The sequence below is a fragment of the Pauljensenia sp. UMB1177 genome, from assembly GCF_030217965.1.
Classification (GTDB): domain Bacteria; phylum Actinomycetota; class Actinomycetes; order Actinomycetales; family Actinomycetaceae; genus Pauljensenia; species Pauljensenia turicensis_A.
In genome coordinates this window covers 288,358-340,444 of sequence record NZ_JASOOV010000002.1, presented here as the reverse complement: position 1 = coordinate 340,444, position 52,087 = coordinate 288,358, and the positions used below count along the sequence as shown (strand labels likewise).

Genomic DNA, 52,087 nt, shown 5'->3' with positions numbered 1-52,087 from the left:
CGCGTCATTAGCTCAATTGGCAGAGCAGCTGACTCTTAATCAGCGGGTTGAGGGTTCAAGTCCCCCATGACGCACAAACGAAAACGGAGCAACCAATCGGTTGCTCCGTTTTGTCGTTGCCTGCCCTGTATGAGTGTTTCTGTCCCTGCGTCGAGAAGCGATGATGAGACACGGCGATCAAGGAAAGACGTATAGGGCGACAATTCCAGCACTAAAAACCGATTCATCGCCTCAGACGACAAGGCTAGCCACACGCACGTATCAGTCGTCCAGACCGAGGTCGCGACGCAGGCGCGCCACATGACCCGTTGCCTTCACGTTGTACTGAGCAAGCGCAACCGTTCCATCCTTGCCAACAACAACGGTCGAACGAATGATGCCCGTGAAGATACGGCCGTAGTTCTTCTTTTCACCCCACGCGCCCCACGGTTCAAGGATTGCATGCTCAGGATCGGAGATCAGCGGGAAGTTAAGTCCCTGCTTCTGAGTGAACTTCTCCAAGGCGGGCATTGTGTCAGCGCTTACGCCCACAACCGTGTACCCAGCTGCCTTCATTGTGTTCAGGTTGTCACGGAAATCGCAGGCCTGCGTCGTGCACCCAGGGGTCGAGGCCTTCGGATAAAAGTAGACGATAACGCCCTTTTCACTGCCCGCAAGCAACTCGGTCAGTGAGATCAGTCCCTGCGTAGATTCAGCGGTAAATTCTGGAGCCTTCGCTCCAATTTCAAGTTGAGTCATGTTGAAAGCATATCGACGCCGATAGCGCTGTGCTCGCCGAATCCTGCACTACCCGCGCAATTAAAATGTCCAGAGTAAGAACACCGAGGGCGCGGCCTCGTGCGCCTTGCCTAGCCTGAATTCATCCCAACTGTATTGAGGAGACCCCCGTGACCGAGGCATACCCCGTTCTCACACTCATCCCACCGATTCTTGCGATTGCTCTTGTCATCACGACCAAGAAGGTCATCATGTCGCTCGTAGCCGGCGTTATCTCCGCTGCATTCCTTATCGAAAACGGTGGGATCGTCGCAACAGTCGTCAAAATCTGGGGTGCTTTCTCTCAGATTTTCTGGACCGAAGGCGCAATCAACGCCTATTACGTTCTGATTCTCTTGTTCCTTATCACGTTGGGCATCATCACCTCGCTTGTCCTGATGGCTGGTGGCACCGCAGCGTTTGCAGAATGGACGATGACGAAGATCAAAGGTCGGCGAGGCGCCCACATTCTCGCCGCCACACTCGGTACCGCGATTTTCGTTGATGACTATTTCAACGCGCTTGCCGTAGGCCAGGTGGCGCGCCCCGTTAGCGACCGCCACAAGGTGTCTCGCGCGAAGCTCGCCTACCTCATCGACTCATCGTCGGCACCGGTCGCTGTTCTTGCACCGTTTTCTTCGTGGGGCGCCTCGATCATCGGCATCATGGCACCGATCGTTGCAGCAACCTCAATTCAGGTGACCGACGCGGGCGCATTCCTGCGTAGCGCGGGCATGAACTATTACGCCATCGGCGCAGTCGTCCTGTTGTGGCTGACCGTCATCTTCGAAGTCGACTTCGGCCCGATGCGACGTGAAGAACGTCGCGCGGTCGAGCACGGTCACGTCTACGATCCGGGAGAGCAGATTCCCGGCCAGTTGACCGACAACCTACCACGTCACGAACCTGGCGCCATGCGCGCACTGATCGTCCCCTTCGTCATCCTGATCCTGGGTGTTCTTGCTGGCATTGCGTGGACCGGCCACTCTGCTTCTGAGTCGTGGAATGCCCTGGATATCTTGGCAAACACCGACGTCGCCGTGTCATTGAATGTCGGTGGTGTTCTTGGCCTGATCTCCGCGGCGTACTACTACTTCCACTACACGCACGAGGATCCTGCTTTCGAGCTGAAGACTGCCGGCAAGGGTGTCGTCGAGGGCGCTCGTTCAATGCTTCCGGCTATCGAGATCCTGCTGTTCGCATGGATGCTGGGCTCGCTCATTTCTGAGCTCGGTACCGGCGCCTACCTTGGCGCGCTAGTTGAATCCTCAAGCCTGCCTGCCCAGTGGCTGGTGCCACTGATGTTTGTCATCGCAGGCGCTATGGCGTTCGCGACGGGCACATCGTGGGGTTCCTTCGGAATCCTGCTCCCGATTGCCGGCGAAGTCATGGCAGCTGTTCCCAACGGTTCCGACCTGCTGATTCCCGCGTTCGGCGCTGTTCTTGCTGGAGCCGTCTGGGGCGACCACTGCTCCCCGATCTCCGATACGACGATTCTGTCGTCGACCGGCGCTGGCTGTAACCACATCACGCATGTCAACACTCAGCTTCCCTATGCGCTTGCCGGTGCGGGAGCTGCGTTGCTTGGCTACATCACGTTCTCCATCACCGGTTCAGGCCTCATCGGCCTGGGGATTGTGCTCGCAGTGCTCATTGGGCTGACCGTGTTCGTGCGTACTCGCCTGCCACTCATCGCCTGATCCCTACGATTCACGGTTTTGCCTCCAAGACTTTCCTCTTGGAGGCAAAACTGTATTCAGCCTATTCGACGAAAGAAGGACACCAGCATTCAACTGGTGTCCTTCCGTTGTGCGCGAGATGGGACTCGAACCCACACGTCAAAGACACTGGAACCTAAATCCAGCGCGTCTGCCAATTCCGCCACTCGCGCGCGAACCTGTTTTCGAAGGCGACGAGGTTCCGCATGGAACCTGTGCCCACACACAGTGCTCGTTTAGTGTACAAGGTCAGTGACAATCCCGGCGAACTGAGCTTATCCGTGGACCTCGTAAGAAAACATCAGGCTACGAACGACGAGGCTCGGCTTGCCCGCATGATCGTTGCTTCCCCCAAGACACGGGTGTCACGGTACATGACCAGCGACTGGCCGGCAGCAACGCCACGGATCGATTCGGAAAGGGACACGACCAACCGGCGTTCTGCTCCTTCACGCGCCTCGTCTTCGGAGTCGTGCTCGACTAGGGAAACGGGGACGGGCGTACCGTGGGCGCGAACCTGAACGAACAGGTCATCCGTTGAGGCCCCCAGATCATCGGGAGCTAACCAGACGACGTCCTCGCATTCAATTCGATCCACACTGAGCAGAGTCGATGCTCCAACGACGACCTGGTTCGATTCCGGACGAGTTTCCAGAACATAGCGAGGCTTGCCATCTTCGGCGGGACGATCAATATGCAGACCTCGTCGCTGACCAACCGTGAAGTTCCAGTAGCCCTGGTGGGTGCCGAGGACCTCGCCGTCGGGGCTCACGATCTCACCTTCATCGCTACCCAATCGAGTGCGCAAGAAGCCCTGCGTATCTCCGTCGGGAATGAAGCAAATGTCGTAGGAATCCGGCTTGTTGGACACACCCAGGCCAAGACGCTGCGCTTCGGAACGCACCCACGCCTTGGTGGGGGCATCACCAAGGGGCAGTAGAACGCGTGACAGTTCATCACGCCCCATGATTGCCAGAACATACGACTGGTCTTTCAGAGAATCTGCGCCACGGTGCAATTCCGGGCCGGATGGACCATCAACGATTGCAGCGTAGTGGCCGGTGCAGACAGCATCGAAACCCAGTGCCTTCGCGCGCGTTGCAAGTTCACGGAATTTCACGAACTCGTTGCAACGCACACACGGGTTCGGCGTATGCCCCAGCTTGTACTGTTCAACGAAGTCTTCGATGACGGTTTCTTCAAATTCTTGGGCGAGGTCCCACACGTAGAACGGGATCCCCATGATTTCGGCTGCTCGCGCAGCATCGCCAGCGTCTTCAACGGAGCAACACCCTCGCGAGCCGATACGGCATTCCTGCGGTTGACTCGACAAAGCCATGTGGACGCCGACAACATCATGGCCGGCCTCGACCGCTTTCGCTGCAGCGACAGCCGAATCCACGCCTCCGGAAAGTGCGGCAAGAACACGCATTCAATTGTCCTTTCAGTGGGTTCGACCGTGCATGCGGTCTCGATCGTGAGAGTCTAACGCCTGCCCTGCAAGGACGGCGCGTTCAAGAGCATCCACGAATGCATCAATATCCGCTTCGGTCGTGTCATGTCCGGTGGAAATGCGCAGGACTCCCAGCGCTTCAGCTTCGGTGGCTCCCAGGGCCAGGACGACGTCGGACGGACGCGTCACCCCCGCGTGGCACGCAGAACCAGCAGAGACGTGGACATCTGCCATGTCCATCGCCATCAGTACCGCTTCAGGGTGCGACGTCGGAATCGACAGATGAATGATCGAGGCCAACGCGTCATCCGGAGAGACAGTGAGTCGCGCATAGTCCGGCAGAGCGCGGGCCAAACGATCACGCAGAAGCGCCGCGCGGACCTGCCACTCTTGGCGCTGAGCAACCGTTTCTTCAAGCGCTAGCGCGAACGCGCACGCGCCGGCAACGTCGGGGGTTCCTGAACGAATGCCACGCTCGTGTCCTCCACCGGGACGATCGGTGGGGATCTTCAGTCCACGGCGAGCAACCAGCACGCCAGTCCCTGCCGGCGCACCAATCTTGTGGCCACCCACGGTCATCAAGTCAACGCCGAGTTCCGCATAGGACACGTCCATCAGAGACATTGCCTGCGCGGCATCGGTGTGGGTCAGTGGACGCTGAGCGATCGGCATGGAGCGACCATCAAGTGCCTCGACCATCTGCGATACCGGCTGAATTGTCCCGATTTCTGAGCTGACCAGGGTGAGCGAAGCAAGAGAACACTGGTCTTTCACCTGCGCCAACGCGTCAGTATTGATAACGCACACGCCGTTGGACGCCACAGGGAAAAGCTCAACAGCAAACCCGCGCGATTCTAAATACTCGCGCTGATTGCCTACAGCATCGTGCTCCACCGGGGACAGAAGAACCGTGTTCCGATCAGCGTTAAATGCCCGCCCAGCGAGCGCTCCCCCGTGTACGCCGATGGCATCTGATTCGGTGGCACCCGACGTAAAGATCACTTCGGGCTTCTCGCAGCCCAAGGCAATAGCGACACGTTCGCGGGCGTCCTCCAACATCCTCTTTGCGCGTCTACCGCCACCGTGCAACGAGGCCGGGTTCCCGGGATGAGCGCTGAGCTCACGCTGAGCCTCGACCCATGCCTCCAACGCTGAAGGACGGATCGGGGTTGTTGCAGCGTGATCCAGGTAGTGCGTCACTCGGCGTCGCGCGCCTTCTTGATTTCTTCCAGTGCAGCAGGAATAACCTCGAACATGTCGCCAACAACGCCGAAATCTGCGATCTCAAAGATCGGAGCATCAGGGTCATCGCAGACAGCGACGATGTGGGCGCTGGACTGCATACCAACCGTGTGATGGATAGCTCCGGAAACACCTAGACCAATGTAGAGATTCGGCGACACTGACAGACCGGTCTGGCCGATCTGCATGGTACGCGGTGCCCAGCCTTCATCGCAGACAACGCGAGTAGCGCCGACTGCCGCGCCGAGTTCATCTGCCAATTCATTGACGATGTTCATATCGCCGTTTGTTCCGCGACCGGCGACAACAACGGTGGAAGCTTCGGTCAGCGATACGCCCGTTGTCTCCAGTGCAGACGAGCAGACGACCGTCACCGCACGGGCCTCATCGCTGAGCTCAACGTCGATGGATTCGGCGACCGGAGTGACCGGCGCGAACTCGAGGACGTCAAAGGATCCGGGGCGAAGCGCCACAACCGGAAGCGAACCCGAGACCTTCAGGCGATTCGACCACGAGCCCGCGAGCGCGGTGGTCGTGACAACCAGGGAGTCGTTGTCAACCTCAACGCCGATGGCGTCGCAGACAACTCCGGAGTTGGTCAGGGTGGCGATACGAGACGCGACTTCACGGCCTCGGTAGGTCGAGACAACGAAGAGGGCTCCGAAATCCTGTGTCGTGACTGCGGATGCGACGGCGTCTGCGACGACTGCGCTGACGCGTGCGCCGGAGTGGTCAATACCGGGGACGAGGACTTTTTCCACGCCGAGGGTGCCCAGCGTGGTCATATCCGGGTTCGTGGTCAGGGAAAGTGCGACAACTCCAGCGTCACTCAACGTGGACGCGAGAGAAATGATCTGCGCCGATGCTGGGGTGAGGTGCCAGCCGTCGGTGTCACTGCCCTGGTGGTCAGCAAGGACGAGTATTGGTTGAGAAAGAGTTGCCATGTCACTTCACCACTTCGAGGAGGTACTGGGCCAGTCGGAGGCCTGCATCACCGGAGTCAGGGATGATCGTTCCGGCGTTGTCGCGGGTGATCTCGTTGGATTCGAGGACCTCGGTAACCTGGCCACGCTGGGCGATAGCTGAGCCTGCAACGCTTTCTTCGATGTCGGCCAGTTCCCAGGTGTCCATTGGCTTCTTGCGCGCGGCCTTCATGGCCGCGAATGCCGGATAGCGGGGTTCGTTGATCTGGTCGGTGACCGAGACAACTGCCGGCATGGGTGCGGAAAGGACGTCCTCGTACCCGTCGGCGTTGCGCTTGATTTCAATGCTCGAGGCGCCGGTATCGACGGAGATTTCGTGGGCCAGACCGAGCAACGGGAAGTGTAAGCGGGTCGCAAGCGCCGCGGGAAGCATTGAGGTCATCGAGTCGAGCGATGCCATACCCGTAATAACAAGGTCAATGGGTTTTTCGTCGGCGAGCGTCTGAATGGCTCCAGCCAATGCGAGCGCGGTCAGACCGGCATCAGCTCCAGCCAGTGCCTCGTCGCTGATAAGAACACCGCGGTCGGCCCCCATCTGGAGGGCGCGCATCAGGGCGTCTTCAGCGTCCTCGGGCCCCATGGTCAGGGCGATGACTTCACCGCCGTTATCTTCGACCAGTTGAACGGCTGCTTCAATGGCGTTTTCATCCAGTTCGTTGAGGATGTCATCTTCGCCACGAACAATGCGACCATCTTCGAATCGGCGTTCCGACTGCATGTCTGGAACGTGTTTCACGCATACGACAATTCTCATAGCTTCTAGCGTGCCACAAAGGGCGAGTAAGCCCGAAGAGCAAGGGGTGTGAGATGGGTTTTCCCACACGCTTTGACTACGTTGCGTCAGAAACCTTGCCGTCTTGCAATAATAGTGCGGGTGGTAGCGCACACTTTTTGAGTATGTGCGCGATACGTTGACAAGAAGACGCAGTTCCCATCAACAGTTTCTTGAACCGTTAGCGTTCAAGCACGTTCTGGCTAGAGAGAGGACATCATGGGCCACGACCATTCGCACGATCACTCGGTGCCGCTCGTGAATGTTACTCAGCCGAACCCTGTTCCTCCTCGCTTCGGTGTCCACGTTGCAAACGGTGGTCTTGACGTTTCCGTCGTGGCGCGTCGCGCGACGCACGTTGATTTCTGTGTTCTGGACTTAGACGACTCTGAAACGCGGTATGCGCTGATTCCTAGCAACGAGGGCATTTGGCACGGTCATATCAATGGTTTGGGTGTGGGCACGCGTTATGGTTTCCGCGCTGATGGCCCGTGGGATCCCGATCGTGGCTTCTTCTATAATCCGGCGAAGTTCCTGTTGGATCCCTACGGACGAGGTCTCGAGGGAAGCGTTGACATGAGTGCCGCAGTCTACGGGCATATCGTTGACGAGAACCTATATCCGACTTCTTATCCGTTTGCGCGTTCGCCTCTTGATTCGCGTGGGCATGTCCCCTGCTCCGTTGTCGTTGATTCCCGCTTCCCCGTGGCACCAAAGCCACGCGTCCCGTGGGAAAAGACGATTGTGTACGAGGTCCATGTCAAGGGCTTTACGAAGAACATGCCGGGTATTCCTGGCGAATTACAGGGAACATACGCGGGCTTGGCACATCCTGCGTCAGTGGATTACCTGAAGAACCTGGGAATTACTTCCATTGAACTTCTCCCCGTTCACGCGAAGTGTGAGGAACCGTTCCTATCGGAACGTGGTCTGACTAATTACTGGGGTTATTCGACCCTGAACTTCTTCACTCCCGAGCCTTCTTACGCAACTCATTCAGCGCAAGACCGTGGCGCCCAAGCGGTCGTCGACGAGTTCCGCGGAATGGTGTCGATCCTGCACGAGGCAGGGATCGAAGTCATCCTTGACGTCGTCTACAACCACACGTGTGAAGGTGGCGACTCCGGCCCGTCACTCTCGTGGCGTGGACTCGATTCTGACCTGTATTACCGCCACACGAACACGGTTCCCGTCGCCTGTACTGACGACACGGGCACCGGAAATACCATGAACGTCGACAATCCCAAGACAATGTCGATGATCCTCGATTCCCTGCGCTACTGGGCAGACACAATGGGCGTCGACGGTTTCCGCTTCGACTTGGCCGCAACCCTTGGACGCTTCGCCACGGGATTCGACCCGAAGCACCCGTTGCTGATGGCAATGGCAACCGACCGAACACTGTCAACGGCAAAGCTCATTGCTGAACCCTGGGATATTGGCCCCGGAGGCTGGCAGACCGGCAATTTCCCACTCCCCTTCTCAGAGTGGAATGACCACTACCGCGGGGCACTGCGCGCCTTCTGGCTCTCCGACGTTCGTTCCCTAGTCGAAGGTCACGGCGCGTCTGGCCCGAATAACCTAGCGACCCGTTTGGCCGGTTCCCGCCCCGTTTTCGATCATGGCACCGGAATCGGACGCGGGCCTCGTGCTTCAATTAACTTCATCACCGCGCACGACGGCTTCACCCTCGCTGACCTAACGGCGTTCGATACCAAACATAATTGGGCGAACTTGGAAGGCAACCGCGACGGATCGAACGACAATCGTTCATGGAACCACGGAATTGAAGGCTGGGTCGCATCAATCGCGAACATGACCGACGATGAAGGTGACCCGGTTGAGGCAAAAGAAGCAATCGAAACGACCTCTCGTCGTCGCTACCAGACCCAGCGCAACATGCTGACCTCCCTGCTCATTTCTGCGGGCACCCCAATGATTCTCGGCGGCGATGAATTTAGTCGCACTCAGCAGGGCAATAACAATGCGTACTGTCAGGATTCCCCGATCTCGTGGTTCGACTGGAATCTGACACCCGCGCAACTGGTACACAAGGACTTCGTTCGTTGGTTGATCGGCCTGCGTCAAGCTCACCCCGTATTGCGCCCCGATATCTACGAATCAGGTGCACCCGTACCCGGCGATTCAATCCCGGATGTGGCGTGGCTGGATAAGACCGGTGCTCCCATGCCGACAGAAGGCTGGGCTCTTTCCGACAATCGCGTGTTCCAAATGTTGCGTTCGGGCGTACGTTGGAACGACCGCGACGCTCTGGTCATTGTGAACGGCACTTTGGACGAGCAGGATGTGAGCCTTCCGACCGGCCACGGCGTCGATTGGCTCGTATGTGTGAATACGGCGTGGATTCGCCTTGACGAGGGTGTTCAACCGGGGACCGATCCTCTCGCATTGAGCCTGAGCCTGGGACAGGTCGCCAATGAATCCATCGTGACTCTTCGACCGAACTCGATGCAGGTCTTGCTTTCCGATATTGCGGTACCGCCCAAACGCTAACTGCGGGCGGACGCGAAATAGCGTTAGGCGCGTCTTTCGATAGAATCACACCCATGACTTCCAGTGAAGACGCACTTGCACACTCGACATCCGACGCATCGCTTGCTCGTTCGAAGGCTCGTTCAGCCGAAATCGACCTGGCCATCGATGAAGATCCCACTCGCTTCCGTATCCTGACCGGTGACCGACCGACCGGGCATCTGCACCTCGGTCATTACTTCGGTACGCTCCGTAACCGTGTTCTGTTGCAGAACCGTGGCGTTGAAACGTGGGTTCTGGTTGCCGACTATCAGGTGATCACGGACCGTGACGGCGTTGGCCCCATTCGTGAACGCGTCCTTGGTCTGATTGCCGACTACATTGCTGCCGGTATTGATCCGGAGCGTTCGACGATCTTCAATCATTCTGCCGTTCCGGCGCTCAACCAGCTGATGCTCCCCTTCCTGTCTCTGGTCACCGAGTCTGAGTTGCACCGAAACCCTACGGTGAAGGCAGAACTCGAAGCCACCGACGGTCGCGCTATGACTGGCCTGATGCTGACTTACCCAGTTCACCAGGCTGCTGACATTCTGTTCTGCAAGGCGAATCTTGTTCCCGTTGGTCAGGATCAGTTGCCACACTTGGAGCAGGCTCGCCTGATCGCCCAGCGTTTCGATAAGCGCTATGGTCGCGCCAATCCTGAGGTTCCCGTCTTCCGTCGTCCCGAGGCCCTTTTGTCCGAGGTCCCGCTGCTACTCGGCACCGACGGCATGAAGATGTCCAAGTCGCGTGGCAACACGATAGAACTTGGCATGACCGCTGACGAAACGGCGAAGATCCTGAAGAAGGCGAAGACTGACGCTGAGCGCACGATCACCTACGATCCCGCGAATCGTCCTGAGGTCGCGAACCTTTTGATGCTGGGCTGCCTGGCGTCCGGTCAGGCTCCCGAGGCAATTGCCGAGCAGATCGGCGATAAGGGTGCCGGCACACTCAAGATGTTCGTCACCGAGGCCCTCAATGAGATGCTTGCTCCACTGCGCGAAAAACGTAGCGAACTGATCAACAACGAGGACTACTTGCTCCAAGTGTTACAACTTGGTAACGAAAAGGCGAATGAGCAGGCGAACGAGACCCTCCACGAGGTACGTAGCGCCATGAAGATGAACTACTGAGCCACCATTTTCGCTGGTCAGACCGGCTACCTATGGGTGCCCTCAGAGCATTGAGGGCACCCACTTTTAGGTAGTACAAAGGTCCTAGAGGCGCGCTTTTCCTTGCTAGCGGAGCAGTCTTTTTCTCCCTAGCTTGAGAGAATGACAACTCTTATTCCGTTCACTTTTTCCGACTCTGTCAAGTGCTCACCCGTCGTTTCAGTTGCGCCTGTAGCCCAGAAGAAAGAGTCTCTTGCTGCTCGCCTCAACTGGTTGCGTGCAGGCGTTCTTGGCGCCAATGACGGAATCGTGTCGATTTCGGGTCTTCTTGTTGGCGTCGCAGCTGTGAACCCGGCAAACACGAAGGCCATCGCTATTGCGGGTGTAGCCGGGATCGTTTCTGCAGCCCTATCAATGTCCGTCGGCGAATACGTCTCCGTTTCCACCCAACGTGACACGGAACGAAAGATTGTCGCCGACCAGAAGGCTGCCCTGGTGGCTGATCCAGCTGGTCAAGAAAAGCGCCTTGCGTCCTTGTGGGAAGAACGAGGCCTGCCGAAAGACACCGCGACGTTGGTAGCACGGACGTTAAGCGAAAGTGACGCACTGGATGCTCACCTGTCGCTTGAGCACAACATTGACCATGACGATCTGACGAACCCGTGGGTGGCAGCGGGATCTTCCTTCCTTGCCTTCCTCTTTGGATCGCTCCTCCCTCTGCTCACGATGCTGTTGTTCCCACCCAGCATGCGTATCCCCGCAACATTCGTCGCCGTCCTTGTTGCGCTCGGTTTGACTGGGTGGATCTCAGCGATTCTTGGTCGTGCACCTCGCCTTCCCGCAATTGCACGTCTGCTCGTTGGCGGCAGCGTCGCAATGACACTGACCTTCGCCGTCGGCCACATATTCGGCGTCGCAGTCTGAAAAACGCGGCCGGCCTCGTCAATTCGGCGACGAGGCCGGTTTGGTTTATCTGAAACTGACCGCATACGCAAACACGAACCAGCAGCCCCGCGCTGACCACGCGAGCGCCCCAACTGACGTAGGCTGGTGACGTGAGCGACATTCTTCTTCCTCGAATCCCAGTCACTGAAGTTTTCCCTGTCGTTGAAGACGGCACGTTGGCCGCAAAGGCAACAGAAAACGAGCCTCTTCCCATTCGCGCGACGGTTTTCCGTGAAGGACACGACGCATTTGCGGCCGAAGCGGTCTTGATCGACCCCGATGGTGTCGAGCACATGCGCGCTCCAATGGCGGACATCGCACCCGGCCTTGACCGATACGAAGCGTGGGTCAAACCCGATCGCCCCGGCACGTGGTCTTTCCGCGTCGATTCATGGTCGGACCCCTATGCCACATGGCGTCACGACGCAACCATCAAAGTTGACGCAGGTGTCGACGTCGAATTGATGCTGGAAGAAGGCGCACTCCTGATGGAACGCGCCATCGACGGAAAAGCCCTGAACAACCCCCTGCAACAGCCCCTCGATGCCAAGGATGCCGAGGTTCTGCGTGACGCCGCAGCCCACCTGCGCGATACGTCACGTTCGGTTCAGCAACGCCTGTCCGCGGGCGTGTCGTCACATGTGCGCGCCGTGTTCCGCGCCCACCCCGTACGTGACCTTCTTGGGTCTTCACGCGAATACCCTCTGGCCGTTGCCCGTGAGCGCGCCCTGACCGGTGCTTGGTATGAGATCTTCCCGCGTTCAGCCGGCGCGTTCCAGCGTGAAGATGGATCGTGGGTGTCGGGAACTCTAAAGCAGGCTTCCTACGAGCTCGACCGCATTGCTGAAATGGGCTTCGATGTCGTCTATCTGACACCTATTCACCCGATCGGCACGACAAATCGTAAGGGTAAGAACAATACACTGGTCGCCTACGAGGGCGATCCGGGTTCCCCCTACGGCATTGGGTCTCCCGATGGTGGACACGATGCAATTCACCCCGAGCTGGGCGATTTCAATGATTTCGACGATTTCGTTGAGCGCGCGTTAGAGCTTGGACTTGAAGTCGCCCTCGACTTCGCGTTGCAGTGCTCCCCCGATCACCCGTGGGTCACCGAACACCCCGAATGGTTCACAACCCGCGCCGACGGTTCGATTGCATTCGCGGAGAATCCGCCGAAGAAGTACCAGGACATCTATCCGCTGAACTTCGACAACGACTATGACGGCATCTACGAGGCCATTCGTGATGTCCTCGAAGTGTGGATTGAGCACGGCGTGACGATCTTCCGCGTTGATAACCCGCACACGAAGCCGGTGCGTTTCTGGCAGGAAATCATCGCTGACGTTCACGATACGCACCCGGAGATTGTTTTCCTCGCTGAGGCATTTACTCGCCCCGCGATGATGCGCACTTTGGGCGCAGTCGGATTCGATCAGTCCTACACGTACTTTGCCTGGCGTACTGAAAAGCAGGAGATCGAAGAGTATCTGACCGAGGTTTCGACGCAAACCGCTCACCTGATGCGTCCGAGCTTCTGGCCGACCACTCACGATATTTTGACCCCGCAGATGACGACGGGCGGTACCGCGATCTTTGCGATTCGTGCAATGCTCGCCGCTCTTGGCGCTCCGAACTGGGGGATTTACTCGGGCTACGAGTTCGTTGAGAATGTTCAGCGTCCCGGCTTTGAAGAGCAGAACGATAACGAGAAGTATGAGTTCCGCCCGCGTAACTGGGAAGATGCTGAGCCTCTTGGCATTACGCGCTTGTTCACCCTGTTGAATGCTGCTCGCGCGAAGCACCCTGCCCTGCGTCAGCTTCACCAGCTTCGGATTCACCCGACCTCTCACCCAGAGATCATTTGTTTCTCCAAGCAGGTTTCCGGAGTATTCACCGAGTCCGGGAACACGGACACGGTGATCTGCATCGTGTCGCTCAATCCTCATGAAGGTGTGTCAGGCACCGTGCACATTGATCTGAACGACCTGGGAATACAAACCGCCGGTGGTCATTTCCGCGTTGTCGACGAGCTTGATGGCACCACCTACACCTGGGGATCCGAAGGCTGGGTTGATCTTTCCCCCGTTACTCGTCTTGGTCATGTGTTCTCTGTTGAGCCCACAACTGACCTCGAACCTTGGACCAACCGACACTGACATCGAGAAAGGACGGCTCTCACGGTGTCTTATGGCGAATTTTAGTGTCGCCCATCTCACAAAGATGCCGATGACGTGCGAGAATGTGGACATGACTAATGACTTGACCCCCATCCCCGTGGATCTAGCGACGCTCGATGCCGTTGGCAACGGCGCTCACTACAATCCTCACTCTGTCCTCGGCGCACATATTGGTGATTCATCAGTCACCATCCGCTCCGTTCATCACCTTGCTGATGCAGTCGACATTGTCACCGCAACCGCAGCGTACCCCGCGACCCATGAACACGCCGGCGTGTGGGTTGGCGTCCTTCCCGGTGAAGAAGTCCCCGACTATCGCGTTCGCGTCACCTACGGTGATCAGATCACGACTCTCGACGACCCCTACCACTACCTGCCAACGCTCGGCGAGATGGACACCTACCTCATCTCCGAAGGCCGTCATGAGCAGCTCTGGAAGGTTCTTGGCGCGCACGTTAAGCACTACAGCGGCGACATGGGCGACGTCGACGGTGTTGCCTTCGCCGTGTGGGCACCGAACGCACGCGCTGTCCGCGTTGTCGGCGACTTCAACTTCTGGGACGGCACCGCAACCGCGATGCGTTCCCTTGGCTCGTCCGGCGTCTGGGAAATCTTCGTCCCCGGCGTCAAGGTAGGCGCACGCTACAAGTTCGAAATCCAAGGTCCCGGTGGCAACTGGTTCCAGAAGGCTGACCCCCTGGCACGCGCCACCGAAATACCGCCGGCAACCGCCTCCGTCGTCACCGACTACTACCACGAGTGGACCGACGAAAAGTGGATGACTGACCGCGCCGAGCGCAACGTCCATGAAGGCCCGATGTCGATTTACGAGGTCCATGCTGGATCGTGGAAGCAGGGTCTGGGCTACCGCGGACTGGCTGACGAGCTTGTCCCCTACGTCAAGGAAATGGGCTTCACGCACGTTGAGTTCATGCCTCTGGCGGAGCACCCCTTCGGCGGGTCGTGGGGCTACCAGGTGACCTCGTACTACGCACCCACCTCGCGTTTCGGCACACCCGACGATTTCCGCTACCTTGTCGACGAATTCCACAAGGCCGGAATTGGCGTCATTCTCGACTGGGTTCCCGCCCACTTCCCAAAGGACGACTGGGCGCTTGCTCGTTTCGACGGCACTCCCCTGTATGAGGATCCGGATCCGTTGCGTGGCGAGCATCCTGACTGGGGAACCTACGTCTTCAACTTCGGTCGTCGCGAGGTCCGCAACTTCCTGGTTGCGAACGCCCTATACTGGCTCGAAGACTTCCACATTGACGGTCTGCGCGTCGACGCTGTCGCCTCGATGCTCTACCTCGACTACTCGCGTAAGGACGGCCAGTGGCGTCCAAACCAGTACGGTGGCCGCGAGAACCTTGAAGCGATTGAATTCCTGCAGGAAGCCAACGCGACTGCCTACCGCACACATCCCGGCATTGTCATGGTCGCAGAAGAATCAACCGCATGGCCGGGCGTGACCGCACCGACCAGTGGTGGTGGCCTGGGCTTTGGCATGAAGTGGAACATGGGCTGGATGAACGACACCCTCCACTACATGGCAGAAGACCCGGTGAACAGGCGCTGGCACCACGGCGAACTCACATTCTCGCTGGTCTACGCATTCTCTGAGAACTACGTGCTACCGATCTCCCACGATGAAGTTGTTCACGGCAAGGGCACCGTCGTCGAGAAGATGCCCGGTGACGACTGGCAGCGTTTCGCTGGCACCAAGGCACTATACGCCTACCAGTGGTCGCACCCCGGCAAGCAACTCCTGTTCATGGGTCAAGAGATCGCCCAGCGCCAGGAATGGAACGAGTCCTACTCGCTCGACTGGTGGATCACCGACTTCGAAGGCCACGCTGGCGTTCAAGCGCTGGTCTCCCGACTCAACCACCTGTACGCCCACAATCCTGCTTTCTGGGATGACGACTACACGGGCTTCGAGTGGATCGATGCGTCCGACGGGGATCACAACCTCATCACCTACCTGCGTAAGGGCAAGCGCGAAGGCACCGAACAGCCGGTCGTCGTCTGCGCAGCAAACTTCGCTGGTAACCCGCATGAGGGCTACCGAGTGGGACTGCCCTTCGGCGGTGAATGGACTGAAATCCTCAACACCGACTCCGAAGAATTCGCAGGCTCCGGCGTGACCAACCCAGGTGTGATCATCGCAGAACCGATCCCGTGGAACGGCCGCCCGTTCTCAGTCGAGCTGCGTATTCCGCCGCTCGGTGGACTCTGGCTGGCACCCGTCAAGCCTGACACAAAGCACTGACACCTTCAGGGCGGACTCATTCATCGAACGAATGTCGATAGAATGAGTCCGCGTTTTGTGTTGCCCCCGCAAGGGCAGACACACATGCACCGCGCGCCATCAACCGATGCTCCCCATCCGTCAAAGGAGACTACACAGTGAACACCTCGACCTCGCACCTGTCGTGGCCCGCAGATGAGGACCTCCTTGCCGGGCTCCACGCATGGATGCAGGACCGCCGTTGGTTTCCACTGAAAGGTGACGCAGCACCGACACTTGATGAACTCAGCATCCACGCCGATGTTGCATTGGGCGACACGATTCGTGATCTGTTGATCAGCGCGAAACGCCCCGACGCTCTCGACGAGGCCCCCGTTCTGATCCACGTCCCCTTGGCCCTAGCACCCGCTTCAGACCTTGATTCCTTTGCTGTCGCCGGCGAAATCCCCGGATCGCATGGTTTCGTCATGGAAAGTACCCCCGAGGTCGCATTCATTGACGGTCCGCACCATCCAGATTTCTGGCGGGCGTGGGCGAGGCTTGCCCACACCCAGGGATCGTTCCTTGACGATGAGGGCATCGCTGCGATCGAAAGACGCGCCAATAGCGGACGAGTCATGACCGGTGAGCAGTCGAATACGAACGTCGTCATGCGTAGCGGTGAAGGTGATCCTTATGCTGATGACATCGTCATCAAGCTTTTCCGCGTCCTCGCCGCAGGTCGCAACCCCGATGTCGAGGTGTCTGTTGCATTGGCAAAGGACGGGTGGGATCGCGTCCGCACACCCGTCGCATGGTCCACACTCACTTGGAACGACGCTCTAACGGGCGAAACCATCCTGACCGACTCCGCGGTAGCCTGCACCTTCATTCCAGCCGCTGACGACGGTTTTGAACTCTTCTGCGACTATGCCACCCGTGACAACCCAGCGAATGGAACAGTTCGTAGCTCCGCAAGAGCACTAGCATTCACTCTCGGTCAAACGACCGCCCAGATGCACTCCCATATGGCCGCCTCCCTGGGTACATCCGCCCCTGTTCCCCCATCAGAGCTTGCCCACTCCCTGCGATCGCGCGCCTCGTGGGCGCTGGCAGAAGTCGCCTTCCTTGCAGAACGCATCCAGAATTTCGAAGAGAAAGTCGACCGCGTCTACGCGCGCCTCGAGGCTCTCGATCGCCTCGATGAAGCAACACGCATCCACGGCGACTACCACCTGGGGCAGGTCCTCCACGAAAAGGATCTTCCCACAGGCGTAGAACCACGCTGGTTTGTTCTCGACTTCGAAGGCGAGCCCCTGCGTCCGCTTGCCGAACGCTCAATGCCTGACCAACCCATGCGCGATGTTGCCGGCATGCTCCGTTCCTTCGACTACGCGGCAGCCGTCGGAAAAGCCACCGACGAAACATGGCGAACCGACATGCGCACCGCTTTCATCGATGGATACCGCGATTCATTCGGTGACATGAACGAGGCAGACAAAGAACGTAAGCGTGCACTGATCGTGGCCCTCGAACTCGACAAGGCTCTCTACGAAGCCGTGTACGAAGCACGAAACCGCCCCGACTGGATTGACATTCCAGTACGAGCCATCGAAGCTCTCATCACTGAAGACTAAAAGCGCCATCCCTGCGTCAACCTCTGCGGGGCGGGCATCACCACGATGCCCGCCCCGCAGAGTCTAAGAAAATCTTACTTTCTACGTCGCTCACACAAGCACGAGCGTCGACAAAATCATGCGCGCTTTCATGACATCGGGAGAGTTACCGGCGACGCGGAACAGATCCAGCAAGCGCAACCGCGCTGCATCCTTTGCTTCCGTGTCATCGGCCGTCGCAATGATCTTCAGCAACAGGTCAAACGCACCTTCGTGATCACCGGACGCAAAGAGAGCATCAGCATGGGCCGCCGGATCAGACGCATCAGCTGACGCACTCCGCGCAGCAACACGCACACGCGCCAAGTGAGCCTTCGCGGCCTCGTCCTTCGGATTCAGATCCAGGACCTTCTCCCACAAAGCGATCGCTTCATCCAGCTGTCCTGCTTCTTCGGCGCTAAGAGGAGCCTCGTGTGCAGGCGGAATCGGAGCAGCCGTATCCTCTTCGGACACCGCAATACGACCGTTAATCCCCATCTGAGCGCCAGCATCCAACACCTGATCAATGATCGGGCGCACCTGATCCTTCGGCGCAATTCCCTGGAACAACGGAAGCGGACGCTGATTCATCAACGCCACAACGGCGGGTACACCCTGAATCTGGAACGCCTGCGCAATGTGAGGCGACGCATCAACATCGCCAGTCGCCAACTGGAAACGACCCGCATAGTCGCGAGCAAGATCCTCCATCGAAGCAACAAACGGCTTCGACTCCAATTGTGACGACGAATACATGACAATGATCACCGGAACGGTCGCTGAATTCGCCATCAGATCTTGGAAGTTCTCTTCACTGACCTGCACAACCAGTGGCACATTCAACCCCACCTGAGCCTCAGGTGAGCCCGTTTCCTGGCCAGAAACCTGAGCGGAAGCTAAAGCCCCCAGCTCCACTGCCCCATGGGAGTCAGCAGGCATCATGCTCGATTCATTCGGCATTGTTCCTCCAATGCATTTCAGACATACGTCGGCGGTAGTACCAATCAAGCGCCCCTCGAAGCGTGAGAACTCTAGTTACCGGGGTTCGTTGATTCGTCCATCGTCACGGATTCAAGAACACGTTCAGCGCCGATAATACGCGCGACACCGCCTTGTTCGCTCGACGGAATGTTCATCATCACGGTCGCCACGTAGGTTGCAACCGCAGTGCCCTTGACCGAATCATCATCTCCTGCGTTCATGGTTGCCGTCTGGCCCCCCAGTCGCATCGTCGAGCCAGCAACCGTACGAGAGTACGTCAACGTGTACGAGAATGTCGTAGCGACAAGAGCCGAACCATCTTCCAGTACAACGCCCGTCACCGGGTTCTCCGTCAGTCTTGCCGACGCAGTCACATTACCGGCAGCTGCCAGCGAGGAATTCAACGACGATGCCGCATCAAGGTACTTGGACGTGAACTCGTCCGAAGCGAAGTTTGCATTCGAAGACAAAGATGCGTTCAGCATGTCCACATACGCTTGCGCAGCGTCACCGGGTGTCATGACAAACCCCTCGGTGTCATTCGTTACGTATGCCGACCCCTTCGTCACCGCAGGGGTGGTCAGCGAAGTTCCCCCGAGCATACGCGCCCACGCAACCAGCGAGTATTTGCTACGAGCATCGTTCTGCACGAGCATCTCGATGACGGGCAACTGCGACGTGTCGGCTTGGCGGATATTCACGATGGCACGAGGCCACTGCAACGAGTTTGTCACTGCTGTCGTCTGAGGAGTCAGGTCAAGCTGGGTAACAGGCTCACCGGACGCAACAGAGTAAGCGTATTGGGCTTTACGCATACGAGCTGCGCCACCGGAAATACGGCCGTCAAAGACGTCACCATTGAGCGCTTCATCAGCACTGTTCAACGTTTCTTGAACCTCTGCCAGCGCTGATGAAATCCGCTCTTGATCAAGGTTCGGCGAAACGGAGGCCGACTGGTTGGTGTCAGAAACAGTCAGTTCTCCCCCGCCACATCCAGCCAGGCCAAGCGTCGCTACAAGAGCAGTCGAAAAGACGAGAGTGCGTCGTTTCATTGCAATCTCCTTCGTCAATTCTTCTTCAACCAGCGAGACATGAGTTTCGTCCACGAGTCACTTCCGCTACGGGAAGCAGACGAGGATTCTTCAGACTCTGATCCCGCAGACTCATCAGAATCCGTCTGGTGCACAATCGGAATCAGGCCGGTGTTGAACTCGCGTCCATCAATCACGATCTTCTCTTCGCCCTTCTCACGGGCTTCGCGCAGTGCGCGACGGCTTGGAAGTGTGACGCCGGGGCGGATGCTCGACAGATCGATGATGCCGGTATCGGTTGAGACCTTCTCGGGCGGATCCTGGTCTTCGGTGCCCGCCCATTCACCGTGGCGACCAGCCACCGGCTTCACAGTCTCTTCTGCTTCGGGGACTTCTTCTGAGGTGTTGTCTTCGCCCCCAGCTGAATCTTCAGATTCAGCTTGAGCAACCTGCTCACTGTCGCCGGAAACAGGGTCACCATCGATGGTCACATCATCGAAAGTGGTTGCGTCACTGGTTTCTTCAGTGGTTTCGCCGCCGTTTAGTCGGTCATCCGTCGCCCATTCGTCGATTGCCTGAGCTACTGCCTCTTCAGAATCGCTGACCTTGTCTGTAGCTTCAGTATCTGCGACTTGGAGGGCGTCATCAGAAGTGTCCTGTTGCGCAGACTCTTCGTTTTCCTCGGTGGAAGCGTCCTGAATAGAAGCTTCTTCGGCCTTCTTTGCATCGGCTAGGGCGCTCACCGCATTAACGTCAATTGCTTGAGTCTCGGTCGAGTCAGCGCTACGACGCTCTTCCAGCGCCTTCGCGCGCTCAGCACGATGACGAAGAAGCTGGTAACGGCTCAGGAATGCCACACCTGCGATCAACGCAAACAAGATCGCAAGAATAAAGGAAACAATCGCAAGAGTATTCACACTACGGGTTGCCCACGTCAGTGTCAGGGTCGTATCAGAAGCACCCGACGTAGAGACTGCCAGCACCGAAAGACCAGCGGAAACATCATCTAAAGACACGGATACCGTGCCCTCACCCGTCACGGAGTGCAACCACATATCAGACTTGGATGCGTCGGCAACCAACTGAGCAGGCTCAGTCCCCACCTGAGATTGAGTAGCACCAGACTGTGCACCAGACTGTGCACCTGACTGAGCACCGGAGTGCGCCGTATCCGAGCCAGACTGAGCACCAGACTGTGCACTCGACTGACCGGTATCACCAGCAACGCCTTCGTGCTGATTCACCTTCAGGACACTACGATCCGAGGTCAGACCAACAACTTCGGTGTAGGGATCGTTCCCGATCCAACCGAGGACGTCACCGGGAGTGCCGACACCCAGTGTCAGCTCAGCGCCCGATTTTGACGTCGCCGTCACGACAACGTTCTTGTCAAGCAACGGCAGAACGCGGTCACGCGTCATGATGATCGCCGTTGGCGACTCAATAGACGACGACAGTTCCTTTGGTGGCTGAAAAATGGTCAGAGCAAGGACACCAATGATCACAAAAACCAGTGCGATCGCGCCAGCGGTGGTAGCAGCGGCGTACGCCTTGATTCGGTTCACGCGTTGCCTCCTCGGTTATGAAGTAAAGACTCTAACCGTTCAACGATACGAGGAAACGCACGAACAGGCACATGAAATTCACTATCTCGTGACAAATAACATGAGATTAAAGGGCACTTCCCTACTCCTATGCCACTTCCTAGTTCGGACGCAGTCCCCTGTTCCAACAATCCGTGTGCCAATGACGCCTAGCATCGAGTCCCTGTGGCAGACCATAGGGAGCTTCTTCTGGCCATGCAACAACGTGTGCTGCCCCAACACGCACCGGGCGCAAACACCCCGGGCATGTATATTCCTTCGAAGATGACGAGACGCGACGAACCTGATAATCACTACCATCAGGCCCAGTTTCCGTATGAGGCATCGACGAAAGCCGTGTCATATCAAGCTCACGGTGAGGCTCACTCCATCGCCGTTTCATTGAACGCCGTGCCATGGCCCTACTTCTCCATTCGCTTCGTCATCATGGCGATAGATGTCAGCGCGCGTTCGACGACATCAGAACAGACGTGACTCAGGATCATCGAAGCCACGCATAGCGTCATAATCGAGCACAACACAGCGGATGCCACGATCCTCGGCCAGAGTACGAGCCTGCTTCGAAATCTCCTGGGCGGCAAAAATGCCCGACACATTCTTCAGCAACGGATCGCGCGACAAAAGCGAAAGGTAGCGAGTCAACTGCTCAACACCATCGATACCGCCACGACGTTTCACTTCAATAGCAACGTGCTCACCCTGCGGATTCTTCACCATCAAATCAACGGGGCCGATCGGAGTTTCAAACTCACGGCGAACGAAAGTCCAGCCTTCACCCAAGACTTCAGGAACCTGCTCTGCCAGCAACTCCTGAAGATGTGTCTCAACACCGTCCTTCACAAGACCGGGGTCTTCGCCCAAATCAACATTCACATCCGAGACGATGTCGTGAATCGAGATGACAAGACGGTCATCTTTCTTATCTGCTTGGACAGTCCACACTTCAGTAACGCCGTCGACTTCCTCATCACTTTCAGGCACTTCCACAGTGACCGTGCACGGGGCATTCATCCAATTCAGAGGCTTATATGATCCACCATCCGAGTGGATCAAAATTGAACCATCCGCCTTGAGCATGATGACGCGCGTGGCGGGGTCAAGGTGGGCTGACAGACGACCGGAATAATCAACGGTGCACGTTGCAATGAGGACTCGCACGCCCCAGAGCCTAACAGGTGAAGGCACTCGATCTTTACTATCAACGCCTCAGACGTGGCAAGATGCTCAAATTTCAAAGCTGAGAAGCAGGAAGCAGACAACCGAGTAGCAGTGTATGAAAGGAACTCAGACCTGAGGCGGACCGGATTCAACCCACGAGACAAGCGCATTGTATGTTTCCTTTGACAATGCGATCTCATAGCGCTTCTCGTTGGAGAGCAGGCGAATCTCAACAAGTTCGCCATCTTTAGAATGCGGGTTCGCCGCAGAGATCTGAAGTCCTCGACGCTTCACGGAATACACGGGCTTATTCGTCAAGCCAACCAAGCGGTACCACGACAGCGATTCAACGTCGTAGAGTCCCAGTCCCGCGGTCCATCCCGAGTGCTGATCGGGACGTGAGAATGACCGGAATGCGCCAAGCTTGTTTTCCAAGTGACGCGCACGCACGTTAATGATCAGCAAGACAGGCAGACCAATAACCACAACACATACCACGAGCCACAGCACAATGGCGAAAAGCGAAGTCATAAAGCACCTCCGATCAAAAGTATGAAAGTGCCCCCGCTCGGATTCGCCCGAACGGGGGCTCCTTATCAGGAAATCGTACCGTGATCAGCGACCACGGTCACAAAATCAGAGTCAATGGACGCAAATCCGCTGTCAACGGTGAACGTCTGGACACCTTCCTTGGTCGTCACCAGCACAGTGCCTGCATTCAGCATGGCAAGCATGGGCTGACGACCCGGAAGAATACCCAGCTGTCCATCAACCACGGGGATCTGGACGGACGTACCAACGCCGTGCCAGAGACGTCCCTCGTGGGAGACAATTTCGACTTGGAGTACCTTGTCGGCCATCAGGCGTCCTCGCCGAGCTCGCGCCAGCGGCGCTCGAGGTCCTCGATGCCGCCGATGTTGAAGAACGCCTGCTCCGGAACCTTGTCGTAGTAGCCCTCGGCGATGCGCTTGAAGGCCTCGATGGTCTCCGACAGCGGGACCGTCGAACCGGGGACGCCCGTGAACTTCTCCGCCATATAGGTGTTCTGGGAGAGGAACTGCTCGATGCGCCGGGCGCGCGAGACCGTGACCTTATCCTCCTCGGAGAGCTCGTCGACGCCGAGGATCGCGATGATGTCCTGGAGCTCCTTGTTCTTCTGGAGGATCGCCTTGACGTGCGTCGCCGTGTCGTAGTGCTCACGACCCACGAGGGCCGGATCGAGGATTCGCGAGGTCGAGGCGAGCGGATCCACGGCCGGGTAGATGCCCTTCGAGGCGATCTCTCGGGAGAGCTCCGTCGTCGCGTCGAGGTGCGCGAAGGTCGTGGCCGGGGCCGGGTCGGTGTAGTCGTCGGCAGGCACGTAAATGGCCTGCAACGACGTAATCGAGTGACCGCCCGCCGAGGTGATGCGCTCCTGCAACTGGCCCATCTCATCCGCGAGGTTCGGCTGGTAGCCGACCGCCGAGGGCATGCGCCCGAGGAGGGTGGAGACCTCGGAGCCCGCCTGGGTGAAGCGGAAGATGTTGTCGATGAACAGAAGCACGTCCTGGTGCTGCACGTCGCGGAAGTACTCAGCCATCGTCAGACCGGTGAGTGCGATACGCAGACGCGTCCCCGGCGGCTCGTCCATCTGGCCGAACACGAGGGCGGTCTTGTCGAAGACGCCGGCCTCGCCCATCTCGCGGATGAGGTCGTTGCCCTCTCGGGTGCGCTCGCCGACGCCCGCGAAGACGGACACGCCGCCGTGGTCCTGCGCGACTCGCTGGATCATCTCCTGGATGAGGACGGTCTTGCCGACGCCCGCGCCGCCGAACAGGCCGATCTTGCCACCCTGGACGTAGGGGGTCAGAAGGTCGATAACCTTGATGCCCGTTTCGAACATCTTGGTTCGGGCTTCAAGCTGATCGAATGCCGGAGGCTGGCGGTGAATTGGCCAACGCTCAGTGATTTCGAGTTGCTCGCCTTCCTTCAGATTCAGCGGTTCGCCGGTCACGTTGAACACGTGGCCCTTGGTGATATCGCCGACGGGAACCGAGATCGGTGCACCCGTGTCAGTGACAACAGCACCACGAACTAGGCCATCGGTCGGCTTCAGCGCGATGGTACGAACAAGGTTGTCACCGAGGTGCTGCGCGACCTCGAGGGTCATGGTGAAGGATCCTTCACCCTCGCCCTGTCCGGCAAGGTCAACATCAACCTTCAGTGCGTTGTACAGCGGAGGAATGCTGTCTGGCGGGAACTCGACGTCAACGACGGGGCCGACGACGCGAGCGACGCGACCTTCCGCTTTGTGTTCTTCCTGGCTCATAGTTCTTCTCCGTGTTCTGGGGCTCAGCCCGCGACCAATGCGTCGGCCCCGCCCACGATCTCACTGATCTCCTGGGTGATGTCCGCCTGACGGGCCGAGTTGGCCAGGCGCGTGTACTTGGTGATGAGCTCTTCAGCGTTATCGGTTGCGGTGTGCATTGCGCGCTGACGCGACGCAAGCTCAGAGGCAGCCGACTGCAGGAGCACATTATGAATACGACCTTCCACATACAGCGGAAGGATCGCATCGAGTACGGCTTCCGGAGATGGGATAAATTCGTATTCGGGGAACGTCGATGAGGGATCGTCGTAGTAACCGCGTTCTTCCCCGCGTTCTTGGTCCGATTCGGGAGCATCAACAACAGAAAGCGGAAGCATCTGTCGGACCTCGGGAACCTGACTCATCACGGACACGAAACGCGTGTATACCAGGTGAACTTCTGAAACACCCGTCATCAGAGTACCGTCCAAGAAACGGGAGAGAAGTTCGGTTGCGATCTCACGAGTTGTTTCAAGAGTCGGCGAATCAGATTCGCCTTCCCATGAACGTTCGATGGCGACTCCACGGAATCGGAAATACGAGCGTGCACGACGACCGAAGGTATAGATGATGGGTTCTTTGCCCTCGTCCTTCAGGCGAGTAATCAGACGTTCCGATTCACGAAGAATCGTCGCCGCATAGGCACCCGCCATGCCACGGTCGGAAGCAATGACAAGAACAGCCACGCGAGGAGTATTGTGACGTTCACGCGTCAGTGCGTGATCCAAATCCGTGTGGATCGCGACTGCTGCAACTGCCTGCGTCAATGCCTTTTCGTACGGGCCAAGGCCCGAAGCCGCGCGACGCGCAGCACCAATCCTTGACGCTGCGATCATTTCCATCGCGCGGAAGACCTTCGCCAGCGTTTGCGTTGAGGCAATCCGCTGCTTGTAGATCCTCTGCTGACCACCCATGGATCAGGCCTTCTCGTTCGAGGGACGCTGACGGGTGATTTCTTCGCGAGTCTGAGCTGCTTCCACCTCGGAGTCATCCAGATTGGCAACGCCTCGACCGGCGCTGACCCACTGATCATGGAATGCCTTCACCTGGGATTCCAGTTCAGCTTCTGTTTCGCTTTCCAACAGACCGGTTGATTCGATCGTGCCCAGAACTGAAGAGTTCACGCGCAGGTGATCCAGCAGGGAGCGCTCGAAGGAAAGAACCGCGTCGACCTCAAGATCATCCAAGTAGCCATGCGTACCAGTCCAGATCGAAGCGACCTGCTCTGCAGTCGAATACGGCGATGCTTGCGGTTGCTTCAGAAGCTCCATCAGACGCTCACCGCGAGTCAGCTGCTGGCGGGTTGCCGGATCAAGGTCGGAAGCGAACATGGCGAATGCAGCCATCGAACGATACTGAGCGAGTGTCAGCTTCAGCGTGCCAGCAACCTTCTTCATTGCCTTCACCTGCGCGTCGCCACCAACTCGAGAAACCGAGATACCGACGTCAACGGCCGGGCGCTGATTCGAGTTGAACAGATCGGACTGCAGGAAGATCTGACCATCGGTAATCGAAATGACGTTGGTCGGAATGTAGGCAGACACGTCGTTTGCCTTGGTTTCAATGATCGGAAGCCCCGTCATTGAACCCGCACCGAGCTCATCGGAGAGCTTCGCACAACGTTCAAGGAGACGAGAGTGCAAGTAGAAAACGTCACCGGGGTATGCCTCACGCCCTGGCGGACGACGCAGAAGAAGGGAAACCGCTCGGTAGGCTTCAGCCTGCTTGGAGAGGTCATCGAAGATGATCAGAACGTGCTTGCCCTGATACATCCAGTGCTGGCCAAGTGCAGAACCCGTGTAGGGGGCCATGTACTTGTAGCCTGCGGGGTCGGAAGCCGGGGAGGCAACGATGGTCGTGTATTCGAGTGCACCGGCATCTTCCAGAGTTGAACGCACAGAAGCGATCGTCGAGCCCTTCTGACCGATAGCAACGTAGATGCATCGCACCTGCTTGTTCGGATCGCCGGATTTCCAGTTTTCGCGCTGGTTCAGGATCGTGTCCAGAGCAATCGCGGTCTTACCGGTCTTGCGGTCACCGATGATCAGCTGTCGCTGTCCGCGACCAATCGGGATCATTGAGTCGATTGCCTTCAGGCCGGTCTGCAACGGTTCGTGAACCGACTTACGCATCATGACACCGGGGGCCTGCAGTTCGAGTGCGCGTCGGCCATCAACATCGGTGATCTCGCCCAAGCCATCGATCGGGCGACCCAGCGGGTCAACCGTACGCCCAAGGTAGCCATCACCAACCGGGACAGAAAGAACTTCACCCGTTCGGTGAACAACTTGGCCTTCTTCGATGCCACCGAAGTCACCGAGGATAACGGCACCGATTTCGCGTTGTTCAAGGTTCATTGCCAGGCCAAGTGTGCCATCGGAGAAGCGGAGAAGCTCATTGGCCATTGTGCCCGGCAAGCCTTCGATGTGAGCGATACCGTCGGCGGTCTCGGTGACGTGGCCAACCTCTTCGGTGGCTACTTCACTGGGACGGTAGGACTGCATGAAGGAGTCCAATGCGCCACGGATCTCCTCGGGACTGATAGACAGGTCAGTCATGAGTAATTCCTTCTGTAAACGTTTCTAATCGGTAGTGGTGGCTGTTAGGAAGCCAGAGCCTGTTTCATATCTGAGATACGAGTCGAGAGGCTGGCATCGATCGATGTTGTCTGTGCACGTATTTTGAAGCCACCGACAAGACCGGGAACGACCGAGATAGCAAGCGAAATCTCTGAGTTGAAGCGCTTTTCCAAGAGCGAACGCAAGCGAGAAACCTGCTCTGGCGACATTTCGACCGCGCTTTGAACTGTGACAAGCCGCCTGTTTTGGATGACAGCTGACCATTCGGCGAAGCGCCGAAGGTTCACCAGAAGGCGCCCACGACGAGAACGACCGACGGCACGACGTAGCAAACGCATCGTCCACACTGAAAGCTTCGATTCAAAAATCGCGGTGGCTAGATCACCACGTTCATGGGATGTGCCTAGCGAAGCATCGGAAAGCTTCAAGCGGAGTTCACGGTTGCCTTCAAGGAAATGGCGTACTTCAAAGAGCTCGGATTCGACTCTATCGAGGCTCGAAGCACGATTCGCATCTGAAAGAACTGCGAGGATACCAAGGACCTCCGTGGCATCGGCAAAACTATCGAGATTCGACCAGTGTTCACGCACCATCATTTGAAGAACGCTGAGTGAAGCGTCCGTTGTAAGGTGCGAGCTCAGCAAAGTGCGAACCAGCTGGGCTTTGTCGTCACCACTACGTGATGGATCAGTGAATGCACGAATAACCCGCGGTTCTTTCTTCACGAGGTCAGTGATGGAGAAGAAGTCCTCTCCCACTGCACGCGCGTCGACACCGCTCTGGGCTAGTGCGTCTTCGAGTTGCGTTGCATATGCAACGCGAGAGAGTCGACCGAGTTCACTCATCGATTCGTACGCTCGCTTTCACGGAGAGTATCCGCCTCAAGATCGTCAAGGAAACGATCGACGACACGGCTGGTCAGTGCGGTGTCGCTCAGATGTTCACCAACGATCTTTTCTGCCAACTCGGTTGCCAGAAGACCAACGTCAGAGCGCAGGGAGATCTCAGCTGCCTGCTTTTCAGCAAGAATCTGACGTTGCGCGTTCTCGAGGATACGGGTTGCTTCGTTCTGTGCTTCCACCCGCGCGTCAGCAATGATGCCCTGTGCTTCTTGGGAAGCCTTTTCACGAATCTCGTGAGCCTCGATATTCGCCTGCTTCAGCACGTCTTCACGATCGCGTGTTACACGCGCCTGGTCTTCCTTTGCCTTTTCGGCAAAAGCAAGGCCCTCTTCGATCTTCGCTTGGCGTTCGTCCATTGCAGCGTAAAGACGCGGAAGAGCAAACTTACCAACGAGGAGGAGGACGATGAGTAGAACAAACGCCGACCAGAAGATCTCGTAGAGTGGAGGAAGAATGACGGCGAGGCCACCTACTTCCTCACTCGCGGCGATTACCTGGTGCATAGCGATGGTCACTTAACGATGAGCGGAAGAACGAAGCCGATGAGACCGAGTGCCTCGACCATGCCGGCGCCGATAATCATATTGGTGAACAGACGGCCACCAACCTCAGGCTGACGAGCGGTGGATTCCTGGGTCTTTCCGACCAGGAGACCAATGCCGATGCCAGGGCCAAGGGTTGCAAGACCGTAGCCGATGTAGGCAAATGCTGCGGTTGTCATAGTGTTCTTCCTTTTGTATTGGACGCCAAGAGGCGCGGTTGGGCTCAGTGAGCTTCGATGGACAGTTTGATGTAAACGGCGGAAAGGATCGTGAAGATGTACGCCTGAAGGAACGCAACGAAAACCTCGAAGGCCGTCATGACAAACATTGCTGCGCCGGTCAGCACGCCGAGGGAGCTCATTGCGTTGAGCTCGTGCAGAAGGATTGCGGTACCGAAGTAGGTCATACCCAAGAGCAGGTGACCAGCAATCATGTTCGCCAAAAGTCGCAACATCAGTGTGGATGGGCGAACGATGAACGTCGAGAGGAACTCAATCGGCGTGATCAGCAGGTACATTGCCTTCGGCAATCCCGGCGGGAAAAGCTGGGACTTAAAGTAGTGGCCAATGCCTTGGGCCTTGATACCGCTTCCGACGAAGGTCACGTAAGAGATGATGGCGAACACCATCGGAACAGCAACGACCGAGGATGCTGCAATGTTGATGCCGGGAATAACGCCGGCAAGGTTCATGGCCAAGACGCCAAAAAATGCAAACCCGATGAATCCTGCGAAGCGACGACCGTTCTTGTTCCCAAGCATTTCAAGCGCAACATTCGCGCGAATAAAATCGGCGAGGAATTCAACGGCCATCTGACCGCGACCTGGAACGAGCTTCGGCTTACGGGCAACACCGACCAGTGCAAGGCAGAGAACAAGCGCCATGATCACGCGGGCAAGAGTCAAGCGTGAGAACTCAAAAAGAGTTCCTTCCCCGAAAATTGCGCTCGGGAAAAAATCCTCAAGTCCGGGTTGATGGGGGTGCTGTGTAAAAGCGGGAATTGCCGTAACAACGATAACGATGACGAGAATGACAAGAAGCGTCCAATACCAGACCGGTTTTGCGGTGCTTGCTCGACGGCTCGTCGAGGGCGATGACGTGGACAGGGTGTCCTCCCGGGTAGGTTACTCGACTTTGACAGGCATTTTCACCGTTGATGAAGCGGTCTGACCATCGTATCAGCAGCGTGAGCTTTGATTCATCTTTAAACATGAACTCACCAGATTGGTATGGCTCACGTTTTCCAAATGGGAACGAACGAGCGTTCAGAGGAGCAGTTCACACACGCAGTCGAAAGCCAGTCACGAGGTTCTTTCTGAGCCTCGTGAACCTTCGCACAACTAGTCGACGTTGAACTGGCGCATTCGCACCAGCGCCACCAACTCGAACAATTGGGAGCCGACGATCGCGATCAAAGCGCAGGTAGCGGGAAAACGCACCGGCTGGGCAAAAGCGGTCGGTAGATAGACGAACAGAGCGATTGCGCCGATGCGACCGATGTACGAAAAGGCAATCCACGCCAGAGGATTGCGGGCGGGCTGGGCGAGCTCCAGAAGCGACCTCACATGAATGCCAATAACTGACGCGATCACGCCGATAGCAAGGAGGATTGAGAGGATTTGCGCTCCCCCCGCGTACCCCAGCGCCCCTACAAGGAGGATCGCCACCACTGCGGTCACGATTTCAAGACGCGCAAGCTTTGCCACGGTCGAAGCAAAGAAAGCGGGACGAGAATCGTCTACTCCTTCGTTTTCCTTCGGTTCGTGATTGTGGGAGGAAGTCGTCATTACAGGGTAGTTCTCTCAAAAGTGGGCGACGGGTATTCAGCGTGCGCTGTAGCGGGCACTAGGGAATTCGCGCAGTGTCAGCCCGACAGCAACAGCCAAGAATGGGCTGGTAATCAGCAGAATGATCTTCCAGTCGACCACAAGCAGACAGACTGCGGGAATACACACTAGGGCTGTCCACATCCACATGATCGCGACGACCGTACGGTGCGAGTGTCCTCGCATGATCAGACGATCATGGAAGTGGGATCGGTCGGCGTGGAATGGGCTCTTGCCTCGAAGCATTCGCCTGATCGACGTGACAATCAAGTCAAGAATCGGGATGAAAATGACCGACAAGGGCAGAACAATCGGGAGCACCCCGACGAAAACCTGTTGCGTTCCCAGCAGTGATGGGTTAATTTGCCCAGTCATGATGATGCCGGCTGCAGCCAAAACAAGACCGAGTGTCTCCGCTCCCCCGCCCATCATGATTGACGATGGGTGGAAGTTGAACCAGAGGAAGCCGACACATACGCCTACCAGCGTGATCGTAATCAACGAGGCCGTCGTCGCATACGATGTTGCGCCGACGATGCGGGTCACCGAATAGGAATAGACGAAGAATGCCGCCGCCCCGATAGCGATAATCCCCGCTGCTAGCCCATCAAGACCATCAATGAAATTGACGGCGTTAATGATGCCGACGACAAGGAACACTGTCACGATCAAAGACAGGCGCGATGACCCGATGGTGATGCCGAAGATCGGGAAAGATACCAGCTGAACACCGTTAAACGCCATGATTCCGGTGATCAGAATCTGCCCGGACAGTTTCGCCATCCAGTCCAGTTCGATGACATCGTCGATAACTCCAAGGATGCACATTCCGAGAGTGGCAAAAAGGACTGCCCAGGGAATACTGGTTGCATACAGGGGACTCATGTAGGGAATCCTCGACGCCAATAAAAGCGTCACGACAAGACCGACCGTCATCGCGATTCCACCAAGGCGAGGAATCGGGTCCTTCTGGATATCACGGGAACGCAGCTTGGGAACAATCCCCCACGCAATGCACGCACACCTGACAATGGGAGTCATCAAAACGGTGACTCCCATGGCGACGAGCATGAGCAGAAGATAGACCTTCATCGGTCGGGGGTTCCAGGCCTTTCAGTGTGAACCGGTTGCGATCACTTTGACGTGTTCGCGGGTTCGATGGTGGTTCCAGCGGTAAGCGATAACTGTTCTAAGGATAGTGTGCCCAGACGGATTGCCCGTACCCCACCCTTCGTGAAGTCGAGGATTGTTGAGGGTGTCGAGCCGGGAGTCGGGCCACCGTCAACGTAGAGCGGAACCTGCGTCCCAAAGTAGTCCACTGCTTCGCCAACGCTTGTTGCCGGTGGATTTCCGGTGGTGTTTGCGCTGGTCAAAGCCAGTGGGCCGACCGTATCCAACAGTGTGCGGATGCGGGGCTCGTTCGGCATACGCACGCCGATTGTTCCCCCGGTTTCACCCAGATCCCAGCCAAGATCGGGGCGTGCCCGCAGGATCAGAGTCAATCCGCCCGGCCAGTATTCATCTGTCAACCGGTATGCAGCCTCGGGGATATCGACGCAAAGAGTTTCGATTGATTCGCGACCCGGAACGACAACGGGCGGCGGCATTTGGCGACCTCGTCCCTTGGCTGCAAGAACGCGAGCCACTGCGTCAGGATTACTCGCATCGCACCCGATTCCGTACACGGTGTCTGTCGGGATGATGATCAGCTGACCGCTTTTGACAGCGGTTGTCGCTTCCTTCAGGTCTGAGCTATCCCATGTGGGGGTGCAAGAAATGATTCGCGTAGTCACATCGGCATTGTGCCACGTCTGGTAACAAGATAGCGATCACGACCCGTCAGATCGGGCATGGTCTGAGGGTGCGTGAAGCCTGCCCGTTGTGCAGCGGTACGCATCAGTTCTGATTGACTCGGCGAGTGTTCAACAATCACCCAACCGCCGGGCTTCAGCAAGGTGGCGCTGCGCGCGAGGATCGCAGATGGAATCTGCATGCCACTCTCTCCCAGCCCGTAGAGTGCCATATCCGGGTCTCGCTGGGCTTCTGCCTGCGTCGGAGCCTCGTTAAAAGGAACGTAAGGCGGGTTCGAGACAACAATGTCGACACTGCCGTCAAGGTCAGCCAAAGTGGCCGGGTCAGTTGCGTCACCGTTCACGAGGCCAATGCGCCCGCCACCGTATTTTTCACAATTTTCCCTGGCGCATTGGAATGCCACCGGCGACAGTTCGACGGCGAAAACATCGCTTTTGGGGATTTCGTGTGCGAGCGAGCAGGCGATTGCACCAGATCCGGTACACAGATCGACGAGGCGCACGCTGTCACGAGTTTTCAGGATCTCGCGCGCCTGATCGATCGCCTGGCCCGCAACGACTTCGGTTTCTGGACGGCACACGAAGACACCTGGCATTGCACGCAACGTCAGACCACGGAAGAACATGCGCTCAGTGATGTGTTGCAGTGGAACACGTTTCATTCGTCGTTCAACCCCATCAATAAAGCGATGAACGATCGCTGGGGCGATGGGCTCACGGATTAACCACAGTGATTCCACATCCGCCGCCCATTCCAGAAGTTCGCGCGCCTCGGAAGCTGGAGCGGCCTCGTCGATCTGTGAAAGCTGGGCGCGTGCGAAGGCAAGAGCGTCGCGGACGGTGGAAATCTCGGCAGTCATTGGACGATCGGTGAAATGGTCGCGAGAGACTCTCAGGCGCTGGCAGAGGCGAGTCGCTCGGCTTCATCGGCTTCGATCAGCGAAGCGATGACGGGCTCAAGTTCGCCGGCAAGCACGCGATCAAGATTGTGCGCTTTGTAGCCGGTGCGGTGTTCAGCGATGCGGTTTTCTGGGAAGTTGTAGGTGCGTACGCGCTCGGAACGATCAACGGTGCGAACCTGGCTGAGGCGCTGGGCCGATGCTTCAGCTTCGCGCTTCGCACGAGCTTCGGCTGCCAAACGGGACGCCAAGACGCGCAGGGCTGCTTCCTTGTTCTGTAGCTGCGATTTTTCGTTCTGCATCGAGACCACGATGCCCGACGGAATGTGGGTGATGCGGACAGCGGAATCCGTGGTGTTCACCGACTGGCCGCCGGGACCCGAGGAACGGTAGACGTCAATGCGCAGGTCGTTCGGGTCGATGACAATCTCAGTGTCATCTTCAATTTCGGGCATGACGAAGACGCCGACTGCGGAGGTGTGAATACGACCCTGCGACTCGGTGACGGGCACGCGTTGCACGCGGTGAACTCCGCCCTCGAACTTTAAGTGAGCCCACACGCCTTCTTCTGGGGTCACGGTTCCCTTGGCGCGAATTGCCAGCGTGATGTCTTTGTAGCCACCGAGTTCAGTGTCCGTTGAAGAGAGTTCTTGGACGCTCCAGCCCTTCGATTCGGCGTAGCGCGCGTACATGCGAGCGAGGTCGGATGCGAAAAGAGCGGATTCTTCACCGCCCTCCCCTGCTTTAATTTCGAGGATGACGTCGAGGGCATCCTCACTGTCGCGCGGTGCGAGGATTTTCAGTAGCGCGTCGTAGGCGTCTTGCGCCTCATTTTCGAGGCCTGGAATCTCGTCAGCGAACGATGGATCTTCCGTGGCCAGTTCACGGGCAGCCTCAAGGTCATCTCGGGTGCTCGAGAGTCGATCAGCAGCAGCCTTGATGCGAGACAGCTCAGCGAAACGCCTTCCCACGCGACGCATCTTCGCAGGGTTGGACAGAGTATCCGGCGCCGACATCTCCTGTTCGACGCTTTCGTACTCGCTCAAGAGTGCTTCAAGGGCACTCAGACCTTCACTGGTCTCGTTATCGACTGTCATGGACTTCCTTTAAAGCTGAGTGGCCAGATACGCCTCGGCGCCGGGCGCTTAACGCTCCCGGCGCCGATCAAAACGCAACGTACGCTTGCCTCATTTGGAGGGGCGAACACGCTTTCCGTAACGTGCCTCGAACTTAGCGACGCGACCGCCGGTGTCGAGGATCTTCTGCTTGCCGGTGTAGAACGGGTGGCAAGCGGAGCAGACGTCCACGCGCATCTCACCGGTGGTGAGGGTGGAACGGGTGTGGAAGCTGTTACCGCACGTGCAAGTCACGAGGGTATCCACGTATTCGGGGTGGATGTCCTTCTTCATGGAGTATCTCCTGGGTTCGTTGGTGCCCCGGGTCCGGATCCGCAGATCTTCCCACATCTGGTGGCAAGTATCCTTCCGCCTTGGAGTATCCAAACGGTGGCGAACCGGTGAACCGATGGCCGACGGCGTCAATTGTGCCACTTTCGGCGCTCTTACGTCTATGTGGCAGGGCCCTCATATGCGTGAAACGCGCGACCTTTTGACGCGCGTTTCACGTCAGGGGGTTCTCAGTCAGCACTGGGAGTGGTCTTTTGGACCATCATCAGGAACTCAGCGTTCGACTGGGTTTCCTTGAGCTTTTCAAGGATCAGTTCCAGACCGGACTGCTGATCCAGCGTGCCAATCACGCGACGAAGCTTCCACATGATGCGAAGTTCTTCAGGCTGGAACAGCATTTCTTCACGGCGGGTACCGGACGCATTGACGTCGATCGCTGGGAAGATACGACGGTCTGCCAGCTGACGCGACAGACGCAGTTCCATATTGCCGGTGCCCTTAAACTCTTCGAAAATGACCTCGTCCATCTTCGAACCGGTCTCAACCAGAGCCGACGCGATGATGGTAAGCGAGCCGCCTTCCTTGAGATTACGGGCGCCACCGAAGAACTTCTTCGGCGGGTACAGGGCGGATGCGTCAACGCCACCCGACAGGATACGGCCGGAAGCCGGTGCGGCTAGGTTGTAGGCGCGCGACAGTCGCGTGATCGAGTCAAGAAGAACGACAACATCCTGGCCGAGTTCAACCAGACGCTTTGCGCGCTCTATGGCAAGTTCGGCGACGATCGTGTGATCCGATGCGGGGCGGTCGAAGGTCGAGGCAATGACCTCCCCCTTGACGATCGAACGCATATCCGTCACTTCTTCCGGACGTTCGTCAACCAGGACGACCATCAGGTGAACCTCGGGATTGTTGATCTCGATAGCCTTCGCGATCTGCTGGATGACCATCGTCTTACCGGCCTTCGGTGGCGAAACGATCAGGCCACGCTGGCCTTTACCGATCGGAGCGACCAAGTCGATAACGCGTGGCGTGTATGCCTTTGCGGACGTTTCGAGGCGTAGTTGCTCATTCGGGTAAACCGGGGTGAGCTTGGAGAACTCGCGACGAGCCTGCGCTTCCTCGATCGACATGCCGTTCACGGAGTCAACGCGAACCAGAGCGTTGTACTTCTGACGCTGCCGTTCACCTTCACGGGGCTGCCGAACGGCACCTGCAACGGCATCGCCCGCACGCAGACCCCAACGGCGAACGTTGCCAAGGGTGACATACACATCGTTCGGACCGGGAAGATAACCAGAAGTGCGAACAAATGCGTGATTGTCCTGAATATCCAAGATGCCAGCGATCGGAGCAAACTGTTCGTCTTCGCGCACCTGTTCTTCGCGGTCGCCACGATCATTGCGGTCACGGTTACGACGATTATAGCGATCGTTGCGGTTGTTGCGATCACGGCGACGGCTGTTGCGATCACGGCGGTTACGACCGCGCTCTTCACCTTCTTCCCCTTCGGGAAGCTCAATGGCGTCCAGGGACGGAGCCTTGACGGAAGCGTTTTCTTCCGCTTCGGGCTTCTCACCGCCCTTCTTGGGAGCCGGCAGTTCAATAGTCGCCGGTTCGGTTGGTCCGGCGGTCGCGACGCGACGACGACGTGACTTGCGCTGGGGCTGTTCAGCGTCGTCATTCTTCGTTCCCTGATCCTGGGTTCCCTGGTCCTGGGCAGGTGCCTGGGTAGCAGGCGCAACCTGCTCATGTGAAACTTCAGCGGTAGCCGCACGACGCGTACCACGGGCACGGCGCGTGGGGGCCTCGTCAGATGAAGCGGAAGCCTTCTTAGCTGGCGCAGACGAGGAAGAAAGAGCTTCGATCAGGTCGGCCTTACGCATCTTTGACGTACCCTTGAGACCTTGGCTGGAAGCTAGCGCCTGGAGTTCAGCCAGCTTCATGCCCCGCAATGCAGACTGTGTCTTGGGGGCGGCTTGTTCGTTTGTCACGAATGAATCCTCACTGGATATGGAATGCTCTTTTCGAGCAAATGGGGATCTCCCTTTAAAACGGGAGGAATACGTTGCGATAACGCTGATCGCGTGACGTAAGGGATGAGCCACCAAAACGTGGCGGGCCGTAAGACCCGCTTCAAGTGTACCAACCGTTTGTCTCTATAGGCACCACAACGTTAAAGTCGCGCGTTTGTGCGCATAAAGTCACACGAGACTGAAAGAAAACAAAGAAAACAGAACTGAAGGATAATCAGTAGAGCTTCGCCAGTCGCCCGCGAGTAATCGCCGCACCTTTGCTTGGCACGTCAAGAGCCATGACCTTCCAGCCCGCTGATCTGGCGTCCGCGCAGATTTCGTCCGGCACCGTCTCCACGGCCAGAACCGTCGGTCCAGCACCAGAAACTGTGGCCGCGATGCCGGCATTGCGCAACCAATCCACCAGCGCAAGCGAAGGCTCCATGGCTTCGCGTCGGTATTCCTGGTGCAAAACATCCGCCGTGGCATCCATCAGCAGATCATGGAACGAGGCCTGCCCCACCGAACGAGCCTGTCCTGAAAGGAGCGCAGAAAGAAGAGCGGCTCGGGCAACATTGAAGCGCGCATCTGTATGGGCGACCACTTGCGGAAGAGCGGAACGGGCCTTTTCGGTTGCCAATTTAAAGTCAGGTATAAAGACGACGGGGGCAATGGTGTGAGGAACCGAGAGTGAAACTGCACCCGGCCGGCCGTTATCGACCCACGCGATGGTTGCTCCACCAGCGATTGCTGGCGCAACGTTGTCGGGGTGTCCTTCCAATTCGGTACCGATCATGAGGACTTCTTCGTCCGTCAGGACATCCTCGCGCCCGATAAGCGCGCGAGCAAGAAGAATTCCCGCAACGATCGCACTGGCCGATGAACCCATTCCGCGCGAATGAGGGATGCGGTTTGTGCAACGCATTTTCACGCCAACCTGCGGTGCGCCCGCACGATCGAGCGCTAAGCGCATCGCTTGGACGACAAGATTGTCTTCACCGGTTGCAACATTCCCTGCGCCCTCACCTTCAACGGTGACGCTTGTGTGGACTCCGGAGGTTGCGTGAACTGCAACTTCGTCCCAAAGGTTCAGCGCCAGCCCCAGCGAATCGAATCCTGGGCCAAGGTTCGCGCTGGTTGCGGGGACGCAGACGGCAACGAATTCTTCGGTGATTCTCATGTCACTCCCCTTCGACGCGAATCGCGCTGGTGACTTCACGAACCACGGGCGAGTGCGACAGGGCGTGTGCGACTGCCGCCAGATCCGCTTCGCGGGCAAGGTGGGTTGTCGCCACGATCACGCAGGCACCCGGCTCCTTGTCGTCGCGCTGATGCACAGACTGGATGGAGACGCCGTGGCGAGCGAATATTCCGGCAACATCGGAAAGTACACCAAGGCGATCCTCTACCTGCATACGAATCTGGTAGCGAGTGAAGGCCATGCCCGGGTCAAGAATCGGCAGGTGAGCGTAGACGGACTCACGGGGTGCGTGTCCGCCGAATGCGCGGTGGTGGGCAGCAGCGACGAGGTCCGAAAGAACAGCGGACGCGGTGGGAGCACCACCTGCACCCTGACCGTAGAACATCAGACGGCCTGCTGCTTCACCTTCGATGAGGATGGCGTTGAATGCTCCATCGACACTGGCCAGAGGCGAATCGAGCGGGACGAGCGCGGGGTGGACGCGCATGGCAACGCCGTCTTTACCGTCTTCTCCAACACAACGCTCAGCGATGGCAAGAAGCTTGATCGTACGACCGAAGAAGGCAGCTTCTTCCATATCTTCTGCCGTGATCTTGGTGATGCCCTCAACGGCAACGTCATCGATTCCGACGCGCGTATGGAAAGCCAACGAGGCCAGAATTGAACACTTTGCCGCCGCATCGAAACCGTCAACATCTGAGCTGGGATCGGCTTCGGCAAAACCGAGCTCCTGGGCTTGATTCAACGCTTCCTCATAGGACAGGCCGCGCGACGCCATCGCATCGAGGATGAAATTGGTCGTGCCATTGACGATGCCCATCACCTTGGTGATGCGGTCACCCGCAAGCGATTCGCGCAGGCCGTAAACGACGGGAACTGCGCCCGCAACCGAGGCCTCGTAGTAGAGGTCTGCGCCGGTTTCAGCCGCAGCGGCAAACAGCTCTGGACCGTGAGTAGCAAGAAGCGCCTTGTTGCCGGTCACCACGGAAATGCCCTGTTTGAGTGCTCGGATGACATAGGTTCGGGCTGGCTCAATACCGCCGATCAATTCAATGACAATGTCGTGGCCATCGATGGCTTCTTCGGGATGGGTCGTCAGAAGTGCAGGATCCACATCGTAGTCACGAGGCGCATCAAGCCTGCGGACCGCCACCCTGTTCACGCGTATACGCGCACCTGAGCGAGCTTCAAAATCGTCGGCCTGCTCTGTGAGCATGCGGATAACCTGTGATCCGACGGTACCTGCACCGAGAACACCGACTTTCAGTTCGGGGCTACGCTCTTCCACCGAGAAACTCCTTGACCACTCACGCACGTGTTTGCGCTGTTGGTAATGAGCATAGGCATAGATAGGACTGAATACATACGCGCGTCCATTTCTTTGAGAGAGAACAATAGTCGAGCGCGACCTCGTGCTTAAAGAACATCACACCCACGTTTAGGACTAACGTCCCTATCAAAAATGTTTATTGTTAACAATTGTGCACGTTGTGATAACCCGCACCTGTGACAAATGACCTCTGTATGGAAACACTAACTACGTAGGTACACAATTGTTACAAGGTACCTACCGGTACACATTCGAGAATCATCTAATGCAGTGCGGTACAACGATCGTCCGCAAGCATTTATTGAGAAGAGGAACGATGACAGAGCAGACCGCTCCCAGCATCCCCACACAAGAGGCTTGGACCGATTTCAAAACTGGAAATTGGGACAAAGAAATCGACGTCCGCGACTTCATCCAGCGTAACTACACGCCGTACGAGGGCGATGCCTCCTTCCTCGCAGGTCCCACCGAAAAGACCCTCCGCGTCTGGGACTCCCTCGAAAAGGAGTACCTTTCCGAGGAACGCAAGGTCCGCATCCTCGACGTCGACACCCACACCCCCGCCGACATCGACGCCTTCAAGCCCGGTTTCATCTCCTCCGACGACGACGTTATCGTCGGCCTGCAGACGGACGCCCCCCTCAAGCGCGCGATGATGCCCAACGGTGGCTGGCGCATGGTCGAGACCGCCATCAAGGAGGCCGGTAAGGAGGTCGACCCCGAGGTCAAGAAGATCTTCACCCAGTACCGCAAGACCCACAATGACGCGGTCTTCGACATCTACACGCCACGGATCCGAGCCGCCCGCTCCTCGCACATCATCACTGGCCTGCCGGACGCCTACGGTCGCGGTCGCATCATCGGCGACTACCGCCGCGTCGCCCTCTACGGCGTCGATCAGCTCATCGAGTGGAAGCAACAGGACAAGGACCGCTACGCAGACCAGCCTTTCTCCGAGCACTGGGCACGCTACCGCGAGGAGCACTCCGAGCAGATCAAGGCGCTCAAGAAGCTGAAGAAGATGGCGGCCGACTACGGCTTCGACATCTCCGGGCCCGCGAAAACCGCGAAGGAAGCGGTCCAGTGGACCTACTTCGGCTACCTCGCCTCTGTGAAGTCGCAGGACGGCGCCGCGATGTCGATCGGTCGCCTCTCCGCCTTCTTCGACGTCTACTTCGAGCGCGACCTCGCCGCCGGTCTCATCACCGAATCCGACGCACAGGAGATCATCGACGCCCTCGTCATCAAGCTCCGCATCACGCGCTTCCTTCGCACGATTGATTACGACCAGATCTTCTCGGGAGACCCCTACTGGGCAACCTGGTCAGACGCAGGCTTCGGCGACGACGGTCGCACGCTGGTCACCAAGACCTCATTCCGCCTGTTGCAGACCCTGCGTAACCTGGGCCCCGCCCCCGAACCGAATATCACGATCTTCTGGGACGAAAACCTGCCCAAGGGCTACAAGGAATTCTGCGCAGCGATCTCGATCGAAACCTCGTCCATCCAATATGAGTCCGACCCGCAGATTCGCCAACACTGGGGCGACGACGCCGCCATCGCATGTTGCGTCTCCCCGATGAAGGTCGGCAAGCAGATGCAGTTCTTCGGCGCACGCGTCAACGCTGCAAAGGCCCTGCTCTACGCCATCAACGGTGGTCGCGACGAAATGAGTGGCAAGCAGGTCGTTGAAGGCTACGAGCCCATCACCGGCGACGAACCACTGAAGTTCGACGAGGTCTGGGCCAAGTACGAAGAGATGCTCGACTGGGTTGTCGGCACCTACGTTGAAGCCCTCAACATTATCCACTACTGCCACGACCGCTACGCATACGAAGCAGTCGAGATGGCACTGCACGATTCCGAAATCATCCGCACCATGGGTTGCGGTATCGCAGGCCTGTCGATCGTTGCTGACTCGCTGGCAGCCATCAAGTACGCAAAGGTCACGCCGATCCGCGACGAAACCGGACTGGTTGTCGACTACACAACCGAAGGCGAATTCCCGACCTACGGCAACGATGACGACCGCGCCGATGAGATCGCCGCAACCGTCGTCCACACCGTCATGGACAAGATCCGTCAGATCCCGATGTACCGCGACGCAATCCCGACGCAGTCCGTCCTGACGATCACCTCGAACGTCGTCTACGGCAAGGCAACCGGCGCATTTCCATCCGGTCACCGCGCAGGCACCCCGTTCGCACCGGGCGCAAACCCGGAGAACGGCATCGACACCCACGGCATGGTTGCTTCCATGCTGTCGGTCGGTAAGCTCGACTACAACGATGCGCTCGACGGTATCTCGCTGACGAACACCATCACCCCGTCCGGCCTTGGCCGTACAAAGGCCGAGCAGATCGACAACCTTGTCGGAATCCTCGATGCAGGCTTCGTCCCGGACGATACCTGTGAAATGATTTCCAGTAACTAATCATTCTTACCGGGAGCGGGGCACTACCAAGCCCCGCTCCCGAGACCAGACAACACCCATAAGGAGAAAATCATCATGGCAACCAAGACCTACGAAGAGCGCCTCGCAGACATGAAGGCAGCCCGTGAAGAGCGCGGCGAGTCCGACGGCCTGTACCACGCCAACATCAACGTTCTTGATCGTTCCACCCTGGAAGACGCAATCGAGCACCCCGAGAAGTACCCGAACCTGACCGTTCGCGTTTCCGGCTACGCCGTTAACTTCGTGAAGCTCACCCGCGAGCAGCAGCTTGACGTTCTCTCGCGTACCTTCCACCACTCGGCCTGATATCCGCTTTACGCTGGCGTAAAACAGATTCAGCACCTTCCGGTTCGGGGCGCGGGATTCTTCCTGCGCCCCGAATTGCGTCGACGCCTTTAACAATTGCGCACTCACAATGAACAGAGCATGAACGTGCGCCTCGTTCCCTTTCATTCACGATCAGGACACCATGACTGAGCTTTCCCGCACCGCCCCCGTAGGCGATGGATCTTCAATCGTTCCTACCGGACCCATTGATTCCCACTCGAAGCTCCGCGATCAAGACTTCCAAGCACCGACCGGTCGCGTGGGCGGTCAAGGAGTCGCAGGCCTGGGTGAGCTGAGCGAGATGGAACGCACGGAGCGCCTGCACAAGATGCATGACGGCACGCTGGGATCCGTTCACTCGTGGGAGCTTGTGACCGCTGTCGACGGCCCGGGAACGCGTCTGACAGTTTTCCTCAACGGCTGCGGGCTCCGCTGCCTGTACTGCCACAATCCCGACACGTTCTTCATGAAGAATGGAACGCCCGTTGAGATCGACGAGATCCTCGGCCGCATCCGTCGCTACCGTAAGATTTTCCGCACGACGGGTGGCGGTATCACCCTGTCCGGTGGCGAAGCCATGATGCAGCCGGAGTTTGTTCGTCGCATCTTGGCCGGAGCGAAAGCAATGGGGGTTCACACCTGTTTGGATACGTCGGGGTTCCTTGGCGCGAACTGCGATGACGCGATGCTCGACGATCTGGATTTGGTTCTGCTGGACGTGAAGTCCGGCATCCCTGAGCTCTATAAGAAGGTCACGACCGGCGACCTTCAGCCGACCGTTGACTTCGGTGATCGCCTGGCGGCGCGTGGCACGACACGCGTGTGGATTCGTTTTGTCTTGGTGCCGGGATTAACTGATGGCAAGGACAATATCGAAGCGATAGGAAACATCATCACGAGGTGGCGCAATGTCATCGACCGCGTTGAGGTCCTCCCCTTCCATCAGATGGGTCAGGATAAGTGGGATTCACTGGGCTTGGATTATCAGTTGCGTGACACAAAGCCACCCTCGCCTGAGGCGACCGAGGAAGTTCGTGATTACTTCCGCTTACTGGGCTTCGAGGTTCACTGACGCTCAGTCGCTGTTCGTCCTATCGACGAGGCCCCGCATGAGTCTCTTTACTCTATGCGCCATGCACTTTGCAGGTATTTTTTCGTGAAAGGGGCGGGTGCTATCAATGAGTAGCACCCGCCCCCCACGTTTATTCAGGTCGGAAGTCTCACCGTTCTTGGCACATTCGCCACGAGACGTCACGGGGGCTAACACGATTGGCTAAGCGCCCCCAGCGAAACCAGAAGACCGAGTCAGTTGGTTGCAACAAAAGCGTCGAACTCACCCAGCAGGCGTGCACGCTCTGCGTCGGAAACCCAAGCGATTTCAAGAGAATTACGTGCCAGCTGAACAAGCATGTCCTTGGTGAAGCCTGCCTGGTCGGCAAGAGCGTAGAAATTGTCGGCAACGTAGCCACCGAAGTAGGCCGGGTCATCAGAGTTGATGGTGACCTTCACGCCACGTTCAAGGAGAGTCTTCACTTCCTTGTCCTTCATATCGTGGTTGTTCGCGGTGACGAACGAGTTCGATAGCGGGCAGGAGGTCAAGCCAATGCCCCTATCTGCGACCAGCTGAACCAGCGCATCGTCTTCCACGATGTTCGTGCCATGGTCAAGGCGCTCGGCACCGAGCTCAGTCAGCGCACGACGGATATTGTCGATAGAGCCAACCTGATCAATGTCGCAGTGCATCGTGACATGCAGACCGTTGTCCTTCGCCATCGCGAAGACCTCGGCGAACTTCTCCGGTGGATTATCGCGCTCGTCAGAATCTAGACCAACGGCGAAGAACTTGTCCTTGTATGGCAGTGCTACTTCAAGGGTTTCTCGCGCGGATTCTGCGCTCATATCACGCAGGAAGCAGAGAATCAGGTCAGCGGAGAGTCCGTCTTCGCGTGCCTTCTCAACAGCCTTGTAGTAGCCGTTGATGACAGTTTCAATCGCAATACCACGCGTGGTGTGAGCCTGGGGATCGAAGAAGCACTCAGCGCGACGAACACCGTTCGCCTTGGCTCGCGCAAAGTAAGCGGAGGCCAGAGCCTCGAAGTCCTCTTCATCCTGCAGGACATTCATCGCCGGGTAATAGACGGCGAGGAACGAGGTCAGGTCGGTGAAGTTGTAGCTGGCCTGAACTTCCTCGATGGTCGACTGACCGATATCGACGCCGTGCTTGGTAGCAAGAGCAAGCTTAAGATCGGGTTCAAGCGTGCCCTCAAGGTGGAGATGCAGTTCTGCCTTGGGCAGACCAGCAACGAATTCACGCGTGACGGTGGTGGTCACGATTCCTCCTTGGTAAAAGTTGTGCGACGAAAGTGTCACCCGCCCATTGTGTCACGACCGAATGACGAACATCTAGCCACTGAACAAATCGGTAGAGTGCCAGTTCGTGCCTCGTCAATTTCCTTCCCCACTTTGTCACTTTTCGCAACTAAGCTTGATTGCATAAGCGTGCTAGTCCACGCATTCACCAACCGTCAGGAGCACCCATGCCTACCCGTCACGCGTCCGGTTACGAAATCTTTCTTTCTTCTGGAGAATATGAGGCTCGGATTGTTACCGTCGGCGCCGGACTCGCCGCACTCACGTACGCAGGGCGCGACTTAGTCGTCGCCCATGACGCGGATGAAATTCCCGAAGGCTACTTGGGGAAAACGCTGATGCCCTGGCCGAACCGTATTGCTGGAGGAACATACACATGGGAAGACATCACCTACACGGTTGACGTGAATGAAGCTGCAACCGGCTCAGCATTGCACGGTCTGATGACCTGGGTTGACTGGACGATCATTCACGCTGATTCTGACTCAGCAACACTGGGAGCATTCATCGCTCCCCGCTATGGCTACCCGTGGCCGATTGAAGCGTGGGTAACCTACGCGCTCAGCGCCTGCCGTGGTCTGACCGTCACTCTAGTGGCAAAAAACGTCGGCTCCACACCCGCCCCATATGGTGTTTCGTCCCACCCCTACCTGTCACTCGATGGCAAGAAGAATGATGGATACGAGGTTACGATTCCAGCCTCTGAAATCATCCGGGTCGATCAGAACATGGCTCCTGTTGAAACGGTCCCGGTAGATGATCTTGAGCGTGATTTCCGCACTCCGCGCCTACTTGGCTCACAATCTGTTGACCATGCTTTCACCGGTTTGCCCGAAGGTGAATGGACCGTTCAACTGCGTGATCCAGAAACCGGATTGACGGTTCAATTGAAGGCTGACACCCCGTGGGTTCAGGCGTTCACTGCTGATTCCATGGGACGAACCGGCATCGCTGTTGAGCCAATGACCTGCCCCCCGAATGCCTTTAATTCAGGCAAGGATCTCATTGTGCTTGCCCCTGGCCAATCCCACACAATGACCTTCACGATCATCGGTTCGATCGAAAGCTGAGACTTTAACCCATACACGTACTGCGGGCCGACGGTATTCACTGTCGGCCCGCAGTACATACGCTCGAGTTACAGGCGTCCAAGCGTCGCGCTTAAGAGTGTCGCTCCCACGGCTCCAGCCGTCGACGAGCGAAGAACATTCGCGCCAAGACCAACCAAAGACGCCCCAGCGTCTTGAAGCCAGTTCACTTCTTCGCTCTTCATTCCGCCTTCTGGGCCAACCAGCAGCGTCAAACTTGACGCTGTGGTGAATGACGTGGGATCACTGGCAATGATTGAGCTCAGCGATTCGGTTGCTTCCTCGTGGCAAATTAAAACTTTGCCCCCAGCTTCTCTCTTTGCCTCAACCCATGTGGCAAGCGCTTTTGAGTTGACAACGTCGCCGACGCTGGGGATCCACGCTCGCCGCGCCTGCTTAGCGGCCGCACGAACGACGGATTCCCACTTCGCTTTACCTTTTGAGGCTTTTGAACCGTTCCACCGGACAACCGAATACTCAGATTGCCAGGGAATCACTTGATCAATCCCGATTTCGGTGCAGGCTTCAATTGCCTGTTCGTCTCGTCCAGCCTTTGCAAGCCCCTGAACAAGAATCAGTTGGGGCGTCGCCTGAGGTTCGATCACACGCTGATCGACACGAAGAACAAGACCTTTCTTCGAGGTGGAGAGAACCTCGCACGTGAGCCTCGTTCCGTGGCCATCTATCAGGTCGATCCACTCACCTACTCCGATGCGCCGAACGGTGGCCGCGTGATGGCCTTCAGTTCCTTCAAGCGAGACTGTATCGCCTGCATCCAACTCGCAGGGGACTAGGTCGCCCTCGTAAATGAAAACGGGACGTGTCATTGGCCGGTGAACGCTTCGCGGATCTTGTCGAACATTGACGAGGGACGACGGTCAGGTTCGATACGCGTCTCTTTGCGAAGATTCGCAAGCTGCTCAAGAAGGTCACGCGAACGATCATCAAGCTTCTTCGGGATCTCAACATTCACGTGGACGTGCAAGTCACCGCGACCAGAACGCTGCAAACGACTGACGCCCAAGTTCTTCAGTTCAATATCAGCATTCGGCTGAGTACCAGCCGGGATCTCGACGTGTTGCGCACCGTCGAACGTATCGAGGTCAAACTTCGTGCCCAAGGCCGCCGTTGTCATCGGGATCGTGATCCACGTGTGCAAGTCATCGCCTTGGCGGACGAAAACATCATCCGCTTTCTCGTTGATCTCAAGATAGAGATCACCATTCGGACCGCCACCGGGGCCAACTTCAGCCTCGGAACCAACCCTGATACGAGTTCCTTCGTCTACACCGGCGGGAATATCAACCGTAATCGTACGACGCGAACGAACACGCCCCTGACCGGCACATTCATGGCAGGGCGATGCAATAATCGTGCCATACCCCTGACAGGTCGGACAGGCTCCACGCGACTGCATACGACCAAACATCGTGTTTTGGACGCGCGTCACCGAGCCCGTTCCATTACACGTCCCGCACCGTGTGGGCTCAGTATCCGGAGCACACATCGAACCATGGCACGAATCGCACAGAATATATGTTCCGTATGAAACTTCCTTCTTCGCGCCGAAAACAGCGTCCTTCAAGGAAATCTCCACGCCGATCAGCTGGTCGGAACCACGACGAACGCGAGGCGCAGGCCCGGAAGCTTGACCGGAGAAACCAGAGAACATCACATCAAAGATGTCAGATAACCCGCCACCAGCACCACCAAATGGTGAACCGCCACCCCGCAAGGCATCCGGCCCTCCAAGGTCATACATTTGACGCTTCTGGGGATCTAAGAGCGTTTCGTAGGCGACAGAAAGCTCTTTGAAAGCCTCTTCTGACTCGGGCCCAGCGTAGTCAGGGTGTAGCAGACGTGCTTTCTTGCGATACGCCTTCTTAATCTCGTCGACAGTCGCATCCTTTGATACGCCAAGGACCTCGTAGTAGTCGTTCACTCGTATTCGTTCCTTATGTTCTTTCGTGTGATCACCGCATCGGCGGTGAAAGCTCATGGGAGGTGATCTAGCGATTCAAGTACCGCGAAAGATAGGCAGCAACAGCCCTGACCGAAGCCATCGTTCGCGCATAATCCATGCGAGTCGGGCCAACAATACCAAGGTGAGCACGCGTATCACCACTACGTGGAGGCGCATGGTACGTGGAAGCCACAACCGATGCTTCAGCAAGCGCGTCATGTTCATTTTCCGCACCGATCGAAACATGAACATCATCATCAAGCTGCAGTTCAGAGAACAGGCGCATCAATACCACCTGCTCTTCCAAAGCGTCTAAGACCGGCGCAATATCATGGAAGTCAACCGCTCCCCTAGCAAGATTCGACATACCAGCCATGACGATCTTCGATTCACCACTGGGGCGAAGGAGACGCGCAATGCTCTGGGCAAGAGCATCTGCCACATCATGCAAACGCATTTCAAGAAGCGCCTTCAGGGCCTCGACGCTAGCAAGAATCTCATCGGGGCCAAGAGCTGAAAAAACAGCGTTGAGCTTCTCGCGAAGAACCGCAATATCTCCGCTAGTCAACTGCGTACGAAGCTCAATAGTGTCCTGAGAAACGCGTCCGGAATCGGTCACGACAATGACCAGCACGTTGGTCGCAGCAAGATCAACGATCTCTACCCGCTTCAACGTCTGCAACGCCAACGTCGGATACTCAACAACAGCCACCTGATGCGTTACTTGCGCCAGCAGACGCACGGTCCGAACAACCACATCGTCCAGGTTCGAAGAGTCCTCAAGGAAATGCTCAACAGCACTGCGCTCCGGGTCACTCATCGGTTTCAACGCGGACAGGGAATCAACAAAAAGTCGGTAGCCCTTATCCGTGGGAACACGACCAGCACTGGTATGAGGCTGATAGATCAAACCGGCTTCTTCCAACAGAGCCATGTCATTACGAATCGTCGCAGAAGAAACACCTAAATCGTGCGACTGAGCAATCACCTTCGAACCCACGGGTTCACGGGTGTGCACGTATTCAGTGACGATCGCTCGAAGAACGCCGAGCCGACGATCGTCGTTCATGTGTCCTCCGTTCCAAGCGAAAACTGACGCGGAGTACCACACGCCATCGAAGCCGTGATGTGAAGGATCGGTTTCGACACGAATCTGGCACTCACTCTATCTGAGTGCCAATTCTACTCCCTGCCCATCAAAGCACCCAGCCGAAGTAACGAGCACAACGTTGGCACTACCTCTTCACAATGGGCACTACTCAAGCAAAGTCTTTGCTGACAGTCCCGGCCTCGTCACTACGAAACAATGAACGGCGGTGGAAATATCCCCCAACTGCGCAGACGCTAACGAGTACCGGGTTCAGTGACAAAATCAATCAGCTCTTCAACGCGCCCCAACAGAGCCGGCTCAACGTCCTTATAATTGCGGACCTGGGCGAGAATTCGCTTCCACCCCATCGCAATATCCGCTTGATTTGCATGCGACCACCCCAGCGCATCGAGAGTGCCATGCTTAATATCCGTACCTCTCGGAATATCCGGCCAGCGAGTCAGCCCCAGGCGAGCAGGTTTCACAGCCTGCCAAATATCCACAAACGGGTGACCAACAACCAGCACACCGCTAGACCAACGCGACTGAACACGCTGGGCAATCCGCGACTCTTTCGACCCCTCCACAAGGTGATCGACCAGAATACCGGCGCGAACTTCATCAGACGGTCCGAAGACTTCCAGGATCTCTTCAAGATGATCCACGCCCTCAAGCAACTGGACGACTACTCCCGCTTCTGCCAGATCATCGCCCCACACGTGTTGGACGAGCTCCGCATCGTGGCGACCCTCAACCCAGATCCGCGACTGCTTCGCTATCTTCGGGCCCCCCTTCGGCCCAGCAATCGAACCCGAGTTCGTCACCGCACGCCCACCATGGGTAGTCAGCTGAGGCTTGCGTGTGGGCACATCAGATTCTTGTCGACGAGGTGGCGCAAGCATAACGGGACGGCCCTCCAGCCAGAAACCGCCACCGAGTGGGAAGGAACGGACTGAGCCTCGCCGATCTTCTAATTCAACGACGTGCATGCCACCCGATTTTTCAACGCGAATAACAGCACCCACCCAGCCTGTTGCCACGTCCTCTAACACCATGCCCAGTTCAACCGGGATTTCCTGCGAACGCGGGCGAAGCGCATATGACCCATCACGGTGCGGGTCGGAGCTCAAAATATCCGTGCCATACGGGTCAAACGAAGTCGAATATGGGTCGAAGCGGTTTTCTTGGGACATCACTCGACCACACTAAGCAAGATTGCGGGGCAATGCCTGCCCGAAACGCCGCCGTTGATGACCAGACGGACACGTACGCGCCTGCTCCCCTCCGCGGATCACCCCTACCAGTTCGGTTATACGAGGCGACAGAATCGGGCTCCCCGCCAAGAAAACAGCGCCTTACACGACACACCCCACCACAGCGCCCCGACCGAAACGCAGGTGCCCGGCACCCCTAATGGGGCACCGGGCACCTCAGTGCACAATCGCACCAGAACGCGTGAGTTCGCGTTGATCAGTTCAGCGTGTCCTTGCGGGTCTTGGAGTACAAGAAGCCGATCACACCAGCGAAAACGACCAAGCCGAGCCACTGAGCAACTCCCGCGAACGAGTCAGGCATGAACGCAAGTGGTGCGTCCTTACCGGAGAAGCCGACGATACCGGCGTAAACGACGCCCCAGAGGGACTCACCGACGATCAAACCGGTGGCAACCAGGGTACCCATGCGCCTTGCCTTCTCGGGATCCTTCTGCTTAACGGCCCACTTGTCGTGGATCATGCCGAGTAGCGCACCGATCGGGATAGTCAGGGTGATCGAGACCGGCAGGTACATGCCCATGCCGACAGCCAGACCGGGGAGCGACATCTTCTTAGTGGTCTTCTTCAGGACCTCGTCAATGATGATGATGACGATGCCGATCAGTGCGCCGATGCCCAACAGATTCCAGTTCAAGTCTCCGCCGAAGACGCCCTTGATCAAATCAGAGATCAGAGAGGCCTGCGGAGCTGCAAGAGCGTTTTCGCCAGCGCCCGGAGCTCCCTGGAAACCGAAAGCGTTTCCCATCAGGTTCAGAACCGGCGGAATGATGATCGCGCCGAAGAGAACGCCGATGACCAGAGCAACCTGCTGTTTCCACGGGGTTGCACCCACCAGCTGACCGGTCTTCAGATCCTGCAAGTTGTCGTTCGAAATCGTGGAGATACCGAAAACAACGGCTGCAGTGAACAACGTGTAGGCAACCAGGGCGGACAGTTCATCACCGGATGCGGTGCCGTGAATAGCCTTCACAACCAGGGCAGCTGCGATAGCGACGATGATGCCGACACCGGAAATCGGCGAGTTGGAGGCACCAATCAGACCCGCCATGTAACCGCAGACGGACGCAACAGCAAGCCCCGTGATCAGGATAAACAGGATCGAAATGATGATCAGGCCCAACGAGTTGTGTGCAATGGCGGTGTCTTTTAAGAACAGCCAGAGCAGAACACCGATCGGGAGCATCACCGCAAGGGTCACGCCGATAACGATCTTGCCGGACAGGTCCTGCTCGGTCAGCGGGACAGTTTCGCCCGACTCGCGCTTCGCGGTCGATGCAAGCGAATCCTTAATACCGATGACGATGGGGCCGATCAGCTTGATCAGCGTCCACACTGCTGCAACAGCAATCGCGCCGGCGCCGATCAACCGGACTTCAGAACGGAAGACGGTACCAACCGTGTCAGCCAGAGCCGAGGGATCAACAATTCCCCAGGTCCGCCACGGTAGCAAGACGATGTACGAAATCGCCAGGCCGACGATCATTGCGATACCCACACCAATGCCAACCAGGTGGCCAACACCGATCAGGGCCAGCGAGAACGAAGCCGAAGCCATGGTGCCACCCGCTCCGAACTTGAAAGCGGTGCCGATTTCGGTCCCGAGAACCTTCATCGAACCGAGGATGGCAAAACCAGCTGATGACAGACCGCCCCAGATAATGGCGAGCAAACCACGCTTGGATTCTTCGGCACCTTCGTTGGTGTCGCCAACCTTCAGGACCTCGGCAGCTGCGACGCCTTCGGGGTACGGGAGATCAGAGTGCGTGACCAGTGCGCGACGTAGCGGGATCGAATACATAACGCCGAGAATGCCACCGAGAGCGATGACGAAGACCGACTGCCAGTATGGGAAACCCTGCCACCAACCGACCATGACTAGGCCAGGGAGAACGAAGATGATCGCGGACAGTGTGCCTGCCGCGGACGCGATCGTTTGAACGATGTTGTTTTCTTGGACCGTATGGTCTTTGAAGTAACGCAGAATTGCCATCGAAATGACGGCCGCGGGGATGGAGGTTGCGAAGGTCAGGCCCGCCTTCAGGCCGAGGTACACGTTCGCTGCGGTGAAGATGATGGTGATGATGCCACCGATAATGACGCCTCGCAGGGTCAGTTCCTTCACCGACGTCCCCGTCGATTGTGTTGTCTGGGACATATAACCGGACTCTCTACTTAATAGACTGTGCCGATGGGAGTTTACCACCGCACTATTTCTCAGCAAATTCGGCAAAAGTTTGTCATTGTTGCAGTTCACGTACATGCTCAGCCTCTAGTTTCGCCGACGAGGCACCGCGATGGGACTACAGGC

The 52,087-nt window shown here is 57.5% G+C and carries 45 protein-coding genes and 2 tRNA genes; 12 read left to right on the top strand and 35 right to left on the bottom strand.

Annotated features, from left to right (window positions below; translation table 11 throughout):
- Position 1 precedes the first annotated feature (1 nt).
- Positions 2 to 74: transfer RNA gene (locus QP442_RS04745), tRNA-Lys, on the top strand.
- A gap of 187 nt (positions 75 to 261) precedes the next feature.
- On the opposite strand, the gene QP442_RS04740 is transcribed toward QP442_RS04745, so the two are convergent.
- Positions 262 to 738: a peroxiredoxin gene (locus QP442_RS04740; RefSeq protein ID WP_006681240.1), complete on the bottom strand. Its 477-nt coding sequence runs from the start codon at positions 736 to 738 to the stop codon at positions 262 to 264.
- A gap of 149 nt (positions 739 to 887) precedes the next feature.
- On the opposite strand from QP442_RS04740, the gene QP442_RS04735 reads away from it, so the two are divergent.
- Positions 888 to 2,456, top strand: coding sequence for a Na+/H+ antiporter NhaC family protein (locus QP442_RS04735; protein ID WP_285069671.1), 1,569 nt, complete (start codon positions 888 to 890; stop codon positions 2,454 to 2,456).
- Positions 2,457 to 2,566: 110 nt separating this feature from the next.
- On the opposite strand, the gene QP442_RS04730 is transcribed toward QP442_RS04735, so the two are convergent.
- From QP442_RS04730 to QP442_RS04710, 5 genes are all read right to left on the bottom strand, one after another.
- Positions 2,567 to 2,647 (bottom strand) — tRNA-Leu (locus QP442_RS04730).
- A 128-nt stretch (positions 2,648 to 2,775) separates the two neighbouring features.
- The gene (mnmA, locus tag QP442_RS04725) at positions 2,776 to 3,906 is read right to left on the bottom strand and encodes a tRNA 2-thiouridine(34) synthase MnmA (protein WP_103631911.1); all 1,131 of its coding nucleotides are present in this window, start codon (positions 3,904 to 3,906) and stop codon (positions 2,776 to 2,778) included.
- 12 nt (positions 3,907 to 3,918) lie between these two features.
- Complete coding sequence (locus tag QP442_RS04720) at positions 3,919 to 5,127, bottom strand: cysteine desulfurase family protein (RefSeq protein ID WP_103631912.1); 1,209 nt, start codon at positions 5,125 to 5,127, stop codon at positions 3,919 to 3,921.
- Positions 5,124 to 6,113, bottom strand: coding sequence for an electron transfer flavoprotein subunit alpha/FixB family protein (locus tag QP442_RS04715; RefSeq protein ID WP_103631913.1), 990 nt, complete (start codon positions 6,111 to 6,113; stop codon positions 5,124 to 5,126). Before QP442_RS04715 ends, QP442_RS04720 begins: the two co-directional genes overlap by 4 nt.
- 1 nt (position 6,114) lies before the next feature.
- Positions 6,115 to 6,906 (bottom strand): electron transfer flavoprotein subunit beta/FixA family protein, encoded by a 792-nt coding sequence (locus tag QP442_RS04710; protein ID WP_103632058.1) that lies wholly within the window; start codon positions 6,904 to 6,906, stop codon positions 6,115 to 6,117.
- 237 nt (positions 6,907 to 7,143) lie between these two features.
- On the opposite strand from QP442_RS04710, the gene glgX reads away from it, so the two are divergent.
- The 6 genes from glgX to QP442_RS04680 all read left to right on the top strand — a co-directional run bounded on the left by glgX (position 7,144) and on the right by QP442_RS04680 (position 17,563).
- Positions 7,144 to 9,438: a glycogen debranching protein GlgX gene (gene glgX / locus QP442_RS04705; protein ID WP_103631914.1), complete on the top strand. Its 2,295-nt coding sequence runs from the start codon at positions 7,144 to 7,146 to the stop codon at positions 9,436 to 9,438.
- 53 nt (positions 9,439 to 9,491) lie between these two features.
- Positions 9,492 to 10,592, top strand: coding sequence for a tryptophan--tRNA ligase (gene trpS / locus QP442_RS04700; RefSeq protein ID WP_103631915.1), 1,101 nt, complete (start codon positions 9,492 to 9,494; stop codon positions 10,590 to 10,592).
- A 141-nt stretch (positions 10,593 to 10,733) separates the two neighbouring features.
- Positions 10,734 to 11,495 carry a VIT1/CCC1 transporter family protein gene (locus QP442_RS04695; protein WP_103631916.1) on the top strand — a complete coding sequence of 254 codons (762 nt, stop codon included), beginning with the start codon at positions 10,734 to 10,736 and terminating at the stop codon, positions 11,493 to 11,495.
- A gap of 131 nt (positions 11,496 to 11,626) precedes the next feature.
- Positions 11,627 to 13,675: an alpha-1,4-glucan--maltose-1-phosphate maltosyltransferase gene (locus QP442_RS04690; RefSeq protein WP_103631917.1), complete on the top strand. Its 2,049-nt coding sequence runs from the start codon at positions 11,627 to 11,629 to the stop codon at positions 13,673 to 13,675.
- A 91-nt stretch (positions 13,676 to 13,766) separates the two neighbouring features.
- Complete coding sequence (gene glgB / locus QP442_RS04685) at positions 13,767 to 15,968, top strand: 1,4-alpha-glucan branching protein GlgB (RefSeq protein ID WP_103632059.1); 2,202 nt, start codon at positions 13,767 to 13,769, stop codon at positions 15,966 to 15,968.
- Between the two features lie 137 nt (positions 15,969 to 16,105).
- Positions 16,106 to 17,563: a phosphotransferase gene (locus QP442_RS04680; RefSeq protein ID WP_103631918.1), complete on the top strand. Its 1,458-nt coding sequence runs from the start codon at positions 16,106 to 16,108 to the stop codon at positions 17,561 to 17,563.
- Positions 17,564 to 17,653: 90 nt separating this feature from the next.
- On the opposite strand, the gene QP442_RS04675 is transcribed toward QP442_RS04680, so the two are convergent.
- From QP442_RS04675 to QP442_RS04565, 23 genes are all read right to left on the bottom strand, one after another.
- The gene (locus tag QP442_RS04675; protein WP_006681252.1) at positions 17,654 to 18,541 is read right to left on the bottom strand and encodes a tetratricopeptide repeat protein; all 888 of its coding nucleotides are present in this window, start codon (positions 18,539 to 18,541) and stop codon (positions 17,654 to 17,656) included.
- Positions 18,542 to 18,612: 71 nt separating this feature from the next.
- Entirely contained in the window at positions 18,613 to 19,668 is a 1,056-nt protein-coding gene (locus tag QP442_RS04670; protein WP_285069670.1) for a hypothetical protein, read from the bottom strand.
- On the bottom strand, positions 19,629 to 21,158 hold the full coding sequence (locus tag QP442_RS04665; RefSeq protein ID WP_285069669.1) for a hypothetical protein: 1,530 nt from the start codon (positions 21,156 to 21,158) through the stop codon (positions 19,629 to 19,631). The genes QP442_RS04670 and QP442_RS04665 overlap by 40 nt, the downstream gene beginning before the upstream one ends.
- Before the next feature lie 139 nt (positions 21,159 to 21,297).
- Positions 21,298 to 21,540, bottom strand: coding sequence for a hypothetical protein (locus QP442_RS04660; RefSeq protein ID WP_285069679.1), 243 nt, complete (start codon positions 21,538 to 21,540; stop codon positions 21,298 to 21,300).
- Positions 21,541 to 21,656: 116 nt separating this feature from the next.
- Positions 21,657 to 22,355, bottom strand: a complete 699-nt coding sequence (nucS, locus tag QP442_RS04655; protein WP_103631921.1) for an endonuclease NucS — start codon at positions 22,353 to 22,355, stop codon at positions 21,657 to 21,659.
- 126 nt (positions 22,356 to 22,481) lie between these two features.
- Positions 22,482 to 22,886 carry a DUF2550 family protein gene (locus tag QP442_RS04650; RefSeq protein ID WP_103631922.1) on the bottom strand — a complete coding sequence of 135 codons (405 nt, stop codon included), beginning with the start codon at positions 22,884 to 22,886 and terminating at the stop codon, positions 22,482 to 22,484.
- 65 nt (positions 22,887 to 22,951) lie between these two features.
- Positions 22,952 to 23,215, bottom strand: coding sequence for a F0F1 ATP synthase subunit epsilon (locus QP442_RS04645; RefSeq protein WP_103631923.1), 264 nt, complete (start codon positions 23,213 to 23,215; stop codon positions 22,952 to 22,954).
- Positions 23,215 to 24,663, bottom strand: a complete 1,449-nt coding sequence (atpD, locus tag QP442_RS04640) for a F0F1 ATP synthase subunit beta (RefSeq protein ID WP_103631924.1) — start codon at positions 24,661 to 24,663, stop codon at positions 23,215 to 23,217. Before atpD ends, QP442_RS04645 begins: the two co-directional genes overlap by 1 nt.
- 23 nt (positions 24,664 to 24,686) lie before the next feature.
- A complete protein-coding gene (locus QP442_RS04635) occupies positions 24,687 to 25,616 on the bottom strand; it encodes a F0F1 ATP synthase subunit gamma (RefSeq protein ID WP_103631925.1) in 930 nt (309 codons plus the stop codon).
- Positions 25,617 to 25,619: 3 nt separating this feature from the next.
- Complete coding sequence (atpA, locus tag QP442_RS04630) at positions 25,620 to 27,260, bottom strand: F0F1 ATP synthase subunit alpha (RefSeq protein WP_103631926.1); 1,641 nt, start codon at positions 27,258 to 27,260, stop codon at positions 25,620 to 25,622.
- Positions 27,261 to 27,304: 44 nt separating this feature from the next.
- On the bottom strand, positions 27,305 to 28,126 hold the full coding sequence (atpH, locus tag QP442_RS04625; protein ID WP_179369756.1) for an ATP synthase F1 subunit delta: 822 nt from the start codon (positions 28,124 to 28,126) through the stop codon (positions 27,305 to 27,307).
- Positions 28,123 to 28,686: a F0F1 ATP synthase subunit B gene (locus QP442_RS04620; protein WP_103631928.1), complete on the bottom strand. Its 564-nt coding sequence runs from the start codon at positions 28,684 to 28,686 to the stop codon at positions 28,123 to 28,125. The genes atpH and QP442_RS04620 overlap by 4 nt, the downstream gene beginning before the upstream one ends.
- Positions 28,687 to 28,694: 8 nt before the next feature.
- A complete protein-coding gene (gene atpE, locus QP442_RS04615; protein WP_006681264.1) occupies positions 28,695 to 28,904 on the bottom strand; it encodes an ATP synthase F0 subunit C in 210 nt (69 codons plus the stop codon).
- Between the two features lie 44 nt (positions 28,905 to 28,948).
- Entirely contained in the window at positions 28,949 to 29,830 is an 882-nt protein-coding gene (gene atpB, locus QP442_RS04610; protein ID WP_219585870.1) for a F0F1 ATP synthase subunit A, read from the bottom strand.
- Positions 29,831 to 30,064: 234 nt separating this feature from the next.
- A complete protein-coding gene (locus QP442_RS04605) occupies positions 30,065 to 30,511 on the bottom strand; it encodes a hypothetical protein (protein ID WP_103631930.1) in 447 nt (148 codons plus the stop codon).
- Between the two features lie 36 nt (positions 30,512 to 30,547).
- A complete protein-coding gene (locus tag QP442_RS04600) occupies positions 30,548 to 31,642 on the bottom strand; it encodes a glycosyltransferase family 4 protein (RefSeq protein ID WP_103631931.1) in 1,095 nt (364 codons plus the stop codon).
- Between the two features lie 41 nt (positions 31,643 to 31,683).
- Complete coding sequence (locus tag QP442_RS04595; RefSeq protein WP_285068065.1) at positions 31,684 to 32,343, bottom strand: L-threonylcarbamoyladenylate synthase; 660 nt, start codon at positions 32,341 to 32,343, stop codon at positions 31,684 to 31,686.
- Positions 32,340 to 33,221: a peptide chain release factor N(5)-glutamine methyltransferase gene (gene prmC / locus QP442_RS04590; RefSeq protein ID WP_219585211.1), complete on the bottom strand. Its 882-nt coding sequence runs from the start codon at positions 33,219 to 33,221 to the stop codon at positions 32,340 to 32,342. The genes QP442_RS04595 and prmC overlap by 4 nt, the downstream gene beginning before the upstream one ends.
- A 32-nt stretch (positions 33,222 to 33,253) precedes the next feature.
- On the bottom strand, positions 33,254 to 34,357 hold the full coding sequence (gene prfA, locus QP442_RS04585; protein ID WP_219585212.1) for a peptide chain release factor 1: 1,104 nt from the start codon (positions 34,355 to 34,357) through the stop codon (positions 33,254 to 33,256).
- Between the two features lie 90 nt (positions 34,358 to 34,447).
- A complete protein-coding gene (gene rpmE / locus QP442_RS04580; protein WP_006681271.1) occupies positions 34,448 to 34,669 on the bottom strand; it encodes a 50S ribosomal protein L31 in 222 nt (73 codons plus the stop codon).
- Positions 34,670 to 34,896: 227 nt separating this feature from the next.
- Entirely contained in the window at positions 34,897 to 36,660 is a 1,764-nt protein-coding gene (rho, locus tag QP442_RS04575) for a transcription termination factor Rho (protein WP_285069668.1), read from the bottom strand.
- A 256-nt stretch (positions 36,661 to 36,916) separates the two neighbouring features.
- Entirely contained in the window at positions 36,917 to 37,861 is a 945-nt protein-coding gene (thrB, locus tag QP442_RS04570; protein WP_179369763.1) for a homoserine kinase, read from the bottom strand.
- 1 nt (position 37,862) lies between these two features.
- On the bottom strand, positions 37,863 to 39,170 hold the full coding sequence (locus tag QP442_RS04565; protein ID WP_285069667.1) for a homoserine dehydrogenase: 1,308 nt from the start codon (positions 39,168 to 39,170) through the stop codon (positions 37,863 to 37,865).
- A gap of 358 nt (positions 39,171 to 39,528) precedes the next feature.
- Between QP442_RS04565 and pflB the strand changes: the two genes are divergently transcribed.
- The 3 genes from pflB (at position 39,529) to pflA (ending at position 43,066) form a co-directional block, all read left to right on the top strand.
- On the top strand, positions 39,529 to 41,646 hold the full coding sequence (pflB, locus tag QP442_RS04560) for a formate C-acetyltransferase (protein WP_285069666.1): 2,118 nt from the start codon (positions 39,529 to 39,531) through the stop codon (positions 41,644 to 41,646).
- A 75-nt stretch (positions 41,647 to 41,721) separates the two neighbouring features.
- The gene (grcA2, locus tag QP442_RS04555; RefSeq protein ID WP_179369766.1) at positions 41,722 to 41,973 is read left to right on the top strand and encodes an autonomous glycyl radical cofactor GrcA2; all 252 of its coding nucleotides are present in this window, start codon (positions 41,722 to 41,724) and stop codon (positions 41,971 to 41,973) included.
- Positions 41,974 to 42,136: 163 nt separating this feature from the next.
- Positions 42,137 to 43,066, top strand: a complete 930-nt coding sequence (gene pflA, locus QP442_RS04550; protein WP_285069665.1) for a pyruvate formate-lyase-activating protein — start codon at positions 42,137 to 42,139, stop codon at positions 43,064 to 43,066.
- 233 nt (positions 43,067 to 43,299) lie between these two features.
- Here pflA and add read toward each other — a convergent pair whose 3' ends face one another.
- Positions 43,300 to 44,325, bottom strand: a complete 1,026-nt coding sequence (gene add / locus QP442_RS04545; RefSeq protein WP_285069664.1) for an adenosine deaminase — start codon at positions 44,323 to 44,325, stop codon at positions 43,300 to 43,302.
- Positions 44,326 to 44,531: 206 nt separating this feature from the next.
- Between add and QP442_RS04540 the strand changes: the two genes are divergently transcribed.
- Positions 44,532 to 45,434, top strand: coding sequence for an aldose-1-epimerase (locus QP442_RS04540; protein ID WP_285069663.1), 903 nt, complete (start codon positions 44,532 to 44,534; stop codon positions 45,432 to 45,434).
- Positions 45,435 to 45,502: 68 nt separating this feature from the next.
- On the opposite strand, the gene QP442_RS04535 is transcribed toward QP442_RS04540, so the two are convergent.
- From QP442_RS04535 to QP442_RS04515, 5 genes are all read right to left on the bottom strand, one after another.
- Positions 45,503 to 46,279, bottom strand: coding sequence for a 16S rRNA (uracil(1498)-N(3))-methyltransferase (locus tag QP442_RS04535; protein WP_219585218.1), 777 nt, complete (start codon positions 46,277 to 46,279; stop codon positions 45,503 to 45,505).
- On the bottom strand, positions 46,276 to 47,394 hold the full coding sequence (gene dnaJ / locus QP442_RS04530) for a molecular chaperone DnaJ (protein ID WP_103631943.1): 1,119 nt from the start codon (positions 47,392 to 47,394) through the stop codon (positions 46,276 to 46,278). The genes QP442_RS04535 and dnaJ overlap by 4 nt, the downstream gene beginning before the upstream one ends.
- Positions 47,395 to 47,461: 67 nt before the next feature.
- The gene (gene hrcA, locus QP442_RS04525) at positions 47,462 to 48,484 is read right to left on the bottom strand and encodes a heat-inducible transcriptional repressor HrcA (RefSeq protein ID WP_219585220.1); all 1,023 of its coding nucleotides are present in this window, start codon (positions 48,482 to 48,484) and stop codon (positions 47,462 to 47,464) included.
- Positions 48,485 to 48,759: 275 nt separating this feature from the next.
- Positions 48,760 to 49,560 carry a DUF3097 family protein gene (locus QP442_RS04520; RefSeq protein WP_442953368.1) on the bottom strand — a complete coding sequence of 267 codons (801 nt, stop codon included), beginning with the start codon at positions 49,558 to 49,560 and terminating at the stop codon, positions 48,760 to 48,762.
- A gap of 415 nt (positions 49,561 to 49,975) precedes the next feature.
- Positions 49,976 to 51,934 (bottom strand): OPT family oligopeptide transporter, encoded by a 1,959-nt coding sequence (locus tag QP442_RS04515; RefSeq protein ID WP_181002089.1) that lies wholly within the window; start codon positions 51,932 to 51,934, stop codon positions 49,976 to 49,978.
- Between the last annotated feature and the right edge of the window lie 153 nt (positions 51,935 to 52,087).

Coding starts and splice junctions, on each gene's coding strand:
- QP442_RS04740 (WP_006681240.1), bottom strand. CDS start 738: ATGACTCAACTTGAAATTGGAGCGAAGGCTCCAGAATTTACCGCTGAA.
- mnmA (WP_103631911.1), bottom strand. CDS start 3,906: ATGCGTGTTCTTGCCGCACTTTCCGGAGGCGTGGATTCGGCTGTCGCT.
- QP442_RS04715 (WP_103631913.1), bottom strand. CDS start 6,113: ATGGCAACTCTTTCTCAACCAATACTCGTCCTTGCTGACCACCAGGGC.
- QP442_RS04710 (WP_103632058.1), bottom strand. CDS start 6,906: ATGAGAATTGTCGTATGCGTGAAACACGTTCCAGACATGCAGTCGGAA.
- glgX (WP_103631914.1), top strand. CDS start 7,144: ATGGGCCACGACCATTCGCACGATCACTCGGTGCCGCTCGTGAATGTT.
- trpS (WP_103631915.1), top strand. CDS start 9,492: ATGACTTCCAGTGAAGACGCACTTGCACACTCGACATCCGACGCATCG.
- QP442_RS04695 (WP_103631916.1), top strand. CDS start 10,734: ATGACAACTCTTATTCCGTTCACTTTTTCCGACTCTGTCAAGTGCTCA.
- glgB (WP_103632059.1), top strand. CDS start 13,767: ATGACTAATGACTTGACCCCCATCCCCGTGGATCTAGCGACGCTCGAT.
- QP442_RS04675 (WP_006681252.1), bottom strand. CDS start 18,541: ATGCCGAATGAATCGAGCATGATGCCTGCTGACTCCCATGGGGCAGTG.
- QP442_RS04660 (WP_285069679.1), bottom strand. CDS start 21,540: ATGACACGGCTTTCGTCGATGCCTCATACGGAAACTGGGCCTGATGGT.
- QP442_RS04650 (WP_103631922.1), bottom strand. CDS start 22,886: ATGACTTCGCTTTTCGCCATTGTGCTGTGGCTCGTGGTATGTGTTGTG.
- QP442_RS04645 (WP_103631923.1), bottom strand. CDS start 23,215: ATGGCCGACAAGGTACTCCAAGTCGAAATTGTCTCCCACGAGGGACGT.
- atpD (WP_103631924.1), bottom strand. CDS start 24,663: ATGAGCCAGGAAGAACACAAAGCGGAAGGTCGCGTCGCTCGCGTCGTC.
- QP442_RS04635 (WP_103631925.1), bottom strand. CDS start 25,616: ATGGGTGGTCAGCAGAGGATCTACAAGCAGCGGATTGCCTCAACGCAA.
- atpA (WP_103631926.1), bottom strand. CDS start 27,260: ATGACTGACCTGTCTATCAGTCCCGAGGAGATCCGTGGCGCATTGGAC.
- atpH (WP_179369756.1), bottom strand. CDS start 28,126: ATGAGTGAACTCGGTCGACTCTCTCGCGTTGCATATGCAACGCAACTC.
- QP442_RS04620 (WP_103631928.1), bottom strand. CDS start 28,686: ATGCACCAGGTAATCGCCGCGAGTGAGGAAGTAGGTGGCCTCGCCGTC.
- atpE (WP_006681264.1), bottom strand. CDS start 28,904: ATGACAACCGCAGCATTTGCCTACATCGGCTACGGTCTTGCAACCCTT.
- QP442_RS04605 (WP_103631930.1), bottom strand. CDS start 30,511: ATGACGACTTCCTCCCACAATCACGAACCGAAGGAAAACGAAGGAGTA.
- QP442_RS04600 (WP_103631931.1), bottom strand. CDS start 31,642: ATGAAGGTCTATCTTCTGCTCATGCTCGTCGCCATGGGAGTCACCGTT.
- prmC (WP_219585211.1), bottom strand. CDS start 33,221: ATGACTGCCGAGATTTCCACCGTCCGCGACGCTCTTGCCTTCGCACGC.
- prfA (WP_219585212.1), bottom strand. CDS start 34,357: ATGACAGTCGATAACGAGACCAGTGAAGGTCTGAGTGCCCTTGAAGCA.
- rpmE (WP_006681271.1), bottom strand. CDS start 34,669: ATGAAGAAGGACATCCACCCCGAATACGTGGATACCCTCGTGACTTGC.
- thrB (WP_179369763.1), bottom strand. CDS start 37,861: ATGAGAATCACCGAAGAATTCGTTGCCGTCTGCGTCCCCGCAACCAGC.
- pflB (WP_285069666.1), top strand. CDS start 39,529: ATGACAGAGCAGACCGCTCCCAGCATCCCCACACAAGAGGCTTGGACC.
- grcA2 (WP_179369766.1), top strand. CDS start 41,722: ATGGCAACCAAGACCTACGAAGAGCGCCTCGCAGACATGAAGGCAGCC.
- pflA (WP_285069665.1), top strand. CDS start 42,137: ATGACTGAGCTTTCCCGCACCGCCCCCGTAGGCGATGGATCTTCAATC.
- QP442_RS04540 (WP_285069663.1), top strand. CDS start 44,532: ATGCCTACCCGTCACGCGTCCGGTTACGAAATCTTTCTTTCTTCTGGA.
- QP442_RS04535 (WP_219585218.1), bottom strand. CDS start 46,279: ATGACACGTCCCGTTTTCATTTACGAGGGCGACCTAGTCCCCTGCGAG.
- hrcA (WP_219585220.1), bottom strand. CDS start 48,484: ATGAACGACGATCGTCGGCTCGGCGTTCTTCGAGCGATCGTCACTGAA.
- QP442_RS04520 (WP_442953368.1), bottom strand. CDS start 49,560: ATGGTGTTAGAGGACGTGGCAACAGGCTGGGTGGGTGCTGTTATTCGC.
- QP442_RS04515 (WP_181002089.1), bottom strand. CDS start 51,934: ATGTCCCAGACAACACAATCGACGGGGACGTCGGTGAAGGAACTGACC.